Source organism: Nocardiopsis deserti (assembly GCF_008638355.1).
Lineage (GTDB): Bacteria > Actinomycetota > Actinomycetes > Streptosporangiales > Streptosporangiaceae > Nocardiopsis > Nocardiopsis alborubida.
Genome location: NZ_VWVS01000012.1, coordinates 171,117 through 228,787, shown reverse-complemented (window position 1 = coordinate 228,787; position 57,671 = coordinate 171,117). Strand labels below are relative to the sequence as shown.

Annotated in this window: 53 protein-coding genes (2 of these 53 cut by a window edge); 13 read left to right on the top strand and 40 right to left on the bottom strand. The window is 72.5% G+C overall.

All coding sequences use genetic code 11. The annotated features are described in order from the left end of the window. The 4 genes from frr to rpsB all read right to left on the bottom strand — a co-directional run. On the bottom strand, positions 1 to 116 hold the 5' end (the start) of the coding sequence (gene frr, locus FYW99_RS16100; RefSeq protein ID WP_061078164.1) for a ribosome recycling factor. It extends 442 nt beyond the left edge of the window; the window shows 116 of its 558 coding nt (coding positions 1–116); the start codon lies at positions 114 to 116; its stop codon lies off the left edge, out of view. 49 nt (positions 117 to 165) lie between these two features. Next, positions 166 to 924 (bottom strand): UMP kinase, encoded by a 759-nt coding sequence (pyrH, locus tag FYW99_RS16095; RefSeq protein ID WP_150252986.1) that lies wholly within the window; start codon positions 922 to 924, stop codon positions 166 to 168. A 165-nt stretch (positions 925 to 1,089) separates the two neighbouring features. Further along, entirely contained in the window at positions 1,090 to 1,926 is an 837-nt protein-coding gene (gene tsf / locus FYW99_RS16090; protein WP_017566252.1) for a translation elongation factor Ts, read from the bottom strand. A 124-nt stretch (positions 1,927 to 2,050) separates the two neighbouring features. Then, positions 2,051 to 3,046 (bottom strand): 30S ribosomal protein S2, encoded by a 996-nt coding sequence (rpsB, locus tag FYW99_RS16085; RefSeq protein ID WP_150252852.1) that lies wholly within the window; start codon positions 3,044 to 3,046, stop codon positions 2,051 to 2,053. A gap of 291 nt (positions 3,047 to 3,337) precedes the next feature. Between rpsB and FYW99_RS16080 the strand changes: the two genes are divergently transcribed. Further along, a complete protein-coding gene (locus FYW99_RS16080; RefSeq protein ID WP_150252851.1) occupies positions 3,338 to 3,898 on the top strand; it encodes a M23 family metallopeptidase in 561 nt (186 codons plus the stop codon). A gap of 167 nt (positions 3,899 to 4,065) precedes the next feature. Here FYW99_RS16080 and FYW99_RS16075 read toward each other — a convergent pair whose 3' ends face one another. The 18 genes from FYW99_RS16075 to FYW99_RS15990 form a co-directional block, all read right to left on the bottom strand. After that, complete coding sequence (locus FYW99_RS16075; RefSeq protein ID WP_150252850.1) at positions 4,066 to 4,935, bottom strand: tyrosine recombinase XerC; 870 nt, start codon at positions 4,933 to 4,935, stop codon at positions 4,066 to 4,068. Positions 4,936 to 4,937: 2 nt separating this feature from the next. Further along, positions 4,938 to 5,294, bottom strand: a complete 357-nt coding sequence (locus tag FYW99_RS16070; protein ID WP_150252849.1) for a RidA family protein — start codon at positions 5,292 to 5,294, stop codon at positions 4,938 to 4,940. 311 nt (positions 5,295 to 5,605) lie between these two features. Then, on the bottom strand, positions 5,606 to 6,769 hold the full coding sequence (locus FYW99_RS16065) for a DNA-processing protein DprA (RefSeq protein WP_150252848.1): 1,164 nt from the start codon (positions 6,767 to 6,769) through the stop codon (positions 5,606 to 5,608). Positions 6,770 to 6,801: 32 nt separating this feature from the next. Beyond that, positions 6,802 to 8,325, bottom strand: a complete 1,524-nt coding sequence (locus FYW99_RS16060) for a YifB family Mg chelatase-like AAA ATPase (protein ID WP_150252985.1) — start codon at positions 8,323 to 8,325, stop codon at positions 6,802 to 6,804. Next, the gene (locus FYW99_RS16055) at positions 8,325 to 8,690 is read right to left on the bottom strand and encodes a YraN family protein (protein ID WP_150252984.1); all 366 of its coding nucleotides are present in this window, start codon (positions 8,688 to 8,690) and stop codon (positions 8,325 to 8,327) included. The genes FYW99_RS16060 and FYW99_RS16055 overlap by 1 nt, the downstream gene beginning before the upstream one ends. Before the next feature lie 167 nt (positions 8,691 to 8,857). Next, entirely contained in the window at positions 8,858 to 9,187 is a 330-nt protein-coding gene (locus FYW99_RS16050; RefSeq protein ID WP_017566259.1) for a DUF2469 domain-containing protein, read from the bottom strand. A 206-nt stretch (positions 9,188 to 9,393) separates the two neighbouring features. Then, on the bottom strand, positions 9,394 to 10,269 hold the full coding sequence (lepB, locus tag FYW99_RS16045; RefSeq protein WP_150252847.1) for a signal peptidase I: 876 nt from the start codon (positions 10,267 to 10,269) through the stop codon (positions 9,394 to 9,396). Between the two features lie 92 nt (positions 10,270 to 10,361). Further along, a complete protein-coding gene (rplS, locus tag FYW99_RS16040) occupies positions 10,362 to 10,706 on the bottom strand; it encodes a 50S ribosomal protein L19 (RefSeq protein WP_150252846.1) in 345 nt (114 codons plus the stop codon). 183 nt (positions 10,707 to 10,889) lie between these two features. Further along, on the bottom strand, positions 10,890 to 11,654 hold the full coding sequence (gene trmD / locus FYW99_RS16035; RefSeq protein WP_150252845.1) for a tRNA (guanosine(37)-N1)-methyltransferase TrmD: 765 nt from the start codon (positions 11,652 to 11,654) through the stop codon (positions 10,890 to 10,892). A gap of 11 nt (positions 11,655 to 11,665) precedes the next feature. Then, entirely contained in the window at positions 11,666 to 12,178 is a 513-nt protein-coding gene (gene rimM, locus FYW99_RS16030; RefSeq protein ID WP_150252844.1) for a ribosome maturation factor RimM, read from the bottom strand. A gap of 142 nt (positions 12,179 to 12,320) precedes the next feature. Beyond that, positions 12,321 to 12,563, bottom strand: a complete 243-nt coding sequence (locus FYW99_RS16025; RefSeq protein ID WP_013151282.1) for an RNA-binding protein — start codon at positions 12,561 to 12,563, stop codon at positions 12,321 to 12,323. 1 nt (position 12,564) lies between these two features. Continuing rightward, a complete protein-coding gene (gene rpsP, locus FYW99_RS16020) occupies positions 12,565 to 13,029 on the bottom strand; it encodes a 30S ribosomal protein S16 (RefSeq protein ID WP_150252843.1) in 465 nt (154 codons plus the stop codon). 406 nt (positions 13,030 to 13,435) lie between these two features. After that, entirely contained in the window at positions 13,436 to 15,031 is a 1,596-nt protein-coding gene (ffh, locus tag FYW99_RS16015) for a signal recognition particle protein (protein ID WP_150252842.1), read from the bottom strand. Between the two features lie 162 nt (positions 15,032 to 15,193). Next, a complete protein-coding gene (locus FYW99_RS16010) occupies positions 15,194 to 16,408 on the bottom strand; it encodes a LolA-like protein (RefSeq protein WP_150252841.1) in 1,215 nt (404 codons plus the stop codon). Between the two features lie 400 nt (positions 16,409 to 16,808). After that, positions 16,809 to 18,149 carry an ammonium transporter gene (locus FYW99_RS16005; protein ID WP_150252840.1) on the bottom strand — a complete coding sequence of 447 codons (1,341 nt, stop codon included), beginning with the start codon at positions 18,147 to 18,149 and terminating at the stop codon, positions 16,809 to 16,811. 496 nt (positions 18,150 to 18,645) lie between these two features. Beyond that, on the bottom strand, positions 18,646 to 19,830 hold the full coding sequence (gene ftsY / locus FYW99_RS16000; RefSeq protein ID WP_150252839.1) for a signal recognition particle-docking protein FtsY: 1,185 nt from the start codon (positions 19,828 to 19,830) through the stop codon (positions 18,646 to 18,648). 129 nt (positions 19,831 to 19,959) lie between these two features. Continuing rightward, complete coding sequence (locus FYW99_RS15995; protein WP_061078187.1) at positions 19,960 to 20,994, bottom strand: FecCD family ABC transporter permease; 1,035 nt, start codon at positions 20,992 to 20,994, stop codon at positions 19,960 to 19,962. Between the two features lies 1 nt (position 20,995). Continuing rightward, entirely contained in the window at positions 20,996 to 21,997 is a 1,002-nt protein-coding gene (locus FYW99_RS15990) for an ABC transporter substrate-binding protein (protein ID WP_150252838.1), read from the bottom strand. A 635-nt stretch (positions 21,998 to 22,632) separates the two neighbouring features. Here FYW99_RS15990 and FYW99_RS15985 point away from each other — a divergent pair. Beyond that, positions 22,633 to 25,284 (top strand): S8 family serine peptidase, encoded by a 2,652-nt coding sequence (locus tag FYW99_RS15985; protein ID WP_150252837.1) that lies wholly within the window; start codon positions 22,633 to 22,635, stop codon positions 25,282 to 25,284. Between the two features lie 258 nt (positions 25,285 to 25,542). Here the strand turns inward: FYW99_RS15985 and FYW99_RS15980 are convergent, their stop codons facing one another. The 11 genes from FYW99_RS15980 to recG all read right to left on the bottom strand — a co-directional run bounded on the left by FYW99_RS15980 (position 25,543) and on the right by recG (position 38,041). Beyond that, positions 25,543 to 26,004, bottom strand: a complete 462-nt coding sequence (locus tag FYW99_RS15980) for a hypothetical protein (RefSeq protein WP_150252836.1) — start codon at positions 26,002 to 26,004, stop codon at positions 25,543 to 25,545. Positions 26,005 to 26,099: 95 nt separating this feature from the next. Further along, on the bottom strand, positions 26,100 to 29,645 hold the full coding sequence (gene smc / locus FYW99_RS15975; protein ID WP_150252835.1) for a chromosome segregation protein SMC: 3,546 nt from the start codon (positions 29,643 to 29,645) through the stop codon (positions 26,100 to 26,102). 367 nt (positions 29,646 to 30,012) lie between these two features. After that, positions 30,013 to 30,204 carry a hypothetical protein gene (locus FYW99_RS15970; RefSeq protein ID WP_061078192.1) on the bottom strand — a complete coding sequence of 64 codons (192 nt, stop codon included), beginning with the start codon at positions 30,202 to 30,204 and terminating at the stop codon, positions 30,013 to 30,015. Between the two features lie 365 nt (positions 30,205 to 30,569). Beyond that, on the bottom strand, positions 30,570 to 30,857 hold the full coding sequence (locus FYW99_RS15965; RefSeq protein WP_150252834.1) for an acylphosphatase: 288 nt from the start codon (positions 30,855 to 30,857) through the stop codon (positions 30,570 to 30,572). 61 nt (positions 30,858 to 30,918) lie between these two features. Next, positions 30,919 to 31,773, bottom strand: coding sequence for a bifunctional DNA-formamidopyrimidine glycosylase/DNA-(apurinic or apyrimidinic site) lyase (gene mutM, locus FYW99_RS15960; RefSeq protein ID WP_150252833.1), 855 nt, complete (start codon positions 31,771 to 31,773; stop codon positions 30,919 to 30,921). 7 nt (positions 31,774 to 31,780) lie between these two features. Continuing rightward, positions 31,781 to 32,539 carry a ribonuclease III gene (rnc, locus tag FYW99_RS15955; RefSeq protein WP_150252832.1) on the bottom strand — a complete coding sequence of 253 codons (759 nt, stop codon included), beginning with the start codon at positions 32,537 to 32,539 and terminating at the stop codon, positions 31,781 to 31,783. A 548-nt stretch (positions 32,540 to 33,087) separates the two neighbouring features. After that, a complete protein-coding gene (gene rpmF / locus FYW99_RS15950) occupies positions 33,088 to 33,264 on the bottom strand; it encodes a 50S ribosomal protein L32 (RefSeq protein ID WP_013151268.1) in 177 nt (58 codons plus the stop codon). Positions 33,265 to 33,401: 137 nt separating this feature from the next. Further along, entirely contained in the window at positions 33,402 to 33,983 is a 582-nt protein-coding gene (locus FYW99_RS15945; RefSeq protein ID WP_150252831.1) for a YceD family protein, read from the bottom strand. A 201-nt stretch (positions 33,984 to 34,184) separates the two neighbouring features. Further along, entirely contained in the window at positions 34,185 to 34,679 is a 495-nt protein-coding gene (gene coaD, locus FYW99_RS15940; protein ID WP_150252830.1) for a pantetheine-phosphate adenylyltransferase, read from the bottom strand. A 352-nt stretch (positions 34,680 to 35,031) separates the two neighbouring features. Next, positions 35,032 to 35,610, bottom strand: coding sequence for a 16S rRNA (guanine(966)-N(2))-methyltransferase RsmD (rsmD, locus tag FYW99_RS15935; protein WP_150252829.1), 579 nt, complete (start codon positions 35,608 to 35,610; stop codon positions 35,032 to 35,034). A gap of 223 nt (positions 35,611 to 35,833) precedes the next feature. Further along, complete coding sequence (recG, locus tag FYW99_RS15930; RefSeq protein ID WP_150252828.1) at positions 35,834 to 38,041, bottom strand: ATP-dependent DNA helicase RecG; 2,208 nt, start codon at positions 38,039 to 38,041, stop codon at positions 35,834 to 35,836. 566 nt (positions 38,042 to 38,607) lie between these two features. On the opposite strand from recG, the gene rpmB reads away from it, so the two are divergent. Further along, positions 38,608 to 38,793, top strand: a complete 186-nt coding sequence (gene rpmB, locus FYW99_RS15925) for a 50S ribosomal protein L28 (protein WP_013151263.1) — start codon at positions 38,608 to 38,610, stop codon at positions 38,791 to 38,793. A gap of 164 nt (positions 38,794 to 38,957) precedes the next feature. Here rpmB and FYW99_RS15920 read toward each other — a convergent pair whose 3' ends face one another. Further along, positions 38,958 to 39,623, bottom strand: coding sequence for a cellulose binding domain-containing protein (locus FYW99_RS15920; protein ID WP_150252827.1), 666 nt, complete (start codon positions 39,621 to 39,623; stop codon positions 38,958 to 38,960). A gap of 260 nt (positions 39,624 to 39,883) precedes the next feature. After that, positions 39,884 to 40,876: a thiamine-phosphate kinase gene (locus tag FYW99_RS15915; RefSeq protein WP_150252826.1), complete on the bottom strand. Its 993-nt coding sequence runs from the start codon at positions 40,874 to 40,876 to the stop codon at positions 39,884 to 39,886. Between the two features lie 131 nt (positions 40,877 to 41,007). On the opposite strand from FYW99_RS15915, the gene FYW99_RS15910 reads away from it, so the two are divergent. Further along, complete coding sequence (locus FYW99_RS15910; RefSeq protein ID WP_097636772.1) at positions 41,008 to 41,241, top strand: Lrp/AsnC family transcriptional regulator; 234 nt, start codon at positions 41,008 to 41,010, stop codon at positions 41,239 to 41,241. A 30-nt stretch (positions 41,242 to 41,271) separates the two neighbouring features. Then, a complete protein-coding gene (locus FYW99_RS15905) occupies positions 41,272 to 41,739 on the top strand; it encodes a DUF3515 domain-containing protein (RefSeq protein WP_150252825.1) in 468 nt (155 codons plus the stop codon). Positions 41,740 to 42,294: 555 nt separating this feature from the next. Here the strand turns inward: FYW99_RS15905 and FYW99_RS15900 are convergent. After that, positions 42,295 to 43,089, bottom strand: coding sequence for a DUF3105 domain-containing protein (locus FYW99_RS15900; RefSeq protein WP_150252824.1), 795 nt, complete (start codon positions 43,087 to 43,089; stop codon positions 42,295 to 42,297). Between the two features lie 89 nt (positions 43,090 to 43,178). Here FYW99_RS15900 and FYW99_RS15895 point away from each other — a divergent pair, with 89 nt between their 5' ends. The 7 genes from FYW99_RS15895 to FYW99_RS15865 all read left to right on the top strand — a co-directional run bounded on the left by FYW99_RS15895 (position 43,179) and on the right by FYW99_RS15865 (position 52,566). Next, entirely contained in the window at positions 43,179 to 43,910 is a 732-nt protein-coding gene (locus FYW99_RS15895; RefSeq protein ID WP_150252823.1) for a DUF305 domain-containing protein, read from the top strand. A 424-nt stretch (positions 43,911 to 44,334) separates the two neighbouring features. Continuing rightward, positions 44,335 to 45,780, top strand: a complete 1,446-nt coding sequence (locus FYW99_RS15890) for a cytochrome ubiquinol oxidase subunit I (protein WP_150252822.1) — start codon at positions 44,335 to 44,337, stop codon at positions 45,778 to 45,780. A gap of 12 nt (positions 45,781 to 45,792) precedes the next feature. Beyond that, a complete protein-coding gene (gene cydB / locus FYW99_RS15885) occupies positions 45,793 to 46,845 on the top strand; it encodes a cytochrome d ubiquinol oxidase subunit II (RefSeq protein WP_150252821.1) in 1,053 nt (350 codons plus the stop codon). A gap of 234 nt (positions 46,846 to 47,079) precedes the next feature. After that, a complete protein-coding gene (gene cydD, locus FYW99_RS15880) occupies positions 47,080 to 48,954 on the top strand; it encodes a thiol reductant ABC exporter subunit CydD (protein ID WP_150252820.1) in 1,875 nt (624 codons plus the stop codon). Continuing rightward, the gene (cydC, locus tag FYW99_RS15875) at positions 48,951 to 50,717 is read left to right on the top strand and encodes a thiol reductant ABC exporter subunit CydC (protein ID WP_150252819.1); all 1,767 of its coding nucleotides are present in this window, start codon (positions 48,951 to 48,953) and stop codon (positions 50,715 to 50,717) included. Before cydD ends, cydC begins: the two co-directional genes overlap by 4 nt. A 127-nt stretch (positions 50,718 to 50,844) precedes the next feature. Beyond that, complete coding sequence (locus FYW99_RS15870) at positions 50,845 to 51,624, top strand: RNA ligase family protein (RefSeq protein WP_150252818.1); 780 nt, start codon at positions 50,845 to 50,847, stop codon at positions 51,622 to 51,624. Between the two features lie 60 nt (positions 51,625 to 51,684). Continuing rightward, positions 51,685 to 52,566 (top strand): EI24 domain-containing protein, encoded by an 882-nt coding sequence (locus tag FYW99_RS15865; RefSeq protein WP_150252817.1) that lies wholly within the window; start codon positions 51,685 to 51,687, stop codon positions 52,564 to 52,566. Positions 52,567 to 52,924: 358 nt separating this feature from the next. Here FYW99_RS15865 and FYW99_RS15860 read toward each other — a convergent pair whose 3' ends face one another. From FYW99_RS15860 to FYW99_RS15845, 4 genes are read right to left on the bottom strand one after another with little or no spacing between them, the layout of a single operon-like run. After that, the gene (locus FYW99_RS15860) at positions 52,925 to 54,049 is read right to left on the bottom strand and encodes a D-alanine--D-alanine ligase family protein (protein WP_150252816.1); all 1,125 of its coding nucleotides are present in this window, start codon (positions 54,047 to 54,049) and stop codon (positions 52,925 to 52,927) included. A gap of 59 nt (positions 54,050 to 54,108) precedes the next feature. Next, complete coding sequence (locus FYW99_RS15855; RefSeq protein WP_150252815.1) at positions 54,109 to 55,338, bottom strand: trans-sulfuration enzyme family protein; 1,230 nt, start codon at positions 55,336 to 55,338, stop codon at positions 54,109 to 54,111. Between the two features lie 11 nt (positions 55,339 to 55,349). Further along, positions 55,350 to 56,405 (bottom strand): NAD(P)H-dependent glycerol-3-phosphate dehydrogenase, encoded by a 1,056-nt coding sequence (locus tag FYW99_RS15850; protein ID WP_150252983.1) that lies wholly within the window; start codon positions 56,403 to 56,405, stop codon positions 55,350 to 55,352. Between the two features lie 8 nt (positions 56,406 to 56,413). Next, complete coding sequence (locus FYW99_RS15845) at positions 56,414 to 57,259, bottom strand: lysophospholipid acyltransferase family protein (protein WP_150252814.1); 846 nt, start codon at positions 57,257 to 57,259, stop codon at positions 56,414 to 56,416. A 317-nt stretch (positions 57,260 to 57,576) separates the two neighbouring features. Between FYW99_RS15845 and cofC the strand changes: the two genes are divergently transcribed. Next, on the top strand, positions 57,577 to 57,671 hold the start of the coding sequence (gene cofC / locus FYW99_RS15840; RefSeq protein ID WP_150252982.1) for a 2-phospho-L-lactate guanylyltransferase. It continues 598 nt past the right edge of the window; only the first 95 of its 693 coding nucleotides appear in the window; the start codon lies at positions 57,577 to 57,579; the stop codon falls past the right edge of the window.

Sequence of the window (57,671 nt, the reverse complement as noted above, 5' to 3'; positions counted from 1 at the left end):
TTGTTGAAGGTCGCCGGGGTGGGGCGGCCGGTGCGGATCGTGGCGAAGTCCTCCTTCGCCACGGTCACGGCCTTCTCCATCTTCTCCTCGGCCTCGAGGAGGGTCTCTTCGATCATGTGGGCGCTCCCTGGTGTCGTGACTTGCTGTGGTCGCGGAGGCTCTGTCTCAGACCGGGGTCGGCCCGACGATGGTGCCGATCTTCTCACCGCGTACCGCGCGCAGGATGTTGCCCTGGCTCATCAGGTCGAAGACGACGATGGGCAGCCCGTTGTCCATGCACAGGCTGACCGCGGTGGCGTCCATGACCTTGAGGCCGCGGGTGAGGACCTCGTTGTAGTTGAGCTTGTCGAACTTGACCGCGTCGGGGTTGCGCTGGGGGTCGGAGTCGTAGACCCCGTCGACCTGGGTGCCCTTGAGGACCGCCTGCGCACCGATCTCCAGCGCGCGCTGGGCGGCGGTGGTGTCGGTCGAGAAGAACGGTGCGCCCAGACCGGCACCGAAGATGACCACGCGGCCCTTCTCCAGGTGGCGGACGGCGCGGCGCGGGATGTAGGCCTCGGCGACCTGGCTCATGTGGATCGCGGTCTGCACGCGGGTGTCCACACCGAGCCGCTCCAGGAAGTCCTGGAGGGCGAGGCAGTTGATGACGGTGCCGAGCATGCCCATGTAGTCGGCGCGGCCGCGCTCGATGCCGCCCTCGGTGAGCTGGGCGCCGCGGAACATGTTGCCGCCGCCGACGACCACCGCGACCTGGATGCCCTCGGAGACCGCCTCGGCGATGGACTCGGCCACGTACTGGACGACCTCGGGGTCGATGCCCAGGCCGCCACCGCCCGCGAACGCCTCTCCCGAGAGTTTGAGCATCACGCGCTTCCACCCGGAACCGTGCATCGCGGGTCCGGTAGTCGCCGGTTCGGTGCTCATCGCTTCGTTCACAGCCTGTGGCCTCCCTTGTCGTCCCCGAGCGGCACAGGGTCCCCCGAGTGTTCCTCGCGGCGGCCGACCGGGCTCACGCGCCCCGCCACCCGCCCATATCCACCGAAGGTGCCGGGGAGCAGTCTCCCCGGCACCTCCATCATCTCAAAACCCTCAGGCCTGGCCGACCTTGAAGCGGACGAAGCGCTTGACGGTCACGCCCGCCTCGTCGACGACCTTCTGGACCGTCTTCTTGTTCTCCTTGACGAACGGCTGGCCGAGCAGCGTCACGTCCTTGAAGTAACCGTTGAGGCGGCCCTCCACGATCTTGGGGATGGCCTGCTCGGGCTTGCCCTCCTCGCGGGTGGTCTGCTCGGCGATGCGGCGCTCGTTCTCCACGACCTCGGCGGGGACGTCGTCCCGGCCGATGTACTGCGGAGCCAGCGCGGCGATCTGCTGGGCGAGGTCCTTGCCGACCTCCTCGTCAGCCTTGTCCAGCTCGACCAGGACACCCATGGTGGGGGGCAGGTCCGGGTCGGACTTGTGGAGGTAGCTGGCGACGTAGGCGCCCTCGAACTTGGCGAAGCGGCGGAACTCCAGCTTCTCGCCGATGACCGCGCTCTTGGCCTCGATGAAGGCCTGCAGGGTCTTGCCCGGCTCGATCTCGGCGGCGGCGACGGTGGCGAGGTCGTCGCTGTCCTGGGCGGCGACGAAGTCGGCGACCTGGTTGACGAGCGCGATGAACTGGTCGTTCTTGGCGACGAAGTCGGTCTCGCAGTTGAGCTCGACGAGGGTGGCCTTGCCTTCGGACTCCTGCTTGAGGACGACCATGCCCTGGGCGGCGGTGCGCTCGGCGCGCTTGCCGACGTCCTTGGCACCCTTGACGCGCAGGGCCTCGACGGCCTTGTCGAAGTCGCCGTCGGCCTCGGTCAGGGCCTTCTTGCAGGCCATCATGCCGGCGCCGGTCATGTCGCGCAGCTTCTTGACGTCCGCGGCGGTGAAGTTCGCCATGACTGTTCTCGGATTCCCTTGGAGTGGAGAGTCTGTACGGAAAGTGGAGCGGATCCGGTCCCGGGCACCGAGCGGCCGCCCCGCCGGGAGCGGCGGGGCGGCGGCGGTGCGCTGGGGCACGGGACTACTCGGCGTCGGGGGCCTTCACCGGCGCGTCGGCCGGGGAGTCCTCGGAGGTGACCTCGGCCGGGGCCTCGGCGGCGACCTCGTCGGCCGGGGCGACGGCGGCGGTCTCGACCGGAGCCTGCTCGGCGGCGGTCTCGGCGGCCTCGACGGGAGCCTGCTCGGCGGGGGCCTCCTCGGCGGCGGCCTCACCGGTCTCGGCGGCGGCCTCGCCCGAGTCGGCCTTGCCCTCCAGGAGCTCGCGCTCCCACTCGGCCAGGGGCTCCTCGGCGGCCTTGCGCTCGCCGGTGCCCTCGGAGGCGCCGGAACGGGCCATGAGGCCGTCGGCGACGGCGTCGGCGACCACGCGGGTGAGCAGGCTGACACTGCGGATGGCGTCGTCGTTACCCGGGATCGGGTAGTCGACCTCGTCAGGGTCGCAGTTCGTGTCCAGGATGGCCACGACCGGGATGTTCAGCTTGCGAGCCTCGCTGATCGCGATGTGCTCCTTCTTGGTGTCCACGATCCAGACCGCGCTGGGCACGCGGGACATGTCGCGGATACCGCCGAGGGTGCGCTCCAGCTTCTCCTTCTCACGGCGAAGGTTGAGGAGCTCCTTCTTGGTGAGCGTGGAGCCGGCGACGTCGTCGAAGTCGATCTCCTCCAGCTCCTTGAGGCGCTGGAGCCTCTTGTGCACGGTGGAGAAGTTGGTGAGCATGCCGCCCAGCCAGCGCTGGTTGACGTAGGGCATGCCGACGCGGCGGGCCTGCTCGTCGATGGCCTCCTGCGCCTGCTTCTTGGTGCCGACGAACAGGACGGTGCCGCCGTGGGCGACCGTCTGCTTGACGAACTCGTAGGCGCGGTCGATGTAGGCCAGCGACTTCTGGAGGTCGATGATGTAGATGCCGTTGCGCTCAGTGAAGATGAAGCGCTTCATCTTGGGGTTCCAGCGGCGGGTCTGGTGCCCGAAGTGGACGCCGCTCTCCAGGAGCTGGCGAATCGTCACGACTGTGGCCATGACCTGGTCCTCCTTGAGGTGGCGGGGAGGGTCCCCGCTCACGGTTGTTCCTGACGCCCCGGACGTACCGCCGCACCGCCGTGGAAGGTGGTGCGGACCGCGGGTACGGCCCCTCGCTGAGGAGGCTCGTGGACGTGCGTATTGTGATCGGCCCGACGGGCCACAGATGATTCTATCCTCCATCGGGAATACGTCGGGACCTGCGCCGCGTTCCGGTTCCTCCGCGGCGGGGTTGTCCACAGGTTCGGGTGCCCCCTGGCGGTCCGCCCCCCGTGTCCGGACCCTGGAGGTATGGCCCCCTCGCTGCTCCTGACCCTGTCCCTGGCGTTCTCCCTCCTGTCCCCGCACCACCCCGCCGGGGCCGACTGGCGCTGGCCGGTGGACCCTCCGGTCGGGGTGCTGCGCCGCTTCGACCCGCCCGAGCTGCGCTGGCTGCCCGGGCACCTGGGTGTGGACCTGGCCGCGGAACCCGGCCAGGAGGTCCGCGCGGCCGGTGCCGGGCGGGTGCACTTCGCGGGCGCGGTGGCGGGCACGCCGTTGGTGAGCGTGGTGCACGGCGACCTGCGCACCACCTACCTGCCGGTGGAGTCCGACCTGGTCCGGGGCGATCCGGTCGCCGCGGGGGACCCGCTGGGCACGCTCGCCGCCGCGCCGCCGCACTGCCCGGACCGCCCCTGCCTGCACTGGGGCCTGCTCCGCGGCGACGACCACCTCGACCCGCTCTCCCTGCTCGGCCTCGGGCGGTTCCGCCTGCTGCCGCTCACACCCGAACGTGAGGTCGGCCCGCAGCAGGGCGAGCGCGCGCAGTCGCGCACGCTCACCCCACGCGTGAGGGCGGTGCCCGGCCCCTGACCCGAAGGACGCGCGCGGTCCCCGCCCGCTTCTCCCGCATGGGGTCGGCCCGCCGTCGTCACACGGGGCCGCACGCCGGTCCCTGTTCAGCCCGCGTGTGAGGACCGCCTCACACCCACGCGCGGGGGCCGCACCGCGCCGTCGGCGCACCGACGGCTCCGGGGCGGTCAGGCGCGGGGGTGGGCACGGCGGTAGGTGTCGCGCAGGCGCTCCACGGACACGTGGGTGTAGATCTGCGTGCTGCGCGGGCTGGCGTGGCCCAGGAACTCCTGCACGCTGCGCAGGTCGGCGCCGCCGTTGAGCAGGTGGGTGGCCGCGCTGTGCCGCAGGCCGTGCGGCGCGCTGTCCGCACCGGCAGCACGCAGGTGGGCGTGCACGTCCTCGCGGGCCTGGCGGACTCCCAGACGGCCGCCCCGGGCCCCCAGGAACAGCGCGGCGCCGCTGGCGGCGCCCGCCATCTCCGGGCGGCCGCCGGACAGCCAGGCGTCGAGGGCGTCCAGGGCCGGACCGCCCACGGGAACCGTGCGCTCCTTGGCCCCCTTGCCCAGGACGCGCACGGTGTCGCGTTCGCGGTCCACGTCGGCCAGGTCCAGGGCGCACAGTTCGGCGACGCGCACACCGGTGGCGTAGAGCGTCTCCACCACCGCGCGGCGGCGCAGGCCGGTCGGGGTCTCGTCGGTCTCCCCGGCGAGCGCCGCGGCGGCCTGGCGCTCGTCGAGCACCGTGGGCAGGGAGCGCCGCTGCGCCGGGCTGGCCAGACGCGGGCCGGGATCGGCCGCCAGCACACCCTCGCGGTGCAGGAACCGGGTGAACGCGCGCACCGCGGCCACCCGGCGGGCCACGGTGGCGCGACCCGCGCCCGCGTCGCGGGCCCGGGACAGCCACCCGCGCACCAGGTCCACGTCCAGGTCCTCCACGCCCCGCCCCCGCTCCTCCAGGTGGGCCAGGAGGGAACGCAGGTCGGCCAGGTAGCCGCGCACGGTGTGGGGCGAGCGTCCCAGCTCGCCCGACAGGTGCGCGGCGAAGCGCTCCAGCACGCCTACCTCCCGGAGGGCAGGCAGGCGACCCCCTCGACCTCCACGAGGTGGGTGGGGTCGACCAGGCCGCTCACCTCCACCAGGGACGCGGCCGGCAGGCGCCCCTCGGGAAGGCACTCGACCAGGGCGGAGCAGAACTCCTCCAGGTCGGAGATGTGGCGCAGGTAGTAGGTGAGCTTGACCAGGTGGCCGAGGTCCACGCCGTGGCGGGCCAGGACGGCCTCCAGGTTGCGGAAGATCTGGCGCGTCTGCCCCTGGATGTCCCCGGCGACCTCGCCCCCGGGGCCCTCGGGGGTCTGTCCGGAGACGAACAACAGCGGCCCGTCCGCCACGAGGGCGTCACTGTAGGGTTTAGCCATGGCGTCACCGTACCCATCCGGAGGGCGCGTTACCGTCGTCGCGGCGGCCGCCCGGAGCCGAACGCGCCGGGAGCCCGCCACGGACCGTACGCGCCCCGTGGGGCCCGGCCCCGGGGAGCCGTGACCGTCCACCACGGCACGAGACGGGACCCGGCCCGCCGACCCCAGAGGGCACAGGGTGGGACCCGGCCCCGCCGGGCCCGGGGAGCCGTGACCGTCCACGGCGGCACGAAGTGGGGCCCGGCCCCGGGGGGGGCTCGACCGTCCGCCACGGCACGGAGGAGCCACCGGCCCCGGCCGCCTCCGCCCGCTCACTGGGGCAGCCGCCAGCCCGCCGGACAGCGCTCCACCAGCCCGGCCGCGGCCAGCATCCCCAGGGAACGCAGGGTCCTCTCCAGACGGGTCCCGCTGGCCATGGCGATCACCGCCGGTCCGGCGCCGGACCGGGGCACCGCCGCCAGGACCCGGGCGCTGTCCTGGTCGAGCTCGGCCGACACCCGCAGCGGCCCGGCCTCCGGCGGCAGCTCCCCCAGCGTGCTCACCTGGGCGACGACGTCGTCCGCGCAGGTGACGCAGCCCGCGTGCCAGTCGCGGAGCAGCAGGTGGCAGCCCACCGACATCGCCGAGGTGACCGGGCCGGGGACCGCCATCAGCACCCGGTTGAGCTCGGCGGCGTGCGAGGCGGTGTTGAGCGCCCCGCTGCGCCGCCCGGCCTCCACCACCACCGTGCCCGGGGTGAGCGCGGCGATCAGCCGGTTGCGAACGAGGAAGTCCGGTGCGCGCGGGGTGGCGCCCACCGGCCGCTCGCTCACCAGCACCCCGGTGCGGGCGACGTCGGCGAACAGGCCCGCGTGCCCGCGCGGGTAGTCCACGTCCAGCCCGCAGGCCAGCACCACGACCGTGCCGCCGTGGGTCTGGGCCGCCCGGTGCGCGGCCCCGTCGATCCCGTACGCGCCTCCGGAGACCACCACGACCGCGCGCTCGGCCAGCTCGTAGGCCATCTCCGCCGCCACGTGCTCCCCGTAGGGGGTGGCCGAGCGCGCACCCACCACGGCCACCGAGCGCAGGCACAGGTGGCGCAGGTCCCCCGCGCCGCGCACCCACAGTCCGTGTGAGCGCCGCCCCCCGGGCAGGCCCAGCTCGTCGAGGCGCCCCGGCCACTCGGGGTCCGCCGGGGCCACGAAGCGGATCCCGGCCGCCGCCGAGTCGCCGAGCAGCCCGTCGGGGTCCACCCCCCGGGCCGCGGCGCACCACCGCACCCACCTGCGCTCCAGGAGCGCCCGGGCCTCCGGTCCCGGGCTCTCCTCCTCGGCACAGGGCACCGGTGGCGGGGGCGCCCCCGCCACCAGCAGCACCCACACCCGGTCCGCCCCGTGCTCGGCGAGCATCGCCCCCAGCCACAGGTCCCCCGGCGGGGCCACCGCCGTCAGGCAGGCCCGCGCCCGCGCGTCCGCCTCACCCTCCGCGTCCCGCACCGTCCCACCGCTCCTCTCCGTCCCGTCCGTGCTCACCACGCGTGCCCCGCCCAGAGCGCGAAGGCGTAGGCCGCCTCCTCCTCGCCGGGGCGGTCCCGGTCGGCGAGGTCGGCCAGGGTCCAGGCGACCCGCAGGGCGCGGTCCACCCCCCGGGCGCTGATCTGTCCGAGGTCCATCGCCCTGCCCAGCACCCGCAGCGCGGCGGACTCCACCGGGAACTCCCTGCGCAGCTGCGCCCCGGGGATGGCCGCGTTGGTGGTCCAGGGCGTGTGCGCCAGCCGCTCGGCGGCGCGGGCGCGGGCCTTCTCCACCCGTGCGGCCACCACCTCGGAGGACTCGGCGAAGGCGCGGTCGGCGAGCAGCTCGGCCCTCGACACCGGTTGCAGCTCCACCTTGAGGTCGATCCGGTCCAGCAGGGGCCCGGACAGGCGGGAGAAGTAGCGGCGCCGCTCGCCGGCGGGGCAGGTGCACAGGGCGCCGGGTTTGGCGCAGGGGCAGGGGTTGGCGGCCAGGATCAGTTGGAAGCGCGCAGGGAAGGTCACCGTCGAGGAGGCGCGGGCCAGGACCACCTCGCCGCGCTCCAGGGGTTCGCGCAGGGAGTCCAGCACCCCGCGCCCGAACTGCGGGGCCTCGTCGACGAAGAGCACGCCGCGGTGGGCCTTGGACACCCAGCCGGGCGTGGGGTAGCCGCTGCCGCCGCCGATGATCGAGGCCCGGGTGGAGGTGTGGTGCGGAGCCGCGAAGGGGGGCACGGTGACCAGGGGCGCGCCGGGCGGCAGCATGCCCGCCACCGAGTGGATGGCGGTGGCCTCCAACGCCTCGGCGGGGCCGAGCGGGGGCAGCACGGTGGGCAGGCGTTCGGCGAGCAGGCTCTTGCCCGTGCCGGGAGGCCCCAGCATCATGAGGTTGTGGCCGCCGGCCGCGGCGATCTCCACCGCGCGGCGGGCCACGGGCTGCCCCAGGACGTCGGACAGGTCGGGGCCCTGGCCGCGCGGCTCGCGGGGCCGGGGCACGGCCTCCTCCGTGTGCGCCTCGGGAAAGCACTCCCCGCGCAGCCACTGGCACAGGTCCATCAGGCTGTCCACCGCCGTCACCTCGGCCCCGGGCACCAGCCGGGCCTCGGCGGCGTTGCCCCGTGCGACGACGAACCTGCGGTAGCCCTGCTCGGCGGCCGACACGACCGCCGGGAGCACCCCCAGCACCGGCCGCGCCCGGCCGTCCAGGCCCAGTTCGGCGATGAGGACGCTGTCCTCCAGCCGCTCCACCGGCACCGATCCCGCCGCGGCGAGGACGGCGGCGGCGATGGCCAGGTCGAACAGGCTTCCCGACTTGGGCAGGCTGGCCGGGGACAGGCTGATGACGATCTGGCCGCTGGGCCACTCCTCGCCGCTGTTGACGACGGCGGCGCGGATGCGGTCCCTGGCCTCGCGGAGCGCGGCGTCGGGCAGCCCCACCAGGGTCACCCCGAAGTCGCCACCGCCCAGGTGCACCTCCACCTCGACGATGTGCCCCTGGACGCCCAGCAGGGCGATGCAGCGGGTGCGGGCGAGCGTCATCATGCCATCCCCCGCTCGTGGGAGACGAACACGCGCCCGCCGCTGATCAGGACGCAGACGCCGTCCACGCGCAGGGGGCGGGCGGGCACCCGGTGCCGGACCGCCCAGGCGTGTCCGAGGCGGCGCAGACGGCGCCGCTTGTCCGGGGTGATGGCCTCCACCGGATGCCCGTGCCGGACGGAGGTACGGGTCTTGACCTCCGCGATGACCAGGACGGGGCCGTCCCGGGCCACGATGTCGATCTCCCCGTCGGGGATGCGCCAGTTGCGGGCGACCACCCGCATCCCGGCGCGTCGGAGGAAGGCCGCGGCGAGGTCCTCGCCACGGCCGCCCAACGTCCTTCGGTACTCGGCCCACCGGTCCAAGGTCAACCACCTCCCGTAACCACGGTCGGTGATCGCCGCTCACGGCGCCAGGGCCGGTTCTCTCCTGTGGAAAACCCCGGCCGCGCCCGGGCGGGGAAGCCTGGTTCCGGGAGGCCCGACCCCGGGAGGCCGGGGCCGCACCCGGGACCAGGCCGCCCGGCGCCGGATCAGTCCTGTGCGCCCCCCTCGGCGGGCGGCATCTCCAGGTCGGCCTTGGTGATCTCCTCGACGTTGACGTCCTTGAACGTCACCACGCGGACGTTGCGGACGAACCTGGCCGGACGGTACATGTCCCAGACCCAGGCGTCCTCCATCACGACCTCGAAGTACATCTCCCCGTTCTCGGTCGAACGCGGCTGGAGGTCGACGTGGTTGGTGAGGTAGAACCGCCGCTCGGTCTCCACCACGTAGCTGAACAGACCGACGACGTCGCGGTACTCGCGATAGAGCTGGAGCTCCATCTCGGCCTCGTACTTCTCCAGGTCCTCAGAACTCATCCACGCGCTCGCTTTCGTCGCACTCTCCGGTCGTGGTGTGCCGGTCCCCTCCGCCCGGACACCGCCGACGGCCGGGGTGTTCCCGGTCGTGGGCGGCCCCACGCGTCGGGGGACGCCGATACCGTCCAGCCTCCATCATGCGTCACGGAAGGGCCCCGTGTACTCCGCCGTGCGGATTTTCTCGGCGGACCGCCCCGCGCGGCACGTCACCCGTCCGCGGCGTTGAGCTCCTCGAAGGACTCCGGAACGCTCAGCGGACCGATCTGCCCGACCGGCCAGATGATCACGAAGGCCCGGCCCACCACGTGGTCGATCGGGACCGCGCCGCCGCCGGGGTTGTTCTGGTTGAGCCGCGAGTCGGAGGAGATCGCCCGGTGGTCCCCCATCAGCCACAGGTGCCCCTCGGGCACCTCGATCGGGCCGAACTCGGTGTGCGTGGCCACACTGCCCGGGTACAGGTAGGCCTCCTCCTCGAGGGGGACCCCGTTGACCAGGACGCGGTTCTGCTCGTCGCAGCACTCCACGGTGTCACCGGGCAGGCCGATGACCCGCTTGATGTACTCCTTGCCCGTGGGCGCCGCGCCCAGCTGCTGCTGCACCCACGTGAACGCGGCCGAGACCGGGTTGGTGGGCTCGGGGACCGACACGGTGTTCGGGTCGTCCCAGGACCCGTTGCCGTCGAAGACGACCACCTCGCCGCGCTCGATGTCGCGGAGCTCGTAGACGACCTTGTTGACGAGTACCCGGTCCCCGACGAGGAGTGTGTTCTCCATCGAGGTGGAGGGGATGTAGAAGGCCTGCACCAGCCAGGTCCTGATCACGAACGCCAGGACCACGGCGATCACGACCAGGATGGGGAGTTCCTTCCAGAACGACCCCTTCTTCTCGGTGCTCTCGGACTTGCTCATCTCGTCGTCCGCCCCCTCCTCCGACTCCTCGCCGTCGGTACCGGAGACAGCACTGGCTCCCGAGCTCTCGTGAGCTCGGGAGCCAGTGGCGGAGCCGTGCTCCTCCGGACCGGGCTGGGCGGATTCCTCGTCCTGGACCCCGTCCGAGCCGAGGTCCTTCTCGTCTTTGCTCATCGAGCCGAAGCCTATCCTGCCTCCCTGGTGGGAGCGGAGAGATTCGACACGGAAAAACGCCGGGGAGGAGCCCTGGGTCACCCGGTGACGGACTAGCGGCGCTCGCGGATGCGGGCGGCCTTGCCGCGCAGGTCGCGCAGGTAGTACAGCTTGGCGCGGCGCACGCGGCCGCGGGCGGCGACCTCGTACTTCTCGATGGCCGGGGTGTGGATCGGGAAGGTGCGCTCCACGCCCACGCCGTAGCTCACCTTGCGGATGGTGAAGGTCTCGCGGTTGCCCGAGCCCTGGCGGCGGATGACGGCGCCCTTGAAGACCTGGACACGGGTACGGGTGCCCTCGGTCACGCGGACGTGGACGTTGAGGGTGTCACCGGGACGGAACTCCGGGACGTCGGAACGAAGCTGGGCCTTCTCCAGCTCCTGAATGGCGGTGTGCATCTCGCGAATCCTCATCGATAGCGCTCCGCGTCCTGCTCCCCGAGGGGAAGGGGTACGCGGGCGAGGGCCCGAATGGGTCTGTACTGTCGAACCGCCCGGGTGACCGTCACAGAGGCCGACGTCGTACCGCCGGCATGCGGATGCCGCCGGTCACCGAGGGGAACCCACCCAGTCTGCCACATCTCAGATGGCGTCTCGAACGGTCTCCTCCGCCAGGACCTCCTGGTCGCGCCGGTCCAGCGCCTCCTCTGGCAGGGCCCCCACCAGGTCGGGGCGGTTGCGCGCGGTCTTGCGCAGCGCCTGGTCACGGCGCCAGCGGTCCACGGCGCCGTGGTTGCCCGACAGCAGCACCGGCGGCACCTCCCGCCCGCGCCAGGAGGCGGGCTTGGTGTAGACCGCCCCCTCCACGAGGTTCTCCATGCCGCCGGAGGCGAAGGAGTCCTGCACCGCGGACTCGGTGTTGCCGAGCACGCCCGGCAGCAGCCGGGTGATCGCCTCGACCATCACCAGCGTCGCGGACTCTCCGCCGTTGAGCACGTAGTCGCCGATGCTGACCTCCTCGACGGGCATCCGCTCCGCGGCGTCCGCCGCGACCCTCGAGTCGATGCCCTCGTAGCGGCCGCAGCCGAAGACCAGGCGCTCCTCCTCGGCCAGGCGCTCGGCGTCGGCCTGCCGGAAGGGCCGACCGCTGGGGGTGGGCAGGATCAGCCGGGCGGGCCCCCGCCCCACGACCTCGTCCAGCGCCTCGCCCCACGGCTCGGGCTTCATCACCATGCCGGGGCCGCCGCCGTAGGGGGTGTCGTCCACGGTGTTGTGGCGGTCGTGGGTCCAGGAGCGCAGGTCGTGCACGCGCACGTCGAGCAGCCCGGACACGCGGGCCCTGCCGATCAGGGACAGGTCCAGGGGGCCGAAGTACTCGGGGAAGATGCTGATGATGTCGATGCGCACGGCGCGCCCCTTCAGTCGGCGAGGTCGAGCAGGCCGGGCGGGGGGTCGATGACGATCCGGCCCCCGGCCACGTCGACCTCGGGGACCAGGGCCGCCACGAAGGGCACCAACACCTCTCCGCCGCCTGGGGTGGTCACCACCAGGAGGTCCTGCGCGTGGTGGAGCACGTCCGCCACCGTGCCGACCGGCTCCGCTCCGGTGGTCACCGCGGCCAGGCCGATGAGTTCGTGGTCGTGGAACTCGTCCGGGTCCTCCAGCGGCGGGATGTCCTCGGAGTCCACGAGCAGGGCGGTGCCGCGCAGCCCCTCCGCGGCGTCGCGGTCGGCCACGCCCTCGAAGCGCACGAGCAGGCGGCCGCTGTGGCGGCGCGTGGAGACGACGGTGAGCGGACCGGTTCCGGCCGGGTCGGTGGCCAGCACGGAGCCGTCGGCGAACCGGGCCGCGGGGTCGTCCGTGCGCACGTCGACGGCGACGTCGCCGCGGACTCCGTGCGCGCGGCCGATCCGGCCGACAACGAGTCGCATGGGGATTCTTCCGTCCTTCCGCCCCCTCGGGGGGTGAGAAAACTGTGCCCGGGTCCGGGCGCGTGCGGTGGGCACGGGCCCCGGGGTCCCGGGCACGGCTGCGGGGCGCCGACCGTTCGCGGTCGGCGCCCCGAGAGGCGCGTCAGCGCACTTCGTGCAGGTCCAGCAGGTCCACGCGGACGTAACGGCCCCCGGCCAGGGCGCCGATGACGGTCCGCAGGGACTTGGCGGTGCGACCGTTGCGGCCGATCACCTTGCCGAGGTCGTCGGGATGGACCCGGACCTCCAGGACTTTGCCCTTGCGGAGCCGCTTGGCTCTCACCTGGACGTCGTCGGAGTTCGCAACGATCCCCTTCACGAGGTGCTCAAGCGCCTCTTCCAGCACGTCAGGCCTCGCCCTCGGACTTCTCAGTCTCGGTGGTCTCAGCGGTCTCGGCGGGCTTGTCCGCCTTCTCCGCCTTCTTCTCGGACTTGCGGCCCTTGCCCTTGCCCTCGGCGCCGGGGAGCACGAGCTCCTTCAGCGCGGCCTGGAAGGCCGCTTCCTTGGCCTCGGGGTCCTTGGCCTCGGCGACCTGGAGCGGAGCCGGGGCGGGCAGGCCCTTGAACTTCTGCCAGTCACCGGTCTTGCGCAGGAGGACCTTGACCGCGTCGGAGGGCTGGGCGCCCACGGACAGCCAGTACTGGGCCCGCTCGGAGTCGACCTCGATGAGGCTCGGGTGCTCCTTGGGGTGGTACTTGCCGATCTCCTCGATCGCCTTGCCGTCCCGCTTGGTGCGGGCGTCGGCGACGATGATGCGGTACTGGGGCGTACGGATCTTGCCCATACGCTTGAGCTTCAGTTTGACAGCCACTGGAGTGGTCTTCTCCCGATTAACGGTGTAAGGCGCCCGGCGGCGAAACCACGTGGGGTTGCGGCACCCGACGGGACAGACGTGGGTGACGGGCTAGTTAGAGGGCTGGCCCGGCACCGTTAGTCGACTACTCATTGTGCCAGACGCGGACGTGTTCCCCGGACACGACACCGGAACACGGCCGCGCGGATGAGGGGTGAACGCGGCGGCGGCCCGTCCCCGGAACGTGGACGGGCCGCCCCGCCCGGTGTCCCGGGCGGTGCCAGCTGCCCGCCTCGAAGGAGACGGGCACGCGGCCGGGCCGTCGGCCCGGCCGCGTCCGCGGTGCGGGGCGGCTGGCTGCGCCACACGCATGGTAGCGCTCCGCCCGCCGGCCGACGGGCGCGCGGGCCGGTACCGGCCGCGCCTACTTCTTGGGCAGCTTGAAGTTCGACAGGTCGGGCATGTTGGGGCCGCCGAAGCCGGGCGGGAGCGTGGGCTGACCGCCGCCGCCCAGGCCCGGGGGCAGCTGCGGCGGCTGCTGGCCGCCCTCCTCCTGGCGGCGCTGGCGCTCGGCCGCGCGCTCGGCCTCCTGCTGGCGGGCCTTCATCGGGTTGCCGCTGCGCTGCTTGCCCTTCTTGGTCTTCTTGGCCTGGGCCTTGGCCTTCTTACGGTTGGCACCGCCGCCCATGCCCGGCATACCGGGCATACCCGGCATGCCGCCGCCCTTCATCTTGCGCATCATCTTCTGCGCCTCGAAGAAGCGGGTGACCAGGCCGTTGACATCGCTGACCTGGGTGCCCGAACCGTTGGCGATGCGCAGGCGGCGCGACCCGTTGATCATCTTGGGGTTGGCGCGCTCGCCCGGGGTCATCGACTGGATGACGGCCTGGATGCGGTCCAGGTCCTTGTCGTCGATGCTGTCGATCTGCTCGCGCATCTGGCCCATGCCGGGCATCATGCCCAGCAGGTTGCCGATCGGGCCGAGCTTGCGGACCATCTGCATCTGCTGGAGGAAGTCGTCGAGCGTGAAGTCCTCGTCCGACGCCATGGTCGAGGCCATCTTCTCGACCTCGGCCTCGTCGAACGTGCGCTGAGCTTGTTCGATGAGCGTGAGGACGTCACCCATGTCCAGGATGCGCGAGGCCATCCGGTCCGGGTGGAAGAGGTCGAAGTCCTCCAGCTTCTCGCCGGTGGACGCGAACATGATGGGACGGCCGGTGATGTGGCGGATGGACAGGGCCGCGCCGCCGCGCGCGTCGCCGTCGAGCTTGGTGAGCGCGACCGCGTCGTAGCCGACCCCGTCGAGGAAGGCCTGCGCGGTGTTGACCGCGTCCTGGCCGATCATCGCGTCGACGACGAAGAGGATCTCGTCCGGGCTGACCGCGTCGCGGATGTCCGCGGCCTGCTGCATCATCTCGCTGTCCACACCGAGACGGCCCGCGGTGTCGATGATCACCACGTTGTGGTTGTTGCGACGGGCGTGCTCGACGGACTCGCGGGCGACCTGGACGGGGTCGCCGACGCCGTTGCCGGGCTCGGGCGCGAACACGGGGGTCCCGGCGCGCTCACCGACCACCTGGAGCTGCGTGACGGCGTTGGGGCGCTGGAGGTCGGCGGCGACCAGGAGCGGCGTGTTGCGGTCGGCCGCCAGCCACCGGGCGAGCTTGCCCGCCAGGGTGGTCTTACCGGCGCCCTGGAGGCCCGCGAGCATGATCACGGTCGGCGGGTTCTTGGCGAAGCGGACCTGCCGGGTCTCGCCGCCGAGGATCCCGACGAGTTCCTCGTTCACGATCTTGATGACCTGCTGGGCCGGGTTGAGGGCCTTGGAGACCTCCTCGCCCCGGGCGCGCTCCTTGATCCGCGCGATGAACTCGCGGACCACCGGCAGCGCGACGTCCGCCTCCAGCAGCGCGAGACGGATCTCCCGCGCGGTCGCGTTGATGTCCTCCTCGGACAGCCGCCCTTTACCGCGCAGCGAGGAGAAGACCGATGTCAGCCGGTCGGAAAGCGTCTCGAACACGAGTGTGGCCAGTCCTTCGTCTCGGAGTTGGTCTCCCAGCCTACCGGCCTGGGATCACCTTGCAGTATCGCCCGGCGGGCGGACCCGGACACGGCGGAGGGCGGGGACGCCGTCCCCGCCCTCCGCCGCCGTGCGCTCGGGGGCCGCGCCCCGCGAGTACCTCTAGTTACCCTCGTCCTCGGCCGTCTCGGACTCCTCCGCGGAGGGGGAGGCGCCGCCCGACAGGGTGGCCTCGCGCTGCTCGGCGAGGGCCGTCAGCATCTCCTCCTGCTGACCGCCGGTCAGGCCGCGCGTGGACAGCTGGGCCTCACCGTCGATCGGGTAGGTCTGCTGGACGGAGCTGACGATGTTGTAGTCGGCGCTGCACGAGAGCTCCAGCGTGCCGGCCGCCTCCAGGGTGCCGCTGTCCTCGCAGTTCTGCTCGCCGATGTCGGCGTTGCTGAACGTGACGTCCATGCGCACGGCCACCTCGCCGCTGCCGTCACCGCCCGCGTCGCGCACGGTCCCGGTCCAGGTGCAGTTGGGTCCGTCCTCGCACGTCATGGAGGGACTGCCCTCCCAGCCGACCTCGATGCGGGCGTCCCGGGAGGAGGTCAGCTCCTCCTCGGTGGCGGCGGTGACGCCGTCGTAGAGCTCCTCGACGGCGGCGGTCTCGGCCTCGGCCAGGTCCAGGCGGACCTGGGGGCCCGTCTCGGCCTCCCCGGGAACGAGCTCCTCGATGGCGATGCGCTGGATCTGGCTGGTCTCGGCGTTGATCCAGACCTGGTTGCGCTCGCCCGCCAGGTCGATCCTGTAGGTGAGCGTGCCGTCCAGGTTCTCCTCGACGGCCTCCTCCGACTCCAGCTCGATGCCGCCCAGGATGGCGGAGAGCTCCGGCGGGGCCAGGGAGGCGCTCGGGTTGAAACCGGCCTGGGCCGAGGAGGCGCGCACCCAGTTCCCGTCGAAGTCGTCGAAGTCGGGGCTGAAGACTCCCTGGTCGAGCCAGAAGTCCTCCGCGGCGCGCAGGAACATCCTGCCGTCCGCGCTGATCAACTCGGCCTCGATGCCGTTGGCGCGGATGGTGCCGCTGGCCGTGCCGCCGTCGGCGACGGTCAGCGAGGCGTCGCGCACGTCGGCGGAGCCGACGCTCTCGGCCACCTGGCCGGTGGCGGTGAGCGCCGGATAGGCGGCCAGGTCGGCCAGGGCCTCCTCCATCAGCGGTGCCGCGTCGACCGGCTCGGCTGCCGTCGGGCTGGGCTCCTCCTCGCCGCCGCCCCCGGGACGCAGGTGACTGAGGTCGATGGAGCAGCCGGACAAGCCGAGGGCGACGACCGCGCCCGCGGCGGCGAGCGCGGCACGCCCGCCTCTGCGACCCGTGATGTGACTAACCGGCGCCATCTTGCCTCCTGACCCCGACATGTGGGGCACTGTACGAATCAGCATGGTTTCCGGGTGGACGGCGGGGTGGACGCGCCGGTCCCCGACCCGTTCCTGGTGTGGGATGCGAATGCGCGGCTCCCGGTTGTGCCGCGTGCCCCTTTTCGGGGGGAGCCGGGAACGGGGCCGCCCGCGTGGCGGAGCCGTCGGTCGGGCGCCGCGCGCCCGGGCTCTACCGCCGTACCGCTCAGAGGGTACCGAACGGATACACAGGCCACAGCCAATACGGCGCCAGAAATGCCCATATATGACATGAAAAGTGGCTGAGCACACGAACGGGGCTGACGGAGATCTCTCTCCGTCAGCCCCTGGACACCTCGCCGGGTCAGTGGCGCAAGGCCCGCGGCCTCGACGCTGAGGTCTAGGCCTTGGCCTTCGGCGAGGCCGTCTCCCCGCCCGGAGGCGTCGGCAGGGAGACCGCTTGTGTCGCGTCCTCGAGTTCGTCGAGTTCGTCGAAGGCGTAGGCGGACTCGGCGTGCAGCTCGTGGTCCAGCCCGTTGGTCTCGACCTCCTCGGGGATGCGGAACCCGATGACGAGGTGGATGACCTTGGCGATGACCCAGGTGACGGCGAAGGAGTAGAGCATGACGCCGATGACGGCGATGGCCTGGACGGCCAGCAGACCGACGCCGCCGCCGTAGAGCAGGCCGTCGGAGCCGCCCGTCACGCCCGCGGCGACGAGGCCGAGGACCAGGGAGCCGACGATGCCGCCGACCATGTGGATGCCCACCACGTCGAGCGCGTCGTCGTACTTGAACTTGAACTTCCAGCTGATGGCGTAGGCGCAGACCGCACCGGAGAGCAGGCCGACGGCGATCGCGCCGAGCGGCGTGACGTTGGCGGCGGCGGGGGTGATGGCGACCAGGCCCGCGACGGCGCCGGAGGCGAAGCCCAGGGCACTGACCTTGCCGTAGCGGAAGCGCTCGACGAGCATCCAGGCGCCGGTGGCGGCGGCGGTGGCGACCTGGGTGTTGACCAGGGCCAGGGCGGCGGTGCCGTCGGCGGCGTAGGCCGAGCCCGCGTTGAAGCCGAACCAGCCGAACCACAGCAGAGCGGTGCCCAGCAGGACGAACGGCAGGTTGTGGGGCCGCATCGACTCGGAGCCGAAGCCCTTGCGGCGGCCCAGGACGAAGGTCAGGGCTAGCGCGGCGGCGCCGGCGTTGATGTGCACCGCGGTACCGCCCGCGAAGTCGATGACCGCGTAGCCGCCGATCTCCAGCTGCTCGATCCAGCCCTCGCCCCAGACCCAGTGGGCGACGGGGAAGTAGACCAGGAGCGCCCAGACCGGGACGAACAGCAGCCAGGCGCCGAACTTGGCGCGGTCGGCGATGGCACCGCTGATGAGGGCCACGGTGATGACCGCGAACATCATCTGGAACCCGGCGTCGACCAGCAGCGGGTAGCCGCCGGTGCCGTCCTCCGCCGCGGGCTCGATCTCACCGATCAGGTTGGACAGGCCCACGTAGTCGAGGCCGCCGATGAAGGTGTCGAGCGCCCCGGGACCGTCGGAGTAGGTGAGCGAGTGGCCGATGACGACCCAGAGCACGCTCACGACCGCGATGCTCGCGAAGCTCATCAGCATCATGTTGAGGACGCTCTTGGCCCGTGACATGCCTCCGTAGAAGAAGGCCAGGCCCGGGGTCATGAGCATCACGAGGGCTGCGCTGATCAGCAGCCACGCCGTGTTGCCGGAGTCAATCATTGCGTCGCCTCCATAGGACGGACGGGGGATTGTGTCTGTGAGGGCGGCGGTCAGCGAGCGCATCATCGGGCCCGGTGCAGAACACCACGCAGGCAACTTTCGGACCGGGGTGTTTCTCGCCAGGACCCGGTGTGTTGCGCGCGGGTAAAAGGACAGACGGCAGTGTTAAGGCGCCATGAACCCAAGCCCCAGTCCGCGCGAACGCACGTGCACCGGCACAGAGCGACCCCCGTCACACCACCGGAGCGCGGTGCACCGGGCACGCGGAGTGACATCTCACGGGGTCCGCGCGGGCACGGTCAGAACTGTCGTCCCCGTGTTGCGTCGGGGTTTCCGCCGCGTGACGCGGATCACGACCGCGTTCCCGCCCCCGGACACGGGGGACCGGACGGGGCGAGGGGGGCGGTGACGCTCGTCGGCGGGCCCGCCCCCGGACACGGGAAGGCCGGACACCCGTGCGGATGTCCGGCCGTGCGTCGTCGGGTCCCTCTCCCCGTCACTCCACGGACAGGATCGCGTCCACGAACACCTCGGGGTCGAAGGGGGCCAGGTCGTCGGGGCCCTCGCCGAGCCCGACGAGCTTGACCGGCACGCCCAGCTCACGCTGGACCTGCACGATGATGCCGCCCTTGGCGGTGCCGTCGAGCTTGGTCAGGGCGATGCCGGTGACGTTGACGACCTCGCCGAACACCCGGGCCTGGCGCAGGCCGTTCTGCCCGGTGGTCGCGTCCAGGACGAGCAGGACCTCGTCCACCTGGGACTTCTTCTCCACGACCCGCTTGACCTTGCCCAGCTCGTCCATGAGGCCGGTCTTGGTGTGCAGGCGCCCGGCGGTGTCGATGATGACGGTGTCGGCGCCCTCCTCGACGCCCCGCGCCACGGCGTCGAAGGCCACGCTGGCGGGGTCGGCGCCCTCCTCCTTGCGCACGACCGGGGCGCCCACGCGGCTCCCCCAGGTCTCCAGCTGCTCGGTGGCGGCGGCGCGGAAGGTGTCGGCGGCGCCGAGCACGACGCTGCGGCCGTCGCCGACCAGGACGCGGGCCAGCTTGCCGGTGGTGGTGGTCTTGCCGGTGCCGTTGACCCCGACGACCATGACCACGCCCGGGCGTCCGTCGTGCGGCCCGGTGCGCACGGCGCGGTCGGCCTCGGTGGTGATCTGGGCGAGGAGCTCCTCGCGCAGCAGCCCCCGCACCTCCTCCGTGCCGCGGGTGCCGAGGACCTTGACGCGGGTTCGCAGGTTCTCCACGATCTGCGCGGCGGAGGCCACACCGATGTCGGCGGTGATGAGGGTGTCCTCGATCTCCTCCCAGGCGTCCTCGTCCAGGGACTCGGAGGACAGGAGGTTGAGCAGGCCCTTGCCGAAGGCGTTCTGCGAGCGGGCCAGCCGCGCGCGCAGGCGGACCATGCGCCCGGCCGAGGGCGGCGGGGTCTCCAGTTCCCGCGGGGCGGGCTCGACGGCCTCCTCCACGGGCGGGGGCGCCTGGGCGGGGGGCGTGCTGACGGTTCCCGAGTCCCGCTCCCGGTCCTCCACGGCGGTGGCTCCGGCGGCACCGCCGGTGGGTTCGGGTTCGGTCTCGTCCTTGCCCGGTTCGACCGAGCGCCGGGTCGTGACCAGGAAGAACCCACCGGCGGCCAGGAGCACGACGGCGATGATGATGGCGACGAGCAAGGTGATGTCCATAGCACCTTCCAGTGTTCCAGAGTGTGCGACGCGTTCGCGTCACGGCCGGGTGGCGCGCCGGGAACGAAGGCGGTACCGGCGGGTCTTCCCCTCCTCAGGCTTCCCGGAACCGCCGGCGGCAGTGGGGTTTCAGGTGCCGCGGTGGCGCGTGGTGCGCAGGATGAGCACGAAGAAGGGCGCGCCGAGGAAGGCGGTGACCACACCGATGGGCAGTTCCGCGGGGGCGATGAGGGTCCGGGCGACGATGTCCACCAGGACCAGGAAGGCGCCGCCGAGGAGCACGGTGACCGGCAGGATCGCCCGGTAGTTGGAGCCCACCAGGCGGCGCACGACGTGCGGGACGACGATCCCCACGAAGCCGATCAGGCCGCTCACCGACACGGCGGCTGCGGTGGCCAGGGACGCGGCGCTGATCACCACGATGCGCACGGCGGCCGGGTTCAGTCCCAGGCTGACCGCCTTGTCGTCGCCCAGGGCGAGCATGTCCAGCAGGTAACCGCTGGCCAGCAGGACGACCAGCCCGACCGCCGCGTACGGGGCGACCAGCCGCACGTCGTCCCAGCCACCCCTGCCGAGTCCGCCGAGCAGCCAGGCGAAGATGCGCTGGAGCTCGTCCACGCCCATCTGCTGGACGAGGGTCTGGGCGGCGGACAGGAACGAGGAGACGGCCACGCCCGCCAGGACGAGCGCGGCGGTGCCGCCCCCGCCCGCGGTGGAGCCGAGCAGGTAGGCGGCGGCCACGCCGAGCAGGGCGCCCGCGAACGCGGCGACCGGGACCAGGGCGCGCGGGGAGTCGCTGAACTGCGAGCCGAAGACGATGACCACCGTCGCGCCGAGCCCGGCTCCGGCGGCGGCGCCGAGGAGGTAGGGGTCGGCCAGCGGGTTGCGGAACACGCCCTGGTAGGCGCCGCCCGCGGTGGCCAGGAGAGCGCCGACGACCGCGCCCATCACCACGCGCGGCAGGCGCAGTTCCACCAGGACGGCCGCCTCCCGTTCGGTGAGGGGGGACTGCGTACCGAACGGGAGGAGGCTGAGCAGGTGCCGGGCGATGTCGGCCGCGGAGAGGGAGGCCGCTCCGGCGGAGACGCCGAGCAGGGCCGCCGCGAGCAGCGCGACCAGCCCGCCCGCGACCCACCCCAGCGGGAGGCCGACACCGCCCCGCACGTCAGTCGGCCGCGTTCTCGGTGACGGCCTGGCCGACCAGCTCGGCGAACTCGACCACACGCGGTCCCCAGCGGGAGGCGATGTCGGCGTCGAGCAGGTAGACGGCGTCGTTTCGCACCGCGGTGACGGTGTCGAAGGCGGGGCGTCCGGCCACGTCGGCGACCGTCGACTCGTCCCCGTAGGACAGGAAGACCAGGTCCGGGTTCTGTTCCACGACGTACTCCTGGGACAGCTGCGGGTAGCCGCCCGCGGCCCCGTCCGCGTCGGCCGCGTCGGCGATGTTGACCAGGCCGAAGGCCGCGTAGATCTGGCCGACGAAGGTGTCGGAGGTGGCGGAGTAGGAGGTCTCGTCGAGCTCCTGGTAGAAGGACAGCCCGGCGTCGCCGGTCTCCTCGCACACGCCCTCGACGATCGCGTTGAACTCGTCCTCGACCCGGGTGGCCTCGGCGTCGGCCTCCTCGGTGTGGCCGGTGACGTCGCCGAGCATGCGGATCTGGGCGTAGGTGTCCTCCAGGTCCTGGGCGGCGTCCAGGACCAGCGACGGAATGCCGACGGCCTCCAGTTGGTCGGCGGTCGCCTCGGCGCTGCGGGCGAGCAGGACCAGGTCGGGGTCGTACTCGGTGATGGCCTCCACGCTGGGCTCGAAGCCGCTCAGCGATGTGGTGGGGGCCTCCTCCGGGTAGTCGGAGTACTCGTCGGCGGCCTCGACCCGGTCGCCCGCGCCGATGGCGAAGAGCATCTCGGTGTGGCTGGCCGACAGGGAGACGATGCGCTCGGGCGCCTCCTCGACGGTGACCTCTCCCGTGGCGTCGGTGACGGTGACGGGGAAGGTGCCGTCCCCCACGGCGGGGCGCTCGGGGTCGGGCTCCGGAGGGCCGCAGGGGACGGAGGCGGCCTCGGTGGCGGGCGCGGCCTCGGGTTCGCCGCCGTCCTGTGCGCCGCAGGCGGTCAGGACGAGCACGGCTCCGAGAAGGACGGGGGAAAGGTGGCGTGCGGTCCGCACGGTGCTCCTTGTCGGGCGGGGGGAAGGAGCGCGGTCCCGACGGAGGCGGCCTGTCCTTCCCACGAGGACGGGGACGTCGGTGTCGGGGAGGCGACCTGGCTCGTCCCCCGGAGGGGCCTCACAGTTGCGGGACAGCGCCGGGTTGGACGGCCGGTTGTGGCCGCGCTACCGGACTTCGCTCCGTCGACACCGGTCGGGCCGCCCGCGGGCGGCCCTGAACCTCCAGCGTACTCGGCCCGCCGCGCACCCCTGCGGGCACCCCGACAGCTACTCTGGCCTGCGCTTTCTCCGGCGGGGCCGCGCTCCTTCACGGAAGGCCGGACAGAGGGGCGCCGCACGGGACAGGCCATCCCCTTTCGCATCTTTTATTGCTTTCGCGAAAAAAGAGAAGAATGACCGTTTTGATTATGTCTGTAAAGCAGAGGGGTGGTTCTCGCCCCCGTGTGTCCAGATTGATCCTTGGTGAGCATTGACACTTTCATGGCACACGGCAATGATCTCGTTGCTATGCGCGCCGATTAACCGATGACGGACATTAAGCGGCGTATCCCCCTGAGCACCACAACCGTACCCAGTGGGCTACCCCGCTCCCCCGGTGTCCTGAGGCGCGCACCGAGAAGGGATGTGTTGACAAGGTGGTACCCCACCGCACCCGCCTGGCGTCGCTCGCCGGGTTGACACTCGTCGCGGGCCTGGTCGCGGCCACACCGGCCAGCGCCGACGACGCCTCCGAGCTCGCCCCCCTGCACCCCGCCCCCTCCGCCGAGAACGGCGAACTGACCCACCAGGCGAACGGCCTGTGGTTCATCGAACTGGAGAGCCCCCCGACCACCGCCGGCACCTCCTCGGCACAGGTCGAGAACGAACACGAGGAGTTCCGCGCCGAGGCCGAGGACACGGGCCTGGAGTACACCGAACGGCACTCGTTCGGCGACCTCTGGAACGGCTTCTCCGTCGAGATGGACGACGCACAGGTGGGCACGGCCCGGGAGATCCCCGGTGTCAGCGCCATCTACCCCGTCGTCACCTACGAGATCCCCGAGGCCGACGCCAGCGTCCCCGACCTGGACACCGCGCTGCCGATGACCGGGGCCGACGTCGCACAGAACGAACTCGGCCTGACGGGCGAGGGCCTGCGCGTGGCCGTCATGGACACCGGCGTCGACTACACCCACCCCGACCTCGGCGGCGGCGGATTCCCGAACGACCGCGTGGTCACCGGGTACGACTTCGTCGGCGACGACTTCAACGCGGGCGACCCCGCCACCGTGCCCGCCCCCGACGACGACCCCCAGGACTGCCACGGCCACGGCACCCACGTGGCCGGGATCGTCGGCGCCCGGGGTGAGGTCACGGGTGTGGCGCCCGGCGTGGACTTCGGCGCCTACAAGGTGTTCGGCTGCGAGGGCTCCACCACCTCCGACATCATGATCGCCGCCATGGAACAGGCCCTGGCCGACGACATGGACGTGCTCAACATGAGCATCGGCTCGGCGCACTCCTGGCCGCAGTACCCCACCGCGGTCGCCTCCGACAACCTGGTCGACGAGGGCATGGTCGTGGTCGCCTCCATCGGCAACGAGGGAGACACGGGCCTGTACTCCGCGGGCGCCCCCGGACTGGGCGAGGACGTGATCGGCGTCGCCTCCTACGACAACACCCACACCCGGTCCGCGTCGGCGACCGCCAACCCCAGCGGCGAGACCCTGGCCTACATGGAGATGGACGAGGCCTCCCCGCCGCCCGCCTCGGGTGAGACCGACGAACTCGTCCACGTCGGACGGGGCTGCCCGTCCCTGGGCGACGAACTGGAGGCCGACCCCGAGGGCAGGACCGCCCTGATGGTGCGCGGCGCGTGCACCTTCGCCGAGAAGTACGACGCGGCCGTGGCCGCGGGCGCCACCGGCGTGGTGATGTACAACAACGTCCCCGGCATGTTCGCGGGCGGCGGCATCGTCGACCAGGGGGCCTTCTCCGTCGGGATCTCCGACACCTCCGGAGCCCACCTGCTGGAGCTCCTGGAGGGCGACGAGCCCGTCACCCTGTCCTGGACCGGTGAGACCACCACCATCCCCAACCCGACCGGCGGGCTGATCAGCTCCTTCAGCTCCTTCGGCCTGTCCCCCGACCTGGCCCTGAAGCCCGACATCGGCGCGCCCGGCGGCCTGATCAACTCCACCTACCCCGTGGCCAAGGGCAGCTACGCCACCATCAGCGGCACCTCGATGTCCTCGCCGCACGTGGCGGGCGGCGTCGCGCTGCTCCTGGAGGCCCGCCCCGACCTCGGCGCGCACGAGGTGCGCGACGTCCTCCAGAACAGCGCCGACCCCAAGGCCTGGTGGGGCGCCCCCGACGCGGGCTACACCGACAACGTCCACCGTCAGGGCGCGGGCATGATGGACGTGCCCGGAGCCGTGCTGGCCACCACCGCCGTGACCCCGGGCAAGCTGTCCCTGGGCGCCACCGGGGGCGAGGTGACCGAGACGATCACCATCACCAACGACGGTGACGAGGAGGCCACCTACACCCTGGGCCACGAGAGCGCCCTGGGCACCCACGGCGACACCTTCACCCCCGGTTACAACGACGCCTCCGCCGAGGTGGCCTTCGACCGGGACGAGGTGACCGTCGCGCCGGGCGGCACGGCCGAGGTGCGGGTGACCTTCACCCCGCCCGCCCAGGACTTCCAGCAGATGATCTACGGCGGCTACGTCTCCGTGGCCCAGGCGGACGGCGGGACCTACCGGGTCCCCTACGCCGCCTACAACGGCGACTACCAGGAGATCGAGGCGATGACCCCGATCACCGACGGCAACGGTGAAGTGCTCGAACTGCCGTGGCTGACCCGGATCACCGAATGCGGCGCGTTCTCCGGCCTGGAGTGCGTGGGCGAGGGCGGCGGCACGTTCGAGAACCAGCCCGACGGCGCCGCCTACACCCTGGAGTGGGTCGACGGCCTGCCGGACGTCCCGTACGTCATCGCGCACTTCGACCACCACGTCACGCTGCTGGAGATGACCGTCGTCGACGAGCGCACCGGGCGTCCCGTGCACCCGGACCGCAACGTCGGGGTGTCGGTGGACCACGTGAACCGCAGCGCGACCGGGACGTCGTTCTTCAGCTACGCGTGGGACGGCACGGTCCTGGACCGCCACGACCGGATCACCCCGGTCCGGGACGGCCGGTACCGTCTGGAGGCCCGCGCGCTCAAGGCGCTCGGCGACCCGGACAACCCCGACCACTGGGAGACCTGGACCTCCCCGGTCATCACCATCGACCGCGGTTAGCCGTGCCCCTTCGGGGCTCCGCTTCGCTTTGCCCCGTGTTCGGGCGCCCAAAGAGCGGGAACCTTCGGCGCTTCCGGTGAGACGGCTCGTTCCTCGCAGCCTCACCTCCAGCACCTCCAGAACCCCGCGGGCGCCCGAACCACCCCCCGTCGGCTGGGGCCGGACCCGGGCAGCGAGCCGGGGTGTTCGGCCGGGGCCGTTCTCCCCTCCGGGAGGGCGGCCCCTCACGTGTGCCAGGGCAGGCGTCCGTCCACTCGATCAGGTACCCGCCGGTTCCCCGCCGTCACGGGGCTCGGATACTCCCCCGCGCGGGCCCGCCTGCTGCCTGACCGCGTCCAGGACCGTGTCCCGAGTGCGTAGCACGAGGCAGACCAGCGCGACCACCGCGACCGTCAGAGCCCATCCCAGCTTGGCGGTGGCGTCCTGGGCGCAGGCTCCCGGATCGGGGACGAAACCGGGATCGTTCCACGGGAGACTGTGCCCCAGCACGGGCGGGCACACCTGTTCCTCTTCCGAACCGGCGTCCAGCATCCAAGCGAACCAGGAGGCGTCGGCCACCAGGAGCAGGAGGGCCGCGGCGAAGCCACCCCACATCCCGCAGACCAGGGACCAGCGCCAGACAGGGTCCCCCGGAGCGTGTGTCTGCACCATGAAGAGGACTCCGAAGACCAGAAGGGCCACCAGGCACACGGCAAGCACGAAGCTGAGTTCCTCGGACATCCCGTTCCCGCCATCCCCACACGAACCGACCGGTGGATGCTACCGGTCGCCGCGGTGGCCGCGAGCGATCACGAGTGGCCGGATCCGGCCGTGTGTCAGGCGGGGCGCTCCAGCTTCTGGCTGATCACCTGGGAGATGCCGTCGCCCTGCATCGTCACGCCGTACAGCGCGTCGGCCGCCTCCATGGTGCGCTTCTGGTGGGTGATCACGATCAGCTGCGAGGCGGCCCGCAGCTCCTCGAAGATCACCAGCAGGCGCTGGAGGTTGGTGTCGTCCAGGGCCGCCTCGACCTCGTCCATCACGTAGAACGGGGACGGCCGGGCCTTGAAGATCGCGGCCAGGAAGGCCACCGCGGTCAGGGAGCGCTCACCGCCGGAGAGCAGCGACAGGCGCTTGACCTTCTTGCCGGGCGGACGGGCTTCCACCTCCACCCCGGTGGTCAGCATGTCCTCGGGTGAGGTGAGCAGCAGCCGCCCCTCGCCCCCGGGGAAGAGCCGCCCGAAGATCGCCGCGAACTCCCGCTCCACGTCCAGGTAGGCGGAGGAGAACACCTCCTGCACCCGGGCGTCGACCTCCTGGACGATGTCCATCAGGTCCCGGCGGGTCTTCTTCAGGTCCTCCAGCTGGGCGTTGAGGAAGGCGTGCCGCTCCTCCAGCGCCGCGAACTCCTCCAGCGCGAGCGGGTTGATCTTGCCCAGCTGGTTGAGCTGGCGCTCGGCGGCCTTGGCCCGCTTGGCCTGCACCTCGCGCACGTACGGCAGCGGAACCGCGTCCTCCTCGGCGTCGCCCGGAGGGGGCACGGGCACGTTCGGCCCGTACTCGGCGACGAGGGTGGGCACGTCGACGCCCATCTCCTCGCTCGCCCTGACCTCCAGCTGCTCCAGACGCAGGCGGCGCTCGGCCCGGGCCACCTCGCCGCTGTGCGCCGAGCTGGTCAGCTTCTCCAGGTCGACGGACAGCTCGCGCACGCGGGCCCGCACGGTCCTGAGCTCGGCGTCGCGCGCCTCCTTCTCCGCCTCGGCGGCGGTGCGCTCGCCCTCGGCCGCGGCCAGGGACACCGCGATCCGCTCCAGGGCCAGCCGGGCGCCCTCGGCGGCGGCCTCGGCGATGGTGGCCTGCGCGGCGCGGGTGCGGCGGCGCTCGGCGGCGCGCTCCATGGCGCGGCGCTCCTCGAAGGCCTGGGCGCGCAACTGCTCGGCGCGGCCCGCGATCGAACGGGCGCGCTCCTCGGCGGTGCGCACCGACAGGCGGCGCTCCATCTCGGTGGCGCGGGCCCGCGAGGCCTGGGCGGCGAGCTCGTCGCGGGTCTCGGGGTCGGGCGCGTCCTCCTCGATGGAGGCGGCCACCTCCTCGGCCTCGGCCAGCTCCTCCTCCATCCGGGCCAGCTTGGCGGCCTCCTCGCCGCGCGCGGCGGCGGCCTTGGCCGCGGCGGCCGCGTACCGCTCGGACTCGGCCTCGGCGGAACGTGCCTGCCCGCCCAGCTTGCCCAGCCGCTGGGCGGACTCGTTGCGCCTGCGGTCGCCCTGGCGGCGGCGCGCGGTCAGCTCCTCCACCCCGGCGGCCAGGTCGGCGCGCTCGTGCCTGCGCTCCTCCAGCTCGGCGGCGATCCGTCCGGCGGCCTCGGTGGCCGTCTCCAGCCTTCCCGCCGCCTCGTCCACGGCCGCCTGGACCTCCAGCAGGCTCGGCGCGGCGGCCGAACCGCCGTGCACCAGGGCTGCGGAGAACACGTCCCCCTCGGGGGTGACGGCGCGCACGCCGGGGACCTTGCGGACCAGGTCGCGGGCGGCGTGGGCGTCGGCCGCCAGCGCGGTGCGGTCCAGCAGGGCGGTGACCGCCCCGGCCAGGTGTTCGGGGGCGACGACGGCGTCGAGGGCGTAGCGGACCCCGGAGGGCAGTGCGGGCCACTCCCCCCTGGACACCGTGGGGACGGCCTGGGCGATGACGATCCCGGCGCGGCCGGCGTCCTCGGACCGGAGCAGGTCGAGCGCGGCCACGGCGGTGTCGGGATCGCTGACCGCGACCGCTCCGGCGGCCGTGCCGAAGGCCGCGGCCACGGCGGTCTCCTGGCCGGATTCGACCTGGACGAGGGCGGCGAGGCTGCCGAGCATCCCCGGCAGGCCCGCGCCCAGGAGGGTGTCGGCGCCGTCCTTGTGCGCCAGTCCCAGCTCCAGTGCCTCCTTGCGCGCGGCGAGCGCGGCCCGCTCGCCCTCGGCGGTGCGCTCGGCGTCGCGCAGACGGTTGATCCCGGCGTCGGCCTCGGACAGTCGGCGGGCCGCCTCCTCCTGGGCGGCGTCGAGCTCGGCGTCGCCCTCGTCGAGACCGGCCGCCTCCTCGGCGGCCATCTCGTACTCGGCCTGGGCCCGCTCCGCGCGTTCGGCGGCCTGGCGGGCGGACTCCTCCAGCCGGGTGATCTCGTCCCCGTTCGAGGCCAGGCGGCCGCGCAGGCTCTCCACCCGTGCGGACAGCCGAACGAGGCTCTCGCGGCGCTCGGCGGAGGCGCGGTTGGCGGCCTCCAGCCGCTTCTCCTCGCGGTGCAGGGCGTCCTCGGCGGCGGAGCGCTCGGTGACGGTGGCCTCCAGGGCCTCGCGGGCTTCCTCCAGCCGGGTGAGCAGCTCCTCCTCCTGGGCGGCGGCCTCCTCGGCCTCCATCTCCAGTTCCTCGGGGTCGCGGCGGTGGACGGGCTCGTCGGAGACGGAGGCCAGGTTGCGGTGGCGCTCGTTGGCCAGCCCGCGCACGGCGTCCAGGCGCTCGGTCAGGCGCGACAGCGCGTGGTAGGTCTCCAGGGCACGGGCCAGCGCCGGCGCGGCCTCGGCGGCCTGCGACTCCAGCTCGGTCTCGCGCTCCTGGGTCTGGGCGAGGGCGGCCTCGGCGGCACCGCGGCGGGCGAGGACCTCCTTCTCGTCCGCCTCCTCCTTGGCCAGCTGGCCGGTGAGGGTGACGATGTCGTCGGCGAGCAGGCGCAGGCGGGCGTCGCGCAGGTCGGCCTGGATGACGGCGGCCCTGCGGGCCAGCTCGGCCTGGCGGCCCAGGGGCTTGAGCTGGCGGCGCAGCTCCGCGGTGAGGTCGGTGACCCGGTCCAGGTTGCCCTGCATCGCGTTGAGCTTGCGGATCGCCTTCTCTTTGCGCTTGCGGTGCTTGAGGATGCCCGCGGCCTCCTCGATGAGGGCGCGGCGCTCCTCGGGACCGGCGTGCAGGACGGTGTCCAGCTGCCCCTGGCCGACGATGACGTGCATCTCACGGCCGATGCCGGAGTCGCTGAGCAGGTCCTGGATGTCCAGGAGGCGGCAGGTGTCGCCGTTGATGGCGTACTCCGAGCCGCCGTTGCGGAACATGGTCCGCCGGATGGTGACCTCGGTGTAGTCGATGGGCAGCGCACCGTCGGCGTTGTCGATGGTGAGGCTGACCTCGGCGCGGCCCAGCGCCTGGCGGGTGGAGGTGCCCGCGAAGATGACGTCCTCCATCTTGCCGCCGCGCAGGGACTTGGCCCCCTGCTCCCCCATCACCCAGGACAGGGCGTCCACCACGTTGGACTTGCCCGAGCCGTTGGGACCGACCACACAGGTGATCCCGGGCTCGAAACGCAGGGTGGTGGCCGACGCGAACGACTTGAAGCCGCGCAGCGTCAGATTCTTCAGGTACACCCACACCTCCCACGACGGTCACCGTTGATACACAGCGCGACCACCTAAGGGTGCCACGAAGCGGTGACCGGAGGGTGGGGTTCGGGCTGGTGTCCCCGATCGGACGGCCTGGGAGCCCACGCCCTGGCGGGGAGGAGGGGGGATGTCCGGCGGACACGGAGGGTTGTGACAGGGTCCGCCGGGTACAACGGTAAAAAAGCCGCAAGGGAAAGGAAAGACTGCGGCGAAGCGGACTGAGGAAAGCGACCCGGCCCGTCGACGGCCCCGGCCAGGGACGCCTGGCTTGCGCGTTCGGCGTCCCCGTCAGTGGGTCGACCACATCGGAAAGAGCAGCTCTGGCTGCGCCCGAAACGTCGACGGCGTCAGGTCAGGCGAGCGCCGGCTCGCGGTCGGTCGCGCCGGAGGCGGCATCGGTGACGGCCATGCTGAGCTGGTCGTTCCGTGCCTGGAGACGGCTGATCTCGTCCTCGAGGTCGCGTACCCGGTTCTGGAGCCGCCGCACCTCCGAGACCATCCGAGGGTCGGAGACGCCGACGTGGCCAAACAGAGCCTTCGCCATGATGTGGGTCCTCCACACTGAGTGACCAGTGATGATCCGCGCACGTGATGTCCCGTGGAAAGCCGACCGATGCTGGTCCGGCCCGGGTGGAAGATCTGCGCGATGTGTCTTCCAGAGTCTCACTGTGCGCGCCGCTGGTCAAGATTGGATTACGACAGTCCGTAACGGCCACAACCCGGACAGGTATTCCGGGCAGGTGGCAGCGCACGATCCGAACACGGCTACCCCGGGTCCAGCCGGAACGCGCGGACCGGTGACACACGCCGCGCGATGGTCGCCTCACACCCCGCGAGACCCTGCCGCGAGCCCCTGGGGGCCGCCGCGGTCGCGCGGTGTGCTCGAATCGCGTTACCCCACAAGCATACTCACCGTTCGGCGAATCCGGTGAACGTCCCCCCAGACGAGGACCAACGTTCGACCACGGAGTCCACACGACCGGGTGTTGCGCCGTCCCTGAGATGACCAAGAAGTCGCTCGCACGCCTCCCTGGGACCCTCGGCGACCACCTCGACGCGGCCGTCCCGGAGGTTCGTGGCCGCCCCGGTCAGGCCCAGTTCCAGCGCCTTGGACCGCGTCCACCAGCGGAAACCCACGCCCTGCACGTGCCCGCGCACCCAAGCGGTCACCCGGACGGCCTCGACCTCGTCCCCCACGGACGGACTCCTTACTTACCTGGCAGACACACTTTGCTTTCCGACACGCCAAAGGGCCCTTTTACTTCCGGCCGCGCGGCGCCCTCTGGCAGGTCGGACAGCTGTAGGAGGAGCGGTTCATGAACGCCTCGCGGACGATCAGGGCGCCGCACCGCCCGCACGGGCGGTCGCGGCGGCCGTAGGCGTTGAGCCCGCGCTCGAAGTAGCCGCTCTCACCGTTGACGTTGACGTACAGGCCGTCGAAGGTGGTACCGCCCACCTCCAGGGCCTCGGTCATCACCTGGCCCACGTGGCCCAGCAGCTCCACGGCCTCGGCGTCGGACAGCCCCTGTGTGGAGCGCGCCCAGTGCAGCCGGGACCGCCACAGCGCCTCGTCGGCGTAGATGTTGCCCACGCCGCTGATCAACGACTGGTCCAGCAGCGCCCGCTTGACCTCGGTGCGCCGGGCCCGCAGCGCCCGCACGAAGTCCTCCGCGGCGAAGTCGGGGTCCAGCGGGTCCAGGGCGATGTGGTCCACCGACGAGGGCACGTCCTCGCGCGCCCCCGGCACGTCCACCATCAGGTGGCCGAAGGTGCGCTGGTCGACGAAGCGCAGTTCGGTGCCGTCCGACAGGGGCAGGCGCACCCGCAGGTGCTTCTCGTCGGACTTGCCCTCGGGCTGGACCAGCATCTGCCCGCTCATGCCCAGGTGCGTGAGAAGCATCTCGCCGCTGTCCAGGACGAGCCACAGGTACTTGCCGCGGCGCCGCGCGGCGGTGGGCACGCGGCCCGACAGGCGGGCGGCGAAGTCGGCGGGGCCTGGCAGGTACCGCCGCACCGCGCGGGGGTGCAGGACCTCGACGGCGCCGACGGTGCGGCCCAGGGCGTGTTCGGCCAGGCCTCGTCGGACGACCTCGACCTCGGGGAGTTCGGGCACCGCCGCCTCACCCCTGCCCGTCGCCGGAGACGGCACCGGCCGTGCCCGCCGTGTCGGCGGCGGCCTCGGAGCGGGCCTTGATGGCCTTCCACGCGGACTCGGCGGCCTGCTGCTCGGCCTCCTTCTTGCTGCGGCCCTCACCCAGGCCGTAGCTCTCCCCCGCGACGCGGACCGTCGCGCGGAAGGTCTTCTGGTGGTCGGGGCCGCTCTCGTCCACGTGGTACTCGGGGACGCCGAGCATCTCGGCGGCGGTCAGCTCCTGGAGGGAGGTCTTCCAGTCCAGGCCCGCGCCCAGCCCGGAGGCGGTGGCGATGAGCGGGTCGAAGAGCCGGTGCACGAACTCCGAGGCCACGTCCAGGCCGCGGTCCAGGTAGACGGCGCCGATGACGGCCTCCAGGGTGTCGGCGAGGATCGAGGACTTGTCGCGGCCCCCGGTCCCCTCCTCACCGCGGCCGAGCCGGATGTAGGCGCCGACGCCCAGCCCGCGGGCGACGTCGGCGAGGGCGCGCATGTTGACCACGGCGGCGCGCAGCTTGGCGAGCTGGCCCTCGGGCAGGTCGGGGTGCTTGCGGAAGAGGGTGTCGGTGACCACCAGGCCGAGCACGGAGTCCCCGAGGAACTCCAGGCGCTCGTTGGTGGGCAGGCCGCCCTTCTCGTAGGCGTAGGAGCGGTGGGTCAGCGCCCTGAGCAGGATCTTCGGGTCGACTTCGACCCCGATGGCCTGGTGGAACGCCTTGGCTTCGGAGACGGGGAGTTGGCTGGCCACTCGTTCACTTCCCTGTTCGTACGCGCCGGGCGGCGGCGCGCGGACGGCTGGAGTCGGGTGCGGCCCCCGCGGCTCCGCCAGGGTGCTCGAAAACGAGGTGACCGTCGCGGGAGGCTCCGCTCCCCCGGCAACCACCACGAACTCGGGAACCCGGGAGAGCCCGGACCGCCGTGCGGCGCGCGGACGCTCCCGCGCGCCGGTGCTCGTCGTGTATCACGCTTTGTTCCTCGGCATCACTCTACAAACCCGCGCGCGGCGGCGCTCGGGGAGCACGAGGACAAGGAGCGGGCTCCGCGCGGACACCGGTCACACCGGCGCGGACACCGGCCGTGCACACGGGGCGGCACGGACACGGGCACGTGACTCAGCACGTGCGCGGGCACGGCCGCTCCGGCCGCGGACGGACGGTGACAGCACTTCGGGGCGGACCCTTGTACGGGGTCCGCCCCGAGATGGCTGGGGAATCGGGTGCGAGGACCCGAAGCCCGTCATCCGCCAGACGCGTTCGGCTGCGGTGCGCAGGACCAGCGGTGTGATCCACGGCGCGCCTAGGCCGGGTTGGTGACCTGGCGGTTGTTGTAGGTGCCGCAGGTCGGGCACGCGATGTGGGGCTGCTTGGGGTCGCGGCAGCGCGGGCAGTTGACCAGCACCGGGCGCGACGCCTTCCACTGGGAACGGCGGGTCCGGGTGTTGCTCCGCGACATCTTCCGCTTCGGGACGGCCACTTCAATCCTCCTGGGTCACCCCCGCGCGGTCGCGGGAGGTCGCTTCTCTCGGTCACCCCGCGCACTGTGGCGGGGAAGGTGTGCCCCGGTCGGCGGGGGCGCGCCCGGGGGCGGCCGTCCGCGATCGGTTCACGAGCTCATCGTTCGCCGGGCTCGTCCGCGATCTCGCGGAGCGCCTCCCAACGCGGGTCGATGTTGTCGCCGTGGCCGTGGTCGGGCCCGGCCTCGGCGAGTTTGGCACCGCACTCGGCGCACAGGCCGGGGCAGTCCGGACCGCACAACGGTGTGAGCGGGAGCGCGAGCACGACGGCGTCTCGGACCACGGGCCCGAGGTCGAGGAGATCGCCCTCTAGATAGTAGTCCTCATCCTCGTCGCCCGCGTCCTCGTCCGTCCCCGCCACCTCGTCTTCGTCGGCGGAGTACCGGTACAGCTCCTGGAATCCGGCCTCGACGCCGTCAGAGATCGGGTCCAGGCAGCGCGAGCACTCCGCGGTGAGCTGGCCGCGGACGGTGCCGGTGACGAGGACTCCCTCCATCACCGCCTCCAGGCGCAGGTCCAGCTCGACCTCGCTGCCCTCGGGCACGGCCGCCATCGCCGTGGCGAACGCCTCGGGGACGGTCACGATGCGGTTGACGGTTCGCATCGACCCCGGCTGGCGGCCCAGCTGGCGGGTGTCGACCACGAACGGGTCACGAGGGTCTAGACGAGACAGGGTCATCGGGCTTTCACGAGGATTGCGGGTGTACCGAACGCGCGGGAGGCGTCGCGTGCGACGGGCGCGATCGGTGTCGGGGCACACCGAAGAACCGGCGGTACCCATGGTCAAACCGAGATTGTACCCAGCATGTACCCTGCCGCCCAAATCAGCCCCCGGCCCGACGGCGGAGCGGGCGGCGGGACAGGCGGTGGAGCCGGGCCCTCAGCGGCCCTCGGAGTCCCTCTGCGCGTACTTCTCGCGCAGGCGGTCCTGGACGTAGGTGGTGACCAGGCTGGAGACGTCCCCGCGGTGCTGGGCGATCTCGCGCACGAGGCTGGAGGACAGGAAGGAGTACTGCGGGTTCGCCGTCATGAACACCGTCTCCACCCCGGAGAGCTGGTAGTTCATCTGGGCGATCTGGAGCTCGTAGTCGAAGTCGCTGACCGAGCGCAGGCTGCGGACGATGGTCTCGATGCCGTTCTCCCGGCAGAAGTCGACGAGGAGGCCGTCGAACTCGCTGATCCGGACGTTGTCGAACTCGGCGGTGCCCTCCCGGAGCATGTCGAGCTTCTCCGGGACCGTGAACAGGCCGCGCTTGTTGACGTTGTTGAGCACGGCGACGACGACCTCGTCGTACTGCTTGGCCGCCCGGCCGATGATGTCGATATGACCGTAGGTCACCGGGTCGAAGGAACCCGGGCAGACGACACGGCGCACGGTGGATCGCCCCTTTCAGCAGCTACGTTCGGGTACCGCGATCGTAGGGCTTGGCCCCCGCGCGGATTCGGGCAACACCCGTTTAGTGGTCGTCCTCGTCCGTGGTCGGGACGTGTGCGCGCTTTCGGCGCACGGCCCGCCATGACGGCCGAAGCGGGCTTCCCCTCCCGAAGCGGCAACCGCTCCCTGGCCGTTTTCTACCCCGCTTCCCGCCATCGCCTGGGAGGCGCGCCGGGGCGGTGCCCGGGGCGCACGGGGTGGGCGCGAGGCGGGTGGAGTGGGACGAGTGTGGTGCGGGCGTCAGGTGGGGGCGGTGGAGGGCGACGGGCACGGAAGCACCGCGCCGCAGGCGTCAGGTGGGGGTGGTGGGCGACGGGTGGGCGTACCAGAGAACCGCCTCCCCGTACCCCCGGCTGCGGTCGCGCTCCAGGCCCTCGGGCCAGGAGGGTTCGGCCCCGCGTTTGGAGCGTTCGACGACGACCACGGCGTGCTCTGCCAGCCAGCCGCGGCCGACCAGGGCGGCCAGCACCCCGGTGACCTCGGCGTCGGTGACGGCGTAGGGCGGGTCGGCGACCACGAGGTCGTAGGGATCGCCGGTGTTGTCCGCGCCGACCACCCGCTCCACCCGGTCGGCGACCAGCCGCGCACCGGGGAGCCCGAGCGTCTGGATGTTGCCCCTGAGCACCTGTGCCGCCCTGCGGTCGGCCTCCACCAGCAGCGCGTGCGCGGCGCCCCGGGACAGGGCCTCCAGGCCGATGGCCCCCGAGCCCGCGTACAGGTCCATCACCCGGACGCCGTCGAGGGAGCCGAGGTCGGACTGGACGGAGGAGAACAGCGCCTCGCGGGCCCGGTCGCTGGTGGGGCGGGTGTTACGGCCCTCGGGGACGGAGATGCGCCGTCCACCGGCCGTACCGGCGATGATGCGGGTCATGCCCCCACGGTAGCGGCCGGGGTGTGCGGGTGCCCCGGTACGCGGGCATCACGAGGCGGGCGGCCTGGGGACCCCCCGCTTTCCACGTTAGGCCCCGGCGCGCAGGCCGCACCAGACTCCACCTCGGCCTGTGGACAGCACCGCGGCCTGTGGGCAACCGGCCCCCGCCGCCGGGCGCCCGGTCGCTGTTCCCGCTCGCGCCCGGCCCTGCCGCCCCGGGCGCTCAGGCCTTGTCCAGGTACTCCGCCCGCTCCTCGGGCAGCAGCGTCTCCAGCGCCTCGGCCAGCGGCGGGTGCCCGGTCAGCCCGGGGTCGGCCGCCACGTACGCCGTGGCCTCCTCGCGCGCGTCCCCGATGAGCTCCTCGTCCTTGAGCAGGGTGAGCATCCGCAGGCTGGAGCGGGCTCCGGACTGCGAGTCGCCCAGCACGTCGCCCTCGCGGCGCATCTCCAGGTCCACCCGGGAGAGTTCGAAGCCGTCGGTGGTCGCGGCCACCGCGGCCAGCCGCTCACGCGCCGGGGAGCCCTCCTCCGCGTCGGTGACCAGCAGGCACAGCCCCGGCAGCTGACCTCGGCCGACCCGGCCGCGCAGCTGGTGCAGCTGCGAGACGCCGAAGCGGTCCGCGTCCATGATGACCATCACCGTGGCGTTGGGCACGTCCACGCCCACCTCGATGACGGTGGTGGAGACGACGGCGTCGGTGTCCCCGGCCGAGAAGCGGCGCATCACCGCGTCCTTGTCGTCGGGCGCCATCCGGCCGTGCAGGACCTCCACGCGCAGTTCGGAGAGCGGCCCCTCCGTCAGGCGCGCCGCCACGTCGAGCACCGCCAGCGGCGGCCGGGCGCCCGCGGCCTCCTCGCCGTCCCCGGCGCCGACCTCCTCCTCGGCCTCCTCCTTGGCGTCGTCGCCGATCCGCGGGCAGACCACGAAGGCCTGGTGTCCACCGCCCGCCTCCTCACGGATGCGTTCCCAGGCCCTGGCCAGGAAGTGCGGTTTCTCACGCGCGGGCACCACGTGCGTGGACACGGGCGCGCGGCCGGTGGGCAGCTGGGTGAGGGCGACCACGTCGAGGTCGCCGTAGACGGTCATCGCGACGGTGCGCGGAATGGGCGTGGCCGTCATGACCAGCACGTGGGGGCGCCCGTCCACGGCCTTCTCCCGCAGGGCGTCGCGCTGCTCCACGCCGAACCGGTGCTGCTCGTCGACCACCACCAGCCCCAGGTCGGCGAAGGACACGTGCTCCTGGAGCAGGGCGTGGGTGCCCACGACGATCCCCGCGGCGCCGGACGCCGCGTCGAGCAGGGCCTCCCGGCGGGCGGCGGCGTTCATGGAACCGGTGAGCAGCGCCACCCGGGTGGCGTTCTCCGCCCCCTCGATCTGCCCTGCGCGGCCCAGCGCACCGAGCATGGCGCTGATGGACCGGTGGTGCTGCTGGGCCAGGACCTCGGTGGGCGCGAGCATGACGGCCTGGCCGCCGGAGTCCACGACCCGGAGCATGGCCCGCAGCGCCACCAGGGTCTTGCCCGCGCCGACGTCGCCCTGGAGCAGGCAGTGCATGGGGTGGGCGGCGTCGAGCCGCTCGGCGAGGCGTTCGCCGACCTCCCGCTGCCCCTCGGTGAGCGTGAACGGCAGCTGGGCGTCGAAGGCGTCCAGGAGGCCGTCGACCGCGCCGGGCCGGGGCTTGGCCGGCAGGTCCTCGGCGCGGTGGCGCCGCTGGGCGAGCGCGAGTTGCAGGACGAAGGCCTCGTCCCACTTCAGGCGGCGGCGGGCGGAGCCGACGTCGGACCACTCCGCGGGCCGGTGGATCCGGCGCAGGGCCTCGGCGACGCCGAGGAGCCCCCGCCGTTCGCGCAGTTCGGGGGGCAGCGGGTCGGGCAGGCTGTCGACGTCGGCGAGGACGATGTCGACGGTGCGGGCGATGGTGGTGGAGTCCAGGCCCTTGACCGCCGGGTAGACGGGGATGAGCTCCTCTGCGTAGGCCCGGGCCCGCTCGCCCTCGTGGCCGTCCTCGTCGAGGAGTTCGTACTGGGGGTGGTCGAGCTGGCGGCGGCCCTTGAAGGTGGAGACCCGGCCGGAGAACATCGCCAGGCGCCCGGGGACGAGGGCTCCCTGGTGGTAGGAGCCCCGGTTGAAGAAGGTCAGGTGCAGGCGCCCGGTGCCGTCGGTGACGGTGGCCTCCATCATGTCCATGCGGCGGCGGCCCTGCCGCGCGGGCACGGTGCGCCGCTTGGCGTCCAGGACGCGGGCCTGCACGGTGACCTCCTCGCCCTCGCGCAGTGCCGCGAGGTCGGTCAGGTCACCCCGCCGGTCGTACCGGCGCGGGTAGTAGCGCAGCAGGTCGCCGAGGGTGTGCAGGTCGAGCTTCTCGGAGAGGGCCTTGGCCGTCTTGCCCCTGAGGGGCCCCCTGCTCAGCGGTTCGTCCCAGGTGCTCACGTGTGCTTCCCGTCTCGGATCGCCGGTCACCGCCACGGTAGTCCTCCGGTGCGACGCTCGCGCGCCTTCCCGCCACCTCGCTCGGCCCGCGAACGCGGGGGAAGGGGTTCGGGGCCCGGCCCGGAGGGCTCCCCGGATTCCTGTGGGTCTCCCGGTCCCGGAGGGCGTCCCACAGGAGGTCGGGCCTCACAGCTCCGGTGAGGACCCCCGGGTGCGCGGGCATCCCACAGGAGGGCGGGCCCTCCGGACCCCGGCGACGGTCCCTCGCCCGTGGTCCCTGCCCCTCCCAACCGGGATATACTCGTGGAAGTTCATCGCGTTCTCGCCATGCCCGCGTGGCGTATTCGATGCTCCCGGCGCTCGCCTGGGTCGTTCTCGACCACGGTGCGGCCCACCATCGCGCGTACGGACACCGGTCGTCGGCCTGCACTGCGCGTCCGGCCATGTCCTTCGTGTAACCTTCCACGGTTGGTGTCACCGCCAACCAGTCCGCCCGACCTCTCCCGGTCGGATGAACCTTCGCGTGCGGCGACGTGCGCGATCCCGAGCGCTTGAATGGAGTTACCGTGGCTTCTGTCTGCGACGTCTGCGGCAAGGGACCAGGGTTCGGTAACAGTGTTTCCCACTCGCACCGTCGCACCCGCCGCCGCTGGAACCCCAACATCCAGACCGTCCGCACCCGTGTGGGTGGCACGCCCAAGCGCGTGAACGCCTGCACCTCGTGCATCAAGGCCGGCAAGGTGACCCGCTAGGGCTCCCAGCCCTCCGGACCTTCCATGAAGGCCCCTGACCCTCTCGGTCGGGGGCCTTCACCCTTGGTCGGGGCCCTGTGGGGGCCTGGGACCGGAGCCCGCACCGGACCCCCTGCCGGGCCCTCGGCGGGCCCGGAGGCGACCGGCGTCCCCACCCGCCCGGCTCACAGCTCGCAGACGTGGCCGTTCAGGGAGCAGCGGATCGGGCTCTGCGGCACACCCACCGCCTCGAAGGTGAGCGCCACCGAGTCCCCGGGCTCCAGGCTGTCCTGGTCGGCGGGCTGACGGGCCAGGATGCCGTCCTCGATCTCCGCCCAGTCCGCGCCGTTGACGTGCGTGACCTCGGCTGAGTCGAAGGCCAGGGCCAGCTCCCAGCCGTCCAGGCTGGCCCGCGAGGTGTTGGTGACGGTGACGTGGCCGCTGAACCCGACCGCCGTGGACTCCGTGACGCGGTAGACGACCGTGGTCGGCTCCGAACCCGCCTGGGTCTGCGGTCCCCGCGCCCCCTCGCCTCCGGCCGCCGGCTCCTCGGCGTCGGTCCCGGGTGAGGCGTCGTGCGTGGGCTGGGCCCCGTCCTGGACCCCGGGGTCCTCGGTCGCGCCCGGGGTGCCGCCGAACTGGAGGTAGATCTGGGTGGTGCTGTACCCGAACAGGAGCAGGCCGAGGATCACGCCGGAGACGACGAGCACGTTGAGCAGGCGCGGGGGTTCGACGCGTTTGGGGACCGTGCTCTCGATGAGGCCGCCGAGCCGCCGCAGCGCGCCGACGCCCTCCGGCTCGCTGCGGTGCACACCCCGGCGGTTGCCGTTCCGCCAGCCATGCCGCCCCATAAACCGCTCCTCGACGTTTCCATCACCCTCCACCGAGAGCTCCGGTTCCGGTCCCTCCCTCGTCGCCCTCCGCCGTGTGCGCCCCGGTCTGATGCGGGGGGACACCGGCGAAGCCGTGGCTTCTTCTGCCGACCCTCGGTCGGTGGCTCCCGGGGACTTCCTGGGGTCGCTGCGTCCCATGAGGCGGGTGCTGCGCCCGGAAAGGCCGCGTTCGCAAAGCCTAGCGTGAGAGTTAAACAGGACAAATCCCATCGGGCGTCTCAGCGCCGGAAATGATCCCATCCTCCGCGAGGCGGAACCCGCCCATCGACCGTGACCGGAATTGTGTTTTCTTCCGCGGTTTCACCTGTTGTTCCCACAACGGTTCCCACCCTGTACCAGTGAGCGGGCAGAACGGTGTGCGGCGGGAACACGGCGGCGAGGGCGTGGTCCTCTCCCCCGGCGACCATGAGGTCGCGCGCGGCCCGCTCGGCCGTGCCGGCTCCGGCGCCCAGGACGCGGACCGCCTCGACGAGGGCGGGCTCGGGGCGCAGCGCCTCCCCCTCCAGGTCGATACGTACGCCGCTGGCCCGGCAGACGTGCCCGAGGTCCTGTGCGAGGCCGTCGCTGACGTCGAGCATGGCCGTGGCCCCGAGGCGGGACGCCTCCGCTCCCCGGGCGTAGGGCGGGCTGGGCCTGCGGTGCTCGGACAGGCACTCGGCCGGGCCGTCGATCCCCTGCTCCAGCAGGGCGAGCCCGGCGGCCGACAGCCCCAGGTGGCCGGTGTAGGCGACCACGTCGCCGGGTCGGGCTCCGTCGCGGCGGACCGGCGCCCGTCCCTGGAGGTCGCCGAGCGCGGTGACCGCGATGGTGAGGGTGTCCGAGCCGACCATGTCCCCGCCCACGACGGCGCCGCCCGCGACCGCGCACTCGTCGCGGACCCCGGCGGTGAACTCCTCCGCCCAGGACACCGGCAGGTCGGCGGGCGCGGCGAACCCGATGAGCAGGCCGGTGGGGCGGGCGCCCATGGCCGCGACGTCGGCGAAGTTCTGCGCGACGGCCCGGTGCCCCACGTCACGGGCGGTGGACCACTCGCGCCGGAAGTGGCGGCCCTCGACCAGCAGGTCGGTGGTCGCGACCGTCCGGCCGTCGGGGGACGCGACGACAGCGGCGTCGTCCCCGGGTCCGAGGATTACATCGTCCGTGGTGGGGAATTGGCTCGTCACGCGTGCGATCAGAGCGAACTCACCAAGACCCCCAATGGTGTTCCGCACAGGGATCAGGGTACGGTGACGCTCCGGCGCGGTGGTCCGGACCCACGCTTGTCATCCGTCCGTCATCGGCCGCACCCTGGCTCGGCCGTGAACCCACTCGCCGCTTCGCCCGGCGACACGAAGGAGTACTCATGGTGCAGGCATACATCCTGATCCAGACCGAGGTCGGTCAGGCAGCCGAGGTGGCAGGACGCATCCGGGGCATCGAGGGGGTCGAGAAGGCCCACGACGTGACCGGGCCCTACGATGTCATCGTCCAGGCCGGCGCCGAAGACATCGATTCCCTGGGCACCCTCGTGGTGGCCCGGATCCAGCGGTTGGACGGCATCGCCCGGACTCTCACCTGTCCCATCGTCAACATCTGACGCATCGCGTCATCCGGAGCGGGGTCTGCTGTGCTGAGTCGGTACGCGTACGCCGGTGTGGTCGCGGCCCTGGCCCTGGTGGCGACGGGCTGCGGCGCGCAGACCGTGCGCATGCAGCCGCCGGAGGCAGACGCGGCGACCGCCGAGGTCTGCGCCGACCTCGTCGCGGCGCTCCCCGACACCCTGCTGGGAGCGGAGCGGGCACAGGTGCGGCCCGACTCGGAGCTCACCGCGGCCTGGGGCGACCCGCCCATCGGGCTGCGCTGCGGGGTGGAGCGCCCGGTGACCCTGACCAGCACCTCCTACCTACAGGAGGTCAACGGTGTTCCGTGGCTGCCGCAGCCGGAGGACGCACCCACCATGTACACGGCGATCGGCCACGAGGCCTACGTGGAACTGTCGGTCCCGGCCGCCCACGGCGCCCCCGCCGCCGCGCTGTCGACGGTCAGCGACCTGATCGTCGAACACGTCCCGGCGCTTCCCGAAGGGGAGCTGTGACCCGGCGCTAGCCGTACTGCGCTGAGGGGCGCGCCCGTGCTCGCAGCGGGAGGGGCGCGCTCGTGCCCGTGCGGAGGGGACCGCGCTCGCGCTGAGGAGGTCGTGCCTGTACTCACACCGGGCAGGGCCGCGTCTGTGCTCGCGCCAGGTAGAACCGCGACTGTGCTCCACGAGCGTCCGTCAGTAGGTGCTGAGTTTGGCCTCACCGGAATCGTTGCTGGTGCGACGCAAGCGTTCTGACCTGTGACGCTCTTGTACTTGTAGCGGGGTTGAGCGCTCGAACCCCGCTACGAGTACAAGAGCACGGCGAACAGGGCCGCGGCCGCCGCAGAGGGGTCACCCGGCTCGGAGGTCTACGCGGGCACGCCGAAGCGGGCGAAGGCGCGGCCTCCCCGTTTACCACGCTAAACCCGCGCTGAACCCTTCTGCCAGAGGCTCTTTCGGCCTGTGGACAGCCTGTGCGGCCTGTGGACGACACGCGCGTGGGGCCGCCAGCTTCCGCTGGCGGCCCCACGTTCGGCCATCACGGGATCACGGTGACGGTGGAAAGTCCCGTCAGTTCTCCGCCCCAGCCGACTCCTCAGCGGACGGCGCGTCCTCGGCGGCGTCGGAGGCCTCGTCCCCGGCGCCCTCCTCAGTGCCCTCCTCGGCTCCGGCGTCGCCGCCCTCGGGGCCCTCCATGGTCTCGGCGTCCACGCCGCCGCCGCTGCCGAGCATGGCCTCGACCTCCTCGGCGTTCTCCGCCACGCCGCCGGAGCAGGCGGCGCCCGGCTCGGGAACGTCGGTGCCGCGCTCGTACAGTCGCACGAAGCGCTGGAGGTTCTCGTCGTCGGCGCTCTCAGCGCTGATCTGGCGTCCCCAGCTGGAGGCGACGATCGGCGCGTCCAGCTCACCCGCGTAGGGGCTGATCACCAGGTAGTCGCCGGAGCTGTACATGTCGGTCAGCGTCTGCACCTGGTCCTCGGGCAGGTCGGGCCGGTAGTTGATCCACACCGCGCCGTGCTCCAGGGAGTGCACCGCGAACTCGTGGGTCACCGGCTCGGTGTAGACACCGCAGTTCTGCCAGGCGTTCCAGTGGTCGCCGCCCACGGGCGGGGTCTGCTCGTAGTTCACGCGCTGTCCGGTGTCGACGTGGGCGTAGGAGCCGACCTCGTACTCCTCCACCCCCGAGATCGTGCGGCTGCGGAACTCCATGAAGACGAGGAAACCGATCAGTCCCACGACCAGGACCACAGCAGTCGTGATACCGGTGGTGGTAAGGATTTTGCGGCGGCGTTCCTCTTTGACGCGTTGCGCCTTCAGCTCGGCGGCGCGGCGGCGACGCTCCTCCGCCGTCTTCTTCTTGGCCACTGGGTCTCCTGGGATGGATGGTGACATTAGGGACTTACCTATCCTCTACTTTGGCACCAGAGTTGGGCGATTCGACCAGGATGGTTCCTATGGAACAGAAAAACGGTCCCGCGGCCGGGACCGCCGACCACGTCGGCGATGTCCCGGACGACGACGGGCCCCCGTGGGAGGACGGGGCACCGGACGAGGAGACCCCGTCGCGGGTGTCCTGGCGTTCGGTACCGATGTGGATCACTGTGATCCTCGTCGTACTGGCCCTGGGCGGGGGTTACCTGCTGGGACGCCCGTCCCACCCCCTGGACACCGGCGCCGACGCCGGGTTCCTGCGTGACATGAGCGCGCACCACGCCCAGGCCGTGGACATGTCGATGATCATCCTGGAGAAGACCGAGGACCCCGAGCTGCGCACGGTGGCCACCGACATCACCCGCACGCAGCAGGCCCAGATCGGGATCATGCAGGGGTGGTTGATGGCCTGGGACCTCAACGCGCGCGGTGTGCAGGAGCCGATGGCCTGGATGGAGGGGCACGACCACGGCGGCGAGGGCGGCGAGGTCCCCGACACGATGCCGGGCCTGGCCTCCTCCGAGGAGATGGTGTCCCTGGAGGACGCCGAGGGCGTGGAGGCCGAACTCCTCTTCCTGGAGCTGATGATCGCCCACCACCGGGGCGGCATCGAGATGGCCGAGGCGGAGGTGGAGCTGGGCCAGGAGGACCTGGTCACCAACTTCGCGCAGGGGATGGCCGACTCCCAGCTCAAGGAGATCGACCTGATGGAGGGCATGATCGACCAGCGCCAGGACGGCGCCTCCGGCGACTGACCCCGCGTTCGGGCACATGAGGACGGCGGCTCACCTCCGGGTGGGCCGCCGTCCTCGTGTCCGGGGCCGTGTACGTCCCCAGGACCGTTCGTGTCCGGGCAGCGTGCACCCGGATCCGGTCCCGCACGAATCCGGCCACGCCCGCAGCCGGTCCCCCGCACAGCGGTCCGCGCCCCGAAGCGTGTGTGTCCGAACGCACACGGCGGCTTCCCGCGAGGCCGCGGCCGCCCCGCCCGGGCGACTTCCCCGCAGGTGGCGGCGCTGGAGGCCCGTCCGCGGCCTCCGCCGGAACGCCCCGGAGAGCCCGCGCACCCACCGGGGAGACGCACGGAACACCGTTTTCCACGGGACCCGCTGGAACTACGACGCGCTGTAGAACTACGATCTGTAGTACTACCGGCGGTCGGTACTTGGAGAGGCGGGTATGGAAGCCCTTGAACTCGCGAGGTGGCAGTTCGGTGTCACCACGATCTACCACTTCCTGTTCGTACCCCTGACCATCGGGCTGTCGTTCATCGTGGCCGTGCTCCAGACCCTCTGGTACCGCACCGGCAAACACGAGTACCTACAGGCCACCCAGTTCTTCGGCAAGCTCTTCCTCATCAACTTCGCCATGGGCGTGGTCACCGGGATCGTGCAGGAGTTCCAGTTCGGCATGAACTGGAGCGAGTACTCCCGCTTCGTCGGCGACGTCTTCGGCGCCCCGCTGGCCATGGAGGCCCTGCTCGCCTTCTTCCTGGAGTCCACCTTCATCGGACTGTGGATCTTCGGCTGGCACCGGCTGTCCCGGGGCGTCCACCTGGCCTGCATCTGGGCGGTCGCCATCGGCACCAACCTCTCGGCGTACTTCATCCTCGCCGCCAACGCCTGGATGCGGCACCCCGTCGGCTACACGGTCAACGAGGAGAACGGGCGCGCCGAGCTCACCGACATCTGGGCGGTGCTCAGCAACGACCAGGCCTGGTCCACCTACCTGCACACCGTCTCGGCCGCGTTCATCACCGCCGGGCTGTTCGTCGTGGCGGTCAGCGCCTACAAGCTCTGGCGCAACAGCCACCACGACGACACCGGCATCCCCGGGGTGGTCCCGCCCCGGAAGGACTTCGCCCTGTTCCGCGGCACGCTCAAGGTCGGCCTGGTCTTCACCCTGGCCGCCGGGGCCCTGGTGGTCTTCTCCGGCGACCACCAGGCCAAGCTCGCCGCCGAGTACGAGCCGATGAAGCTCGCCGCCGCCGAGGCCCTGTGGGAGACCGAGGAGGGCGCGGCCTTCTCCGCCCTGGCCGTCGGCGACACCGAGGAACGCTACAACCCCATCGACATCACCATCCCCAACGTGCTCAGCTTCCTCGCCACCGGCCAGTTCGACGGCGAGGTGCACGGGATGAACAACCTGGAGGAGGCCTACGACGAGTACTACGGCCCCGGCGACTACACCCCCAACGTGTTCGTCGTGTACTGGTCCTTCCGCCTGATGATGGGCCTGGGCATGTTCGGGGTGGCGGTGGCCGCGCTCGGCCTCCTCCTCACCTGGGGCAGGGAGCGCACCCCGACCAGCAAGTGGTTCTACTACGCGGCCATGCTCGCGCTGCCCGCGGCGCTGGCCGCCAACATCTTCGGCTGGGTGCTCACCGAGATGGGCCGCCAGCCCTGGACCGTGCACGGCGAGCTGCTCACCGCGGCCAGCGTCTCCCCCGGGGTGAGCCTGGGGGCCGTCGCGGCGACCCTGGCCGGGTTCACCGCGGTGTACGGAGGGCTCTTCGTCGTCGAGGTCGGCCTGCTCCTGAAGTACATCAAGGCCGGGCCCTCCCACCTCGTCCCCGACCTGGAGGACGACGAGGACGAGTCCAAGATCCCGCACTTCAGCTACTAGGAGCCAAGGACCATGGAACTGGCCGTCATCTGGTTCATCGCCATCTCGGTCCTGTGGATCGGGTACTTCGTCCTGGAGGGGTTCGACTTCGGGGTGGGCACGCTCATGCCCTTCATGGGCAGGCGCGACTCCGTCGACCGCCGGGTCGCCATCAACGCGATCGGGCCGGTCTGGGACGCCAACGAGGTGTGGCTGATCACCGCGGTCGGCGCGACCTTCGCCGCCTTCCCCGCCTGGTACGCCTCCCTGCTCAGCGGGTTCTACGCACCGGTCTTCCTCATCCTCGTCGCGCTGATCCTGCGCGGTGTGGCGTTCGAGTACCGGGGCAAGCGCGACAGCTCCGTGTGGCGCGCCTGGTGGGACCGGGCGATCTTCGCGGGCAGCACCGCGCCCGCCTTCCTGTGGGGCGTGGTCTTCGCCAACGTCGTCCGGGGCGTGGCCATGGGCCCCGACCAGGTGGTCACCTCCTCGGTGGCGGACCTGCTCAACCCCTACGCCCTGCTCGGCGGGCTGACGACGCTGTCGCTGTTCACCCTGCACGGGGCGATCTTCCTGACCCTCAAGACCGACGGGCCGGTGCGGATCCGCGCGCGCCGGGCCGCCCTGTGGTCCGCGTGCGCCGCGGTCCCGCTGGGCGCGCTCTTCCTGGTGTGGACCCAGCTCGCCCACGGCGACGGGACACGGACCCTGCCTCTGGTCGCCCTCTCGGCCGCGGCGCTGGCGGGCGGGGTCGCGGCTGCCTGGCGGCGCCGCGAGGGGTGGTCGTTCGCCTTCACCGCCGTGACCATCCTCGCCGCGTTCGCCGCCCTGTTCACCGCGCTGTTCCCGAACGTGCTGCCCTCCACCACCGACCCCGCGTTCAGCCTGACCGTCGCGGGCGCCTCCTCCGCCGAGTACACGCTGACCGTGATGTCGTGGGTGGCGGTGGTGTTCCTACCGCTCGTGCTCCTCTACCAGGGGTGGAGCTACTGGGTGTTCCGCAGGCGGGTGACCGGCGAGACCGTGACCGGGGCTGCCGTCACCCAGGCCGAGCACGGAGGCAGGAATCCCGAACCCGCTGCCTGACGGTGCCGCGGTGCCTCCCGGCGGGCGCACCCGCCCCGCCCGGGAGGCACCCGGCCGCCCCGCCCCGGAGCAGAGGGCCGCGGCGGCGGCCGGTCAGCGAGGCGCACCGGGTGGATACTGGGGCCGTCGCGCCCGCTCCGGCCGACCGGGGCGACACCGTACCACCGTGAAGGCCCCAGCCACTCCGGGTCAGCCCTGCACCCGGCCCGAACGACGTCGTGAGGTCACGCGCCCATGAAGCCCCTTGACCCGCGCCTGGTGCGTACCGCCAGCGCGGTACGCGCGCACCTGGCCGTCTCCGTGGCCAGCGGAGTGCTCATCACCGGCCTGATCCTGGTCCAGGCCTGGCTGCTGGCCCGCGCCGTCACCGGCGCCTGGAGGGGTGAGGGACTGGACACCCTGGGCTGGGTGGTCGGCGCGGTCGCGGCCGTCGCCGTGGTCCGGGCCCTGCTGTCCTACCTGGCAGAGACCTCCGCGCTGCACAGCGCCGCGCGCACCAAGTCGCAGCTGCGCCGCCAGCTGGTGGCGCACGTGACCGGATCGGGCAGGGTGTGGACGGCCGAGCCCGGCGGCGATCAGGGCTCGCCCAAGGCGGGTGAGCTGGTCACCCTGACCACCCGGGGCCTGGACGCGCTCGACGACTACTTCGCCCGCTACCTGCCCCAGCTGGTCCTGGCCGCGATCGTGCCCCTGGCCGTGCTGGCGGTGGTGTTCTGGGCGGACTGGATCTCGGGGATCGTCATCCTGGTGACGCTGCCGCTGATCCCGGTGTTCATGGCACTGATCGGAATGCACACCCAGCAGCGCACCGACCGGCAGTGGAAGCTGCTGAGCCGCCTGGGCGGGCACTTCCTGGACGTGGTGGAGGGGCTGCCGACCCTGGCCGTGTTCCGCCGGGCCAAGGCGCAGGCCGAGATCCTGCGCCGGGTGGGCGAGGACCACCGGCGGGCGACGATGGGAACGCTGCGGGTCGCCTTCCTGTCGGCGTTCGCTCTGGAGCTCCTGTCCACCCTGGCGGTGGCGCTGGTCGCGGTGGAGGTGGGCCTGCGCCTGCTGGGCGGCCACATGGACTACCAGACGGCGCTGCTGGTGCTGGTCCTGGCGCCGGAGGCCTACCTGCCGCTGAGGGAGGTGGGCGCCCGGTTCCACGCGAGCATGGAGGGCGTGTCCGCCGCCAAGCAGGTGTTCACCGAGCTGGAGCGCGGACGCGAAGCGGCGCGGACCGGGGCCTCCGCACCGGACCCGGCGGACGGCACGGCCGACGGCCCCCGGGGGGCGAAGGGGACCGGGGAGGTTTCCGGCGTCACAGGGGCCGCCCCCGCCACGGACTCCGTCGGGACGACGGCCGCCGCGACAGGATCCGGCTCCCCCGCCCCTCCTCCGGCGACCGGCCGACCCGCACCCGCCGCCGGAGGCGACCTCCGCTTCGAGGACGTGGAACTGCTCTACCCCGGACGGGACGTGCCCGCGCTGTCGGGGCTGGACCTGGAGGTGGCGGCCGGGGAGCACCTACTGCTCACCGGCCCCAGCGGGGCGGGCAAGTCCACCCTGCTGTCGCTGCTGCTGCGGCTGGTCGAACCCACGCGGGGGCGCGTCAGCGTGCGCGCGCCCGGCGGAGGGTGGCAGCCCCTGGACGGGGTCAACGCCGACGACTGGCGCCTCGGCACCGCCTGGGTCCCCCAGAACCCCTACCTGTTCGACGTGTCCGTGGCCGACAACATCCGGCTGGGCGCGCCCGACGCCTCCATGGAGCGGGTGCGCGAGGCGGCCCGGCTGGCCGAGGCCGACGCGTTCGTCCGTGCCCTCCCCGACGGCTACGGCACCCGGCTCGGCGAGCGCGGCGCCCGCCTGTCGGCCGGACAGCGGCAGCGGATCGCGCTGGCACGGGCGCTGTGCCGGGACGCCCCGCTCGTCCTGCTGGACGAGCCCACCGCCCACCTGGACCCGGAGAACGCCGCGGCGGTGCGCACGGCCGTCGCCCGGCTCCTTGAGGGCCGGACCGCCGTCATCGTCGCCCACGACACCGGCTGGGCGCACGGCGTCCTCGGAGACACCCTGCGGACCGCGTCACTGCCGCTGCTGACCCAGGAAGGGAGTGCGTCGCGATGAGCGCCGACACCGCCGCCCCCGACACGCTCCACGTGCCCGAGCGCGAACGCCGCCGCGACCCGCTGCTGCGGATGACGGCCCTGGCCCGGCCGCGCGGGGGCCGCTTCGCGCTCGGCGTGCTGCTGGGCGCCGCCGCGACCGGTGCGGCCGTGGCCCTGCTGGGCGTGGCCGCGTGGATGCTGGCCACAGCCGCCGACCACCCGCCCATCACCGCGCTGGGTGTGGCCGTGGTCGCCACCCGCGCGCTGGGCGTGGGCCGCGGGGTGGCCCGCTACCTGGAGCGTCTGGTCACCCACGACGCCGCGTTCCGCACTCTGGCCGAGGTCCGGGTGCGGGTGTACGAGAGGCTCGCCAGAACCGAGCCGTTCGGCCGCTTCCGGTCCGGCGACCTGGTGTCCCGGCTGGTCAACGACACCGAGGCCACCCTGGACCTGCTGGTGCGCGGACTGACGCCACCGCTGGTCTCGGTGGCGGCGGGCGGCGTCACGGTCCTGGTCCTGACCGCGCTGTACGTGCCGGGAGGGCTGCTCCTGGCGGCGGGCCTGCTGCTGGCCGGTCTGGCGGTGCCGCTGGCCGCGGCCGCGCTGGGCCGGGAGCCGGGCAGGCGCCAGGCCAGGGCGCGCGGGGAGCTGTCGACGACCCTGGTGGACACCCTGCACGGGGCGTCCGACCTGGTGGCCTACGGCGCCATGGACCGGCAGGTGGAGCGGGTGTACGCGGCCGACGAGGAGCTGACCCGGCTGGCGCGCAGGGACTCCGCGATCCTGGGGCTGGGCGCCGGGGCGAGCGCGCTGATCACCGGGTTGACCGTGTGGGGCGTGCTGTTCCTGGGTGTGGCCGCCGTGGAGGGCGGAACGCTGGACGCGGTGTCGCTGGCGGTGCTGGTGCTGGTGACGCTGGCGGCGTTCGAGATCGTGGCGCCGCTGCCCGCCGTGGCGGCCAGGCTGGGGGCGATCCGGGCGAGCGGCGCGAGGCTGTTCGGGGTCCTGGACACCCCGCCCGCGGTCGCCGCGCCCACGCGCACGGGCCTGGACCCGCACGGGGACGCGACGGTCCGGGTGCGGGACCTGCGGGTGCGCTACGGACCCGGGGAGCCGTGGGCGCTGGACGGGGTGGACCTGGAGATCCCCGCCGGGTGGACGGTGGCGGTGATCGGCCCCAGCGGCGCGGGCAAGAGCACGCTGGCGTCGGTGCTGCTGCGGTTCCGCGACCCGGACGGCGGCCTGGTGGAGATCGGCGGGGAGGACGTCACGTCGTACCCGGCCGACGAGGTGCGCGGAGTGGTGTCGGGGGTCCCGCAGGACCCGCACGTGTTCGCCTCGACGCTGCGGGAGAACCTGCGGCTGGCCCGACCCGGCGCGGAGGACGACGAGCTGTGGGAGGCGCTGCGGCGTGCGCGGCTGGCCGACGACGTGGCGGCGACGCCCCGGGGGCTGGACACGCGGGTGGGCACGCACGGCCTGGGCCTGAGCGGCGGGATGGTGCAGCGGCTGGCGCTGGCACGCGCCCTGCTGGCGGCGCCCCGGGTGCTGGTGCTGGACGAGCCGACCGCCCACCTGGACCCGGACACGCGCGACGCGGTGGTGGAGGACCTGCTGGCCGCGGCCGAGGGGTACTCCACCCTGCTGGTCACGCACGACCTGACGGGTCTGGACCGCGTGGACCGGATCTACGTGGTGCGCGACGGCCGGGTGATCCAGCAGGGCACGCACGAGGAGCTGTCCCGGCGGGAGGGCTGGTACCGCGACGTCAGCACGGGCTGACCGGTCCGGGCCCGCCCGGGTCGCGGGCGCGCGGCGCGGACGGGCCGTAAACGGGGGGCCTGACGGACCGTCCTGGGATACCGTCCCACCGTGCCGCCCTGACGGACCGAACCCCCTGGAGCCGATCATGACCGAACCCGACCTGCGCGCGCTCGACCTCTCCGTCCTCAACTCCGCCACCAAGTACCCCAGCATCCCCACCTACCACACCCTCGACCCCAAGAACGGGGGGCTGCTGGAGGAGGCCGCCGCCTTCACCGGCGACGTCATTCTGTCCGAAAAGGTGGACGGGACGAATGCCCGAATTGTCTGCTTTCCCTCCGGTGACTACGTCCTGGGCAGCCGCGAGGAACTGCTCTACGCCAGGGGCGACCTGATCGGGAACCCCGCCCTGGGCATCGTCGACGCCCTGCGCGCCCTGGCCGACCGGATCACCCCGCCCGGGACCGGAGTCGTCGTCCACTACCTGGAGGTGTACGGGGGCAAGGTCACCGCGGCCAGCCGCGAGTACACCGGCAACCGCGCCGTCGGGTACCGGATGTTCGACTCGGCGGCCGTCCCGACCGACGTGCTGTCCCGGCAGCGCCACGAGGTCTCCGCCTGGCGCGAGGGCGGGGGTCAGGACTTCCTCCGCGAGGCGGCGCTCTCCCGGCTCGCCGAGCGCGAGGGGATCGAGCTCACGCCCCGGCTCGCCACCGTGCCCGCCGACAAGCTGCCCCAAGGCGTCGCCGAGACCTCGGAGTTCGTCGCCCAACACCTGCCGGGCACCCGCGTGGCGCTGGACGGGGACGCGGGCGGGCAGGCGGAGGGGATCGTGCTGCGCACGGCCGACCGGTCGGTGATCGCCAAGGCCCGTTTCCAGGACTACCGGCGCACGCTCAAGCGCCGAGCCCGGCACGGGGGATGACGGCAGGGGGCGCCGGGCCCCGGATCTGACAGTGGGACCGGGGTCCTCTAGGGTTCCCCCGTGGCCAATCCTGTTCGTGAGTTCCTCGGTGGCGTCGGCGCCCTCCTACGCGGCTTCACCCTGCTGTTGCGCAAACCCCGCCTGTTCCTGCTCGGTGCCCTTCCCGCCCTGATCACATCACTGGTGTTCCTGGCGCTGTTCGTGCTCCTGGTGGTGAACCTGACCGACCTGGCCGGCTGGGCGACGCCCTTCGCCGACGGCTGGGACCCCCTGTGGCAGGGGCTGCTGCGCGGCGCCGTGTCCGTGGCGGTCCTGGCCGGATCGCTCCTGCTGATGGTGGTCGGGTTCACGACGGTCACGCTGACCCTGGGCGGGCCGATCTACGACAAGGTCACCGAACTGGTCGAGAAGGAGCTGGGCAACGACCCCGGCGAGCTCGACGAGCCGCTGATGACGTCGATGTGGCGGGCCATCCGGCAGTCGCTGGCGGTCGTGGCGGTGTCCCTCGTGGTGACGGTGTTCGTGTTCGCGATCGGTTTCATCCCGGTGGTGGGCCAGGTGGTCGGTCCGGTGCTGGCCGCCGTGCTGGGCGGGTGGCTGCTGGCGGTCGAGCTGCTGGCGAGCGCGTTCGACCGCCGGAGGCTGATGACCATCCGCGAGCGGCGCCGGTACATGGGCACGCGGCGGGCGCGGGTGCTGGGCTACGCGGTGCCGACGTACTTCCTGTTGGCGATCCCGTTCCTGGCCGTGGTGGTCTTCCCCGCCGCCACCGCGGGCGCGGTGCTCCTCACCCGCGAGCTGGTCCCCACCGCGCCGCACCGGCCGGACCCCGCGGGCCCCCTGCCGGGACCGGGCGCTCCGGGCGGGCCGCTTCCCGGCGGAACACCTCCTGGCGGGCCCCTCCCCGGCGGCTCTTCCCCCAACGGACACGGCCAGGGCTGACCGGAGCCGGACTTCCCGGCGCAGGGCTTCCCCAGCGCCGGGCCCTCCCGGCCCCACCAGCGCCGACATGGACCGCCCCGTGCCCGCGCGCGGGGCGGTTCTGCGTACGCGGTCCCGGGCCCGGTGCCGCCCCGCCGCGCGGAAGCCCGTACGCGTGCGCGGCGGCGGTCAGGGTCCAGCCGGAGCCGGGGCGTCCACAGGGCGGCGGAGGGGCTGGTGGCCCGGTCGCGGTGAGCGTACGCTCGCGGAGGGACCTCCGTGGGTCCGTCCACCCGGGCGGGCCCGCCCCCGTGTACCCGTGTCCCCGAGAACGCCGAAGGCGGGCGACCGCCCGGCCACCCGCCTGGAGAGGGTCCGTCTACCGCAGACCGGGGGCGCGGCGCAGAGCCGTGGAGATCATCCGCTCCACCAGGGCCGCGTAGTCCACGCCGGTGGCGGCCCACATCTGCGGGAAGGCCGACGCCGGGGTGAAGCCGGGCATGGTGTTGAGCTCGTTGACGAGGATGTCGCCGTCCTCGGTGTAGAAGAAGTCCACGCGGGCCAGGCCCTCGCAGCCCATCGCCTCGAACACGTCGGCGGCCAGCGCGCGCAGGCGCGCCGTGGCCTCCTCGGGGATCTGGGCCGGGATGGTCAGGCTGCTCGTGGACAGGTACTTGGCCTCGAAGTCGTAGAAGTCGAAGCCGTCGGCGACGTGCACCTCGGCCGGGACGGACACGTCGGGCGCGCCGCCGTCCTCGGACTCCAGTACGCCGCACTCCAGCTCGCGGCCCACGACCCGGGCCTCCACCAGCACCTTGGGGTCGTGCTCCCGGGCCGCCTCGACCGCGGCGACCACCGCGTCGGCGTCGGAGGAGTCCTCCACCTTGCTGATGCCCACGCTGCTGCCCGCGCGGGCGGGCTTGACGAACACGGTGGCCCCCAGTTCGGCCACGTCGTCCAGCACCCTCTTGCGCTCGGTGCGCCACTGGCGGTCGGTGATGGCCACGAAGTCGCTGGTGGGGATGCCGTTGCCGCGCAGCATGGCCTTCATGAAGACCTTGTCCATGGAGGCGGAGCTGGAGAACACCCCGGCCCCGGCGTAGCGCACGCCCATCATCTCGAACAGCCCCTGGATGGTGCCGTCCTCGCCGAAGGGGCCGTGCAGCAGCGGCAGCACCACGTCCACCCCGGCCAGGCGCTCGGGGCCCTTGACCGGGTCCACGACCATCAGCTGGCCCTCCGAGTCGAAGGGCAGCGCCAGGTCGACGCCGTCCTCGGACACCGACGGCAGCGCGCTGGTGCCCGCGTCGATGCGCAGGCTCTCGGGGTCACCCGAGGTCAGCACCCAGTTGCCCGTACGGGTGATACCGACCGGCACGACCTCGTAGCGGTCGTGGTCGACGACGGACAGCACGCTGCCCGCGGTGACGCAGGAGATCTCGTGTTCGGAGCTACGCCCGCCGAAGACGACGGCCACCCGAATCTTGCGCTGTTCGGACGACATGCTGCCTGACCCTATCTCGCCGTTGGTTGGAACCGGAGCGGGTGAGACCCCGCGGTGTGTCAGCTGTCCCCGCCGAGGGCCGCCAGGGCGTCCTCGACGAGGTCACGGGGGTCCTCCAGGCCGACGGAGAACCGCACCGCTCCCGGTGAGATGCCCGCCGCGGCCAGTTCACGCTCGCTCATGCTGCGGTGCGACGTGGAGGCGACGTGTCCGGCCAGCGTGTGCGTGCCGCCCAGCGAGGCGGCGATGGTGGCCACGCGCAGCCGGTCGGCGAAGGCCATCCCGGCCTCGCGTCCGCCGCGCGGGTGCACGGTCACGACCGCGCCGTGGCGGCCCCGGTCGAAGAGCTTGTCGGCGAGCGCCGACTGGGGGTGGGAGGCCAGCGAGGGGTGGTCGACCCGCTCCACCAGGGGGTGCCCCTCCAGTGCCGCGGCGAGGGCGGCCGCACTCTCGCACTGGCGCTGCACACGCAGCGGCAGCGTCTCCAGCCCCCGGTGCAGCAGGTAGGCCTCGTCGGGGGCCAGGCAGGGGCCCAGGTCCACGCGCGCGGAACGGATGCGCCCGATCAGGTCGGGCGAGGCCACGGCCACGCCGCCGGTGGTGTCGCTGTGGCCTCCGATGTACTTGGTGGCCGAGTGCACGACCACGTCGGCGCCGTGCTCCAGCGGGCGGCACACGGCCGGGGAGGCGAAGGTGGAGTCCACCACCAGAGCGGCACCGGCCTCGTGGGAGATCCGAGCCAGTTCGGGCAGGTCGGAGACGGTCATGGTGGGGTTGGACAGCGTCTCGGTGAACACCATCCGGGTGTCGGGCCCCACGGCGGCGCGCACGGCGTCCGGGTCGGTGATGTCCACGAAGTCGGTGCGCACGCCGAACCGGCGCAGCAGCCGGTCCAACAGCGAGTGGGTGTTGCCGTAGATGGACTGCGAGGCCACCACGTGCGACCCGGCCTCGGTCAGCGCCATGAACACCGTGCTGAGCGCGCCCATGCCCGAGGAGAAGGCCTGTCCGCGCACCGGCCCCGGCACCCCGGCGCCCTCCAGGGCCGCGACGGCGTCGGCGAACGCGTCCACGGTGGGGCTGTCGATGCGCGCGTAGGAGTAGCCCGGCCGGGTGCCCGCCAGCACGTCCGCGTACTCCTGGGAGGTGTCGAACGCGTAGGTGGTGGCCCGGTGGACGGGCATGCGCATCGGGCGCTCGGCGGGAACCGGCGCCTGCGGGAGGGAGACCGCCCGCGTGTACTCGCCCTCGGCCCCGGCGCCCGCCGCGGACCCTGGTGTGTGTGACATCGTGCTCGCTCTCAGACCCCGTAGCGCTCGGGCTTGGCACTGCGCGCCATGAAGGCGGCGAGCGCCTCGGCCGGGCTCAGGTCGTGGTGCATCATCTTGACGACGGCCTCGGTGATCGGCAGGTCGACCCCGTGGGCCCATCCGAGTTCCAGGACGGACTCGGAGGACTTGACCCCCTCGGCCGTCTGCTTGGTCTCCGCGACGACCTGTTCGAGGGTCTTGCCAGCGCCCAGTTTCTCACCGAAGGTCCGGTTCCGCGACAGCGGCGACGAGCATGTCGCGACCAGGTCACCCATCCCGGCCAGGCCGGACAGGGTGTGTTCGTCCGCGCCCAGGGCCACCGCCAGGCGTGTGGTCTCGGCCAGGCCGCGGGTGATGAGGGACGCCTTGGTGTTGTCCCCGAAGCCCATGCCCTCGGCCACGCCGACGGCCAGTCCGATCACGTTCTTCATCGCGCCGCCGATCTCCACCCCGACCAGGTCGGTGCTGGTGTAGGGGCGGAAGTAGGCCGACCTGAACAGGCTCTGGAGCCGTACGGCCGTCGGCTCGTGGGAGCAGGCGACCACGGCGGTGGCGGGCTGGCGCTCGGCGATCTCGCGGGCCAGGTTGGGGCCCGACACCACCGCGATGCGCTCCTCGGGGTACTCCAGGACCTCGGCGATGATCTGGCTCACCCGCATGCGGGTGCCCAGTTCCACACCCTTCATGAGGCTGACGACCACCGCGTCCTCGCGCAGGTGGGGACGCCAGTCCACGAGGTTGGCCCGCAGCGTCTGCGAGGGCACCGCCAGCACCACCACGTCGGCCTCCGCCAGCGCCTTGGGGGCGTCGGTGGTGGCGCGCAGGCGCGGGTTGAGGGCGACCCCGGGGAAGTAGTCGGGGTTCTCGGAGGTGTCGTTGATCGCGTCGACCACCGAGGCCCGCCGCCCCCACAGGACCACCTCGGCGGCGGGGCCGCCCGGGCGGCGCTCCCGGGCCAGGTCGGCCGCGTCCGCGATGATGTTCGCGAACACGGTGCCCCACGAGCCCGCGCCGAGAACGGCGATCCTCACGTCGTCGCTACCCATCGGCTCCGTCATGCCCCCGCACTGTCCTTGCCGTTGTCGCCCTTCGCCCCGGCCTCGTCGTCGGCCGGCGCCGTGCCGTCCGCCGCGGCGGCCGTGCCGCCGTCCACGGAGGGCCGCTCCCCGCTCCCGGCGGCCGCGGCCCGCGCCTTCCTGGGGTCGTAGGGGACCGCGGGCGGCTCCTCTCCGCGGATCCGGGCCTGGAGGCCGGTGATGTCGGCCATGATCGCCTCGGTGGCCTCCCGCAGGACCGTTCCGGTCAGCGGCTGGTCCCGGAACCGGGACAGGTCCACCGGCGGTCCGGCCCGGAACTCCACGCGCTTGCGCGGGAACAGCCTGACCTTCTTGGTGCCGTAGGGCATGATGTGCTGTTCGCCCCAGTGCGCCACCGGGACCACGGGCACGCCCGTGGTGAGGGCCAGGCGCGCCACGCCGGTCTTGGCCGTCATCGGCCACAGGTTCGGGTCCCGGGTGCAGGTGCCCTCGGGGTAGAAGATCACCGAGGCGCCGTCGCGGGTGAGCGCCAGCTCGGCCTCGTGGAGCGCCTTGACGGCGTCGGTGCTGCCGCGTTTGACGGGGATCTGACCGGTGCTCCTGGCCACCGCGCTCACCACGGGGATGCGCATGACCCCCTCCTTCATGGTGAAGGTCGGCCAGCGCCGGGCGCCGATGTAGAGGAAGTGGGCGACCGTCAACGGGTCCGCCAGGGACAGGTGGTTGAGGGCGATGATCGCGCCGCCCCTGTCCGGGACGTGCTCGGTGCCCTTCCAGTCCGGCTTGGTCACGAACCACAGGACGAACCGGACGATCCGGGAGACGACCGCCTTCACCCACCGGGATTCTCGTTGCTTGGCCACGGGACTCCTCACTCCATCGCTCCAGGCCCGTCGAGGCCGCACAGCACAACCGATTCAGTGTAGGGCGTGGTCGGCGGGGTGCCGTCCGCCGCCCTTCGGGCCCGGGACGCGCCTGGCGCGGCGCGGCCGCGGTGGACCGCGGGGCCCGGGGAGGGGCTCCCGCACGTCCCCGGCGGACGGCGCCGGCAAGCCCTCCCCCCGGCGCCTGGCCCGGTCCGGGTTTTTCCGTACGACTCCGCCGGGCGGCGGCGCCGACGGCTCCTCCCCGAACGCCTACCCTCGTCACTGTCGTGCCGTACCGACGTTCCGGGGGGACCGTGACCGGCTGTGGAGAACGGAGCGGGGCGCCGCGCCCCGGGGCGCGCTGGTCCCTGGTCGTCCCAGTGAAGCACCTCGGCCGCGCCAAGTCGCG

Bases quoted from the DNA above. Each gene is read 5' to 3' on its own strand.
- rpsB (WP_150252852.1), bottom strand. From the start codon at position 3,046: ATGGCCACAGTCGTGACGATTCGCCAGCTCCTGGAGAGCGGCGTCCAC.
- tsf (WP_017566252.1), bottom strand. From the start codon at position 1,926: ATGGCGAACTTCACCGCCGCGGACGTCAAGAAGCTGCGCGACATGACC.
- rplS (WP_150252846.1), bottom strand. From the start codon at position 10,706: ATGCACACCGCCATTCAGGAGCTGGAGAAGGCCCAGCTTCGTTCCGAC.
- FYW99_RS16050 (WP_017566259.1), bottom strand. From the start codon at position 9,187: ATGAGTTCTGAGGACCTGGAGAAGTACGAGGCCGAGATGGAGCTCCAG.
- FYW99_RS15920 (WP_150252827.1), bottom strand. From the start codon at position 39,623: ATGGGGCGGCATGGCTGGCGGAACGGCAACCGCCGGGGTGTGCACCGC.
- FYW99_RS15980 (WP_150252836.1), bottom strand. From the start codon at position 26,004: ATGTCCGAGGAACTCAGCTTCGTGCTTGCCGTGTGCCTGGTGGCCCTT.
- FYW99_RS15870 (WP_150252818.1), top strand. From the start codon at position 50,845: ATGACCGAACCCGACCTGCGCGCGCTCGACCTCTCCGTCCTCAACTCC.
- FYW99_RS16060 (WP_150252985.1), bottom strand. From the start codon at position 8,325: ATGACGCTCGCCCGCACCCGCTGCATCGCCCTGCTGGGCGTCCAGGGG.
- FYW99_RS16080 (WP_150252851.1), top strand. From the start codon at position 3,338: ATGGCCCCCTCGCTGCTCCTGACCCTGTCCCTGGCGTTCTCCCTCCTG.
- FYW99_RS16005 (WP_150252840.1), bottom strand. From the start codon at position 18,149: ATGATTGACTCCGGCAACACGGCGTGGCTGCTGATCAGCGCAGCCCTC.
- FYW99_RS15860 (WP_150252816.1), bottom strand. From the start codon at position 54,049: ATGTCGTCCGAACAGCGCAAGATTCGGGTGGCCGTCGTCTTCGGCGGG.
- rsmD (WP_150252829.1), bottom strand. From the start codon at position 35,610: ATGACCCGCATCATCGCCGGTACGGCCGGTGGACGGCGCATCTCCGTC.
- FYW99_RS16010 (WP_150252841.1), bottom strand. From the start codon at position 16,408: ATGGCGCCGGTTAGTCACATCACGGGTCGCAGAGGCGGGCGTGCCGCG.
- cydD (WP_150252820.1), top strand. From the start codon at position 47,080: ATGAAGCCCCTTGACCCGCGCCTGGTGCGTACCGCCAGCGCGGTACGC.
- FYW99_RS15850 (WP_150252983.1), bottom strand. From the start codon at position 56,405: ATGGGTAGCGACGACGTGAGGATCGCCGTTCTCGGCGCGGGCTCGTGG.
- FYW99_RS15895 (WP_150252823.1), top strand. From the start codon at position 43,179: ATGGAACAGAAAAACGGTCCCGCGGCCGGGACCGCCGACCACGTCGGC.
- FYW99_RS15910 (WP_097636772.1), top strand. From the start codon at position 41,008: ATGGTGCAGGCATACATCCTGATCCAGACCGAGGTCGGTCAGGCAGCC.
- ftsY (WP_150252839.1), bottom strand. From the start codon at position 19,830: ATGGACATCACCTTGCTCGTCGCCATCATCATCGCCGTCGTGCTCCTG.
- FYW99_RS15890 (WP_150252822.1), top strand. From the start codon at position 44,335: ATGGAAGCCCTTGAACTCGCGAGGTGGCAGTTCGGTGTCACCACGATC.
- pyrH (WP_150252986.1), bottom strand. From the start codon at position 924: ATGAGCACCGAACCGGCGACTACCGGACCCGCGATGCACGGTTCCGGG.
- FYW99_RS15855 (WP_150252815.1), bottom strand. From the start codon at position 55,338: ATGTCACACACACCAGGGTCCGCGGCGGGCGCCGGGGCCGAGGGCGAG.
- cydB (WP_150252821.1), top strand. From the start codon at position 45,793: ATGGAACTGGCCGTCATCTGGTTCATCGCCATCTCGGTCCTGTGGATC.
- FYW99_RS16070 (WP_150252849.1), bottom strand. From the start codon at position 5,294: ATGGCTAAACCCTACAGTGACGCCCTCGTGGCGGACGGGCCGCTGTTG.
- FYW99_RS15970 (WP_061078192.1), bottom strand. From the start codon at position 30,204: ATGGCGAAGGCTCTGTTTGGCCACGTCGGCGTCTCCGACCCTCGGATG.
- cydC (WP_150252819.1), top strand. From the start codon at position 48,951: ATGAGCGCCGACACCGCCGCCCCCGACACGCTCCACGTGCCCGAGCGC.
- lepB (WP_150252847.1), bottom strand. From the start codon at position 10,269: ATGAGCAAAGACGAGAAGGACCTCGGCTCGGACGGGGTCCAGGACGAG.
- FYW99_RS15945 (WP_150252831.1), bottom strand. From the start codon at position 33,983: ATGACCCTGTCTCGTCTAGACCCTCGTGACCCGTTCGTGGTCGACACC.
- rimM (WP_150252844.1), bottom strand. From the start codon at position 12,178: ATGCGACTCGTTGTCGGCCGGATCGGCCGCGCGCACGGAGTCCGCGGC.